The sequence below is a fragment of the Promicromonospora soli genome, from assembly GCF_014653785.1.
Classification (GTDB): Bacteria; Actinomycetota; Actinomycetes; order Actinomycetales; family Cellulomonadaceae; genus Promicromonospora; species Promicromonospora soli.
This window is the reverse complement of sequence record NZ_BNAS01000001.1, coordinates 942,494-999,545: the sequence shown is the minus strand read 5'-3', so window position 1 is coordinate 999,545 and position 57,052 is coordinate 942,494. Positions and strand designations below refer to the sequence as shown.

Sequence of the window (57,052 nt, the reverse complement as noted above, 5' to 3'; positions counted from 1 at the left end):
CCACGACCGGCGACCGCTTCGAGGACGGGAAGGGCCGGGCACTGGCACGCATCGTCGCGGTAGGTGCTCAGATCCGCAGCGCGTGGGTGAGCCACGAGTCCGCCGCGTTGTTGCACGGGCTGCGACTGTGGCAGCTGCCGGAAAAAGTCCACGTCATCCAGAGCTACCGGGCATCGTCGGCATCCGCCGACGACATCGCGCGCCATCGTCTGACCCTGCCGGAGCACGAACGGACCACGGTCGACGGAGTGGCGACGACGAGTCCGGCGCGCACGGTGGCCGACTGCTGCATCTCTTTGCACCCGCTGCTCGCGCTCGTCATCGTGGACCATGCGCTCGCAGTCGGGGTGGATCGCGACGCCATCATCGAGTCGGTCAAGTCGCGGCGTGACTCGCGTGGCCGCCGTCAGGCGCTACTGGTGCTCGAGCTCGCGGACCCGGGTGCGGAGTCGGCCTGGGAGACCTGGCTGAGGTACTTGGTCCTGCGAGCCGGTCTACCTCGTCCGACCACGCAGCTCCTGGTGCGCACGCCACACGGTGAGTTCCGCGCCGACCTGGGCTGGGAGCAGTTCCGGCTGCTGGCCGAGTTCGACGGGCGCGTCAAGTACGTCCCCGGGGCGCTCGGGCCCGGCTACAACGCCGACCGTGCGTTGTTCGACGAGAAGCGCCGTGAGGACTATCTCCGGGAGGAGCGCTGGGGGGTGGTGCGTGTGACGTCGGCGGACGGCGCGGGTCCCGCACTTGCCCGGATCCTTCGCCACGTGCCGGACGACGTGCGCGCCGGTCTGAGCCCGCTCCGGCGTCTCCCGCCCCCGCCACCGCTGGGCCGGCCTAGCGGTCGGCAGAACGTCTCGTGATCGGCACTTCGAGCTGCCGATCACCTGACATCCTGCCGATCACGCGAGCCGGGCCGAGCCCGGTGAAATTCCCGTTGGCCGGGCGGGCGGCGTGTGGAAGGGTCCGTTGGTGGCTTCCTTCGTCTCACACCTGACCGTGGATTGTTCCGACGCCTACTTGCTCTCCGAGTGGTGGAAACCGGTTCTCGGATATCAGGACGTGCCCGACGACCCGAACCTGCCTGGTCACGACGAGTGCATGATCGTCGATCCGGAGGGAAAGGGTGTGACCGTCCTGTTCATCGAGGTGCCCGAGAGCAAGTCAGTGAAAAACCGCCTGCACCTCGACCTGCGTCCCCGCGAGGGCGCCCGGGACCCAGAGCTCGACCGGCTGCTCGCGCACGGTGCGACGGTCGTAGCGGATCGGCGCGGGCAGTACGGGCCCGGCACCGGCTGGGTGACGCTCGCTGACCCTGAGGGCAACGAGTTCTGCATCCTCCGCTCGTCGGCCGAGGTCGCGGAGCAGCCTGCGCCGGCAGGAGCCGCCGACGCATGAGCGACTGGACGATCCGGCCCGAGCGGCCGGTGGACTTCCCCGCGATCCGGAAGGTTCTGGTCGCGGCCTTCGGCGAAGACACGGTCGCCGACGGCGTGGACCGGATCCGTGCGTCGTGGATCTACCGGCCGGAGACGTCGCTGGTCGCGGTGTCCGACGGCGAGGTGGTCGGTCATGTCATGATCACCGGCTGCACCCTCACCAACGGCGCGGGCGAGCACGAAGTCGCGATGCTGACCCCGCTCGCCGTCAGCCCAGAGCGGCAGCGGCGCGGTATCGGTGCTGCCCTGGTGCGGGCCGCCCTGGCCGGCGCCGAGGGGGCCCGCGAGCCGTTCGTCATGCTGGAGGGCAGCCCGGAGTACTACGGTGCCCTCGGCTTCGTCCCGGCCCGCAAGCACGGGATCGAGCTGGACCATCCGGTGCCGGACTGGGCCCCGCCGGATGCGGTCCAGGTGTACCTGCTCCCGGCCTACGACCCGGCCGACCCCACCCTGCGCGGCGCGATCACTTACCCGCCGGTCTACGGCTGACGGGAGATGTCCCGAGTGATCGGCAGAACGTCAGGTGATCGGCATTCCGAGCTGCCGATCACCTGACGTTCTGCCGATCATGCGCCTGACGCGTCACACCCGGACCACTACCTTGCCGCGCGTGTGGCCGGTCTCGCTGGCCCGGTGCGCGTCCGCGGCGTCGGCCAGGTCGAAGACCTGGGCGAGCTCGACCGACAGCTTGCCGGCGTCGAACAGGGCGGTGAGCGCGTCGAGGCCCGCGACCGAGGGGCGCACCCAGACGTAGTGCCCGCCGTGCTCGGTGCGTGCGGTGGGGTCGGCGATCGAGGCGATGGTGCCGCCGTCGGCCAGGATCTCGGCGCCGGCCGCCACGACGCCGCCGCCCACGAAGTCGAGGACGACGTCGACGCCGTCGGGCGCGACTGCGCGGACGCGGTCCGCCAGGCCGTCGCCGTAGGTGACGGGCTCGGCGCCGAGGCCGCGCAGGAACTCGTGGTTCGCCTCGCTCGCGGTGCCGATCACGCGGGCGCCCAGGGCCTTGGCGATCTGCACGCCGAACGCGCCGACGCCGCCGGCCGCCGCGTGCACCAGCACCGTCTGGCCGTCCTTGACCCCGGCCCGTCGGATCGCCTCGTACGCCGTGAGGCCGGCGAGGGGCACCGCGGCCGCCTCCTCGAAGCTCAGCGACGACGGCTTGCGGGCCAGGGTGCGGACGGGCGCGGCGACGAGCTCGGCGAACGTGCCGCCCTGCACGGTGTCCTTGCGCACGTAGCCGTACACCTCGTCGCCCACCTGGAACTCGGTGGTGTCCAGGCCGACCTGCTCGACGACGCCCGCGACGTCCCAGCCTGGGATCGCCGGGAACTGCGTGTCGATGAGGCCCCGCAGCCGGCCCTCGCGGATCTTCCAGTCGACAGGGTTGACCGACGCCGCCCTGACGCGCACCACGAGGGTGTCGGGGCCGATGTGCGGGTCCGGCTGTTCGGTGAGCTCGAGGACGTCCGCGCTGCCGAACCTGGAGTAGGTGATCGCTCGCATGCCAGCGACAACCCGCCCGGCGGACGCGGGTATTCCGCGGCCGCCGGGCGGTTCGGGCAGGGCGTCGGCAGGGCGTCGGCAGGGCACGGCCGAGCGGTCAGTGCAGCGGCAGCCGCGTGACCCAGTACTCCGTGTCCTCCTCCGGCGTCGTGGTGAACCGGGCGTTGGGCAGGTACAGCGCGCCCGCGAAGCGGGCGATGGTGGTGGGCGTGTCGAAGTCGTCACTGGTCCGGGTCTCCACCACCCGCCCGTCCGACGCCGCCCGGTCGAGCCGCACCGTCGCCACCTGGTTCAGGAGGTTCTGCGCGACGTAGAGCGTGCGGCCGACGCGGAGCATCCCGTCGCCGTTGGTGAGCAGGTCGCCCCCGAGGTCCACGCGGTCGGCGTGCCCGTTGTCCGGGTCGACCCGGTACAGGCCGCCGGTGGTGGAGTTCACGACCAGCAGGGACCTGCGGCCGGGCGACGTCGTGATGCCGTTCGCGTTGAACCCGTCGACCTGCTCCCAGTCGCCGTGCAGCGCCACCTCGTCGAACGTGCCGGTGGGCTCGCCGCCCGGCCCCAGGTGGACGCGGTAGAGCACGGCGCGTCCGGAGTCGGTGAAGTAGGCGGAGTCGCCGGTGAGGACCACGTCGTTCACGAAGGCTCCGCCGAAGTCGTACGTCGCGAGGACCTCGCCCGTGCGCCCGTCGACGACGCGCGCGTCGCCGGTGGGTCCGCCCGCGACGAACAGGCGGCCGCGCATGTCGACGGTTAGTCCCACCGACGGCGTGCCCGGACCCTGACTGATCACCTCGCCCTCGCCGGTCAGGAGACTGGCGCGGTAGATGTCGCCGTCGGCCAGCGAGCCGAACCACGCGACCGGGCCGGCATTCGTGATGCCCTCGGGCTGGAAGGCGTCGGGCAGCTCGATCCGGTCCGGGAGAACGCCCAGAGGGAAGGGGTCGCGCAGGCCGTGGGTGACCTGCTGTGCGGGGAGTCCGCCGCGTACGTTGCTGGGAGTGCTGGGTGCGGCGACCGCTGTCGCCGGGACGGCCGCGAGCGTGATCGCGGCAAGGATGGCCGTCGAGGTGGCCAGACGCTTGGGCTTTCTGAACATCTATGTCCTCCGTCCGTCGGACAACACCGTACGACTCAGTCCGCGGAAGGCGGGGGACCTTCGCCCACTCCAGTTAAAAGTGTGCCAAGCGCTCAGCTCTGAGCGGGGACCTCGACCTGGATGTCCTCCGGCGACTTGTCCGGGCGCCAGCCGCGCCACACGGAGTGCCGCATCCGCCGCTCACCCGAGGCGCCGTCCGGGCCCTCGGCCCAGTCGGCGTACGTCACCTCGCCCACCAGCCTGGGCGTCACCCAGCGGGCATCCTTCGAGTCCTCCGCGGGTACGCCGGACGCGCTCGGCGTCTTGCGCTCCATGCCTCGCAGCTGCTCCGTGATCTCCCGGCGCTCGCGCTCGCTGAAGCCCGTCCCGACGCGCCCGACATAGCGCAGGCCTTCCCGGCCCGGAGCTTCCTCGTCGGGTACCGCCATGAGCAGCGACCCCATCACCGACGAGTTCGCGTGGCCTGGCCGCCAGCCCACGACCACCACCTCCTGCATCGCCTGGTGCTTGATCTTGAGCCACTCTCGCGAGCGCCGCCTCGCGTACGTGGAGGTGCGGCGCTTGGCGACGACGCCCTCCAGCCGCAGCGAGCGCGAGGTGCTCAGCGCGGCGTCGAGGTCGCCGTCGAACGCGGGCGGCAGGTGCACGGGAGCGCGTGGTGTGACCAGCGACTCGAGCAGCTCGCGCCGCTCGGTGTACGTGCGGCCGGTGACGTCGTCGCCGTCGGCCACCAGGACGTCGAAGAGCATGAGGTCGACCTGGACGCGGGCCCGTACGCGTGCGACGTCGTGCTCCTTGCGGAGGTTCGCGCGCAGCTGGAGGCGGCGGAAGTCGGGGCGGCCGCTGCGGTCGAGGGCGACGATCTCGCCGTCGAGCACCATGGGGAGCCGGTCCGGGTCGACCTGGCCCGCGAGAACCCCCAGCTCCGGGAACGTGACGGTGAGGTCCTGGCCGGAGCGGCTGACGAGGCGGATCGCCTCAGGGTCCTCGATGTACGCGAGGGCGCGGAACCCGTCCCACTTCATCTCGAACATCCAGTCGTCGGGGTCGGCCAGCTCGCCGGTCGCGGCGGCGGTGGCGAGCATGGGCCGCAGCTTGTCCGACGTCGGGCCGGCCGCGCTGGGCGGTTCCGCCGCGGGGGTCCTTGCCTTGGCGGGCGGGGCGCCCTTCGGGGCCATGAGATGGATCAGCCAGTTGTTCTCTGCCCTTCCGTCGCCCCCGCCCGTGTGGATCAGGGCCAGCCGCCGCGACCCGCGCTCGGCGGAGTGGAGGGTGACGATCACCTCGTCGTCGAGCCATTTCTCCAGCTCGTAGGTGCCGGAGTCCCAGATGGTGACCTTGCCGGCCCCGTACTCGCCGCTGGGGATCTCGCCTTCGAAGGAGCCGTACTCCAGCGGGTGGTCCTCGGTCTGCACGGCCAGGTGGTTCTTGCCCGGGTCGGTGGGCTCGCCGCGGGGGAGCGCCCAGCTGACGAGCACCCCGTCGTGTTCCAGGCGGAAGTCCCAGTGCAGGCGGCGGGCATGGTGCTCCTGGATCACGAAGCCGGGTGCGTCGGTGCTCGAGCCCGTCGAAGCCGGGGTCTCGGCCGACGGTTCCTGACCCCGGTGCTGGGCGGCCCGCGACGAGTCGGGCCCGAACGGCTCCGGGGTCTTTGCGGGGTCGCGCTTGGTCCGGTAGGTCTGCAGCTTCTGGAAGGTGGCGAGGCGCTCCGGCGTCGGCTCGAGTGCCGAGAGGTGACCCTCCAGCAGGGGCGCGAGGAGGTCGCCGTCGGCCTCGATGCGGGCGACCACCTGGTCGGCGTCGAGCTGGGCGAGGTCCGGGTCCTCCAGCTCCTCCCAGGTGCGGGGTGCGGCCACCCACGGCCGGTCGAGCCCGCGCAGGGAGTAGGGCGAGATCGTCGTCTTGTTGGCGTTGTTCTGCGACCAGTCGACCAGGACCTTGCCCCCGCGCAGCTTCTTGCTCATGTCGCTGACCACGAGGTCGGGATGCTCGGACTCGAGGTAGCGGGCGAGCTCGTGCGCGACGGCGGACACGGCGTCCGAGCCGAGCCGGGTGTCCTGCGCCTTGCCCAGCGCCGCGTACAGGTGGATGCCCTTGGAGCCGGAAGTCACGGGGTACGGCTCCAGGCCCATGCCCTGGAGGATCTCGCGGGCCCAGCGGGCGACCTGCGCGCACTCGGGCAGCCCCGCACCCGGGCCGGGGTCGAGGTCCAGCACGAGGCGGTCCGGGTCGAGGTGTGCCCCGGTGCGGCCGAACTGCCACTGCGGGGTGTGCACCTCCAGCGTCGCGGTCTGGCCCAGCCAGGTCAGGGTCGCCAGGTCGTTGACCAGCACGTAGTCGTTGGCCGAGGTCTTGTGCTGGATCGGCCGCCGCTTGACCCAGTCGGGCGTGGAGGCGTCGAGGTTCTTCTGGAAGAACATCTGCCCGCCCGTGCCGTCCGGCCACCGCTTGCGCGTGGCGGGCCGGTTGGCGGCGTGCGGCACCAGCACGTGCGCCACCTGCGCCAGGTACTGCAGCACCTCGCCCTTGGTGGTCCCCGACTTCGGGTACAGCACCTTGTCGAGATTGCTCAGCCGCAGGCGGCGTCCGTCGACCGTGACTGTCTCCTGCGCGGGCGCCATCACCCCATCGTGCCGCCGGTCAGGTGCTCGTGCCCAGTCCTCGTGCCCAGTCCTCGTGCCCAGTCCTGGTGCCCAGTCCTCGTGCCCAGTCCTGGTGCCAGGTCCTCGTGTCGCCAGAGGTCGCCGAAATCACTTGACACCGTGTCATGGGCGGGGCAAGAACTCCGCTAGGCTCCGGCGGGTGATTTCGGATGACATCGCAATCGATCTGCTCGTGGCCCCGGTGAAGGCCGCCGGCGAGGCCCCCTCGATCGACCGGCCGGAGCGGCTCACCGTCTATGGCGCCGAGTGGTGCCGCGACTGCAGGCGCAGCAAGGCAGTGCTCGACGTGCGCCGCGTCGACTACGTCTACGTGGACCTCGCCGCGCATCCCGCCCGGGCCGACGAGGCCGAGGCGCTGACCGGGCGGAAGACCATCCCGGTCCTCGTGTTCCCCGACGGCGAGCAGCTCGTGGAGCCCACCAACGCGGAGCTCTGCGCGAAGCTGGACCGCTCGGGACTCTGACACCGGCCGCGGCCGGCGCGACGCTTCAGCGGGGACCGAACCCTGGGCATGTAGTGCGCTTGGGGCGCACCATAGAAGCATGAGGGCGATCTGGAAGGGTGCCGTGACCTTCGGCCTCGTCAACGTCCCGGTCAAGCTGTACAGCGCGACCGAGGACCATGACGTGCCGCTACACCAGGTGCACGACGCCGACGGCGGACGTATCCGGTACAAGCGCGTGTGCGAGGTCGACGGCAAGGAAGTGCCGTACGAGCACATCGACCGCGCCTACGACGACGGCGAGCGCACCGTCGTGCTCACCAAGAAGGATCTCTCGGAGCTCCCCGCCGAACGTGACCGCGAGATCTCGGTGGTCGAGTTCGTGCCGAGCGAGCAGATCGACCCGATCATGTTCGACCGGACGTACTACCTGGAGCCCGACTCCAAGTCCACGAAGGCGTACGTGCTGCTGCGCCGCACGCTGGAGGAGACCGACCGCACCGCCGTCGTGAAGTTCGCGCTGCGGCAGCGCACGCGGCTGGCGGCGCTGCGGGTGCGCGACGAGGTGCTCGTGCTGCAGACGCTCCTGTGGGCCGACGAGGTCCGCGAGGCGGCGTTCCCGTCCCTCGACGAGCCCGCGAAAGTCACCGACAAGGAGCTCACGATGTCGGCCCAGCTCGTCAGCAGCTTCGAGGCGGACTTCACGCCCGAGGACTACGAGGACGAGTACCAGGTCCAGCTGCGCAAGCTCGTCGACGCGAAGCTGGAGGCGGGCGAGGCGGTCGACACGGCGGCGACGTTCGGCGAGGCGGCCGAGGAGGGCGAGGGCGCCGAGGTCGTCGACCTCATGGAGGCGCTCAAGCGCAGCGTCGCGGACGCGAAGAAGTCCCGCGGCCGCAAGACGGGCTAGGAGAGAGTGCCGGGCAAGGGCCCAGGGCGGCTCCTTCCGAACGTCTCTCAAGCGACGACGGCCGCCGCCATGAGCGCCGCCGAGCCCGCGCCGGCAAGGGCACCGACGCGGTCCACCGTCCGCCGTCTAGCACCTGCGGCGACCACGCAGCTCGCGACGACGAACGCCGCGGCTGCCCCCAGCCCGAGCACGGTGAGGGAGTCCGCGCCGTGGTGGTGACCTGGCGACGCCGCGCCTGGGCCCGCCGCGCCCGGCCCCGCCATGGCCGCTATGAGGACCGCCATCGCGAGCAGGCAGCCCACGTGCAGCCGGTGTCCGGGGTGGTTCTCGCCGCCGTCGGGCGCCCTGTGCCGGAGCAACCCGGCCAGGGCGACCGCGGCGGCGAGCAGTACCGCTGACCAGACCAGGTCCGGCACCCCGGCGGGGACAAACGCCACGTCGGCCATCGCGACGAGCATGAGCAGCCCGGTCGCGACGGCGGCGCGGCCGCCCCGCCCGCGGGCCGGGGTGCACGCGACAGCGAGCACTGCCGGCCCGAGGGCGAGGGCGTGGAGCAGCCCCACGCTCAGGCCCCGTCGTGGTGCGGGCAGGGCCCGTCGCCGTGCGCTCCGCCGCAGCACCGTGCCGCCGCACCGGACTCCGCTGCCGGTGTGCAGTGCGCCGAAGCCGAGGCAGGCACGCTCAGCGTGGGGTTCCGGTCGAAGAACCCGTAGGGCGTCAGCTTGAAGCCGGCGTAGTCCACGGGCATGACCGGCCAGTCCTCGGGCCGCGGGAAGTGCGTGAGCCCGAAGGTGTGCCACAGCACCACGTCCTGCCCGTCCAGCGGCCGGTCCTGCGCCTGCCACTCGGGCAGGCCGGCGCCCCCGGCGTGCTGGTTCACGTAGGTGCCCGCGGCATACCGCTCGTCGTCGGCGAACTGCGTGACCCACACGTGCTGGGTGGCGAACGCGGCGCGCGACGCGACCGAGGAGTCGTCGGCGGCCAGCAGGGTCGGGGACTCCTGCGCGTGCAGCGCGTACGCCGTCGGACGCCCGAGGCGGTTGGTGCGTTCCGTCGAGCTGATGTGCCAGGTGCGGCCCACCGACCCGTCGGCCCGGCGTGCGGCGCCGGCCTCCGACGTCAGGCGCGTGCGCTTGGCGGTGAACGCGTTGCCGAACGGATTTCCCTCGCTCACCGGCACGCGCACCGCCTCGACCTCGTCGACGGCGTTGGCTGTGCCGTCCACGTCCAGGTCGAGCCGGGCCGAGAACAGGTGCTGGTGGTACGGGGCGCCAAGGCCCGGGGCGACCTCGGACGCGTACGGGTACGGCTCGCCGTCCGGCCCCGGACCCGGGTAGGCCGAGGCGAACAGGAAGCCGGTGAGCTTGGCCTCGCACTCGATGGTGCCGTCCAGGTAGAGATACCAGTAGAAGCCGTAGTCGTAGTTGCCCACGGTGGTGAAGAACGAGATGACCATGCGGCGCTGGCGCCGCGTCTCGTTGATCCCGGTGAAGATGTCCGAGTGCTTCCACAGCACCCCGTAGTCCTCCTCGTGCAGGCAGATGCCGTTCTTGACGACGCGGGGGCGGCCACGCTCGTCGGCGAGGACGGCGTCGAGGTAGTGGATCTCGCCCAGGCAGTCGCAGCCGAGCTCCAGCGAGTTCACGTACCGGCCGAACAGGTACTCGCCGGTGTCGAAGTAGTTCTGCCAGAACCGGGTCGGGGACGGGTCGGCGTAGGGCACGATCATCTCGGAGATCGACGCCCGGTAGGCCACCGAACGCTGCTCGCCCGCGTCGTCGATAGAGATGCGGTGCAGCACCAGGCCCTCGCGGGTGTCGAACGAGACCCGCACCTGCCAGCCCTCCCACGTCACCAGGCCGTCGTCGGACACCTGGAAAGAGGGGCCCTGCGGCTGCGTGATCTCGATGGGCTTGAGCGTGGTGCGGGCCGTGCCCGCCAGGTCGGGCTGGGTGTAGTTGCCGTGCTCGGCGGGCACGGGCACGACGGCGTGGTCGATCACGCGGGTGACCTCGCGCGTCGTGAGGTTCACGTACGCGACCAGGCCGTCGACGGGGTGCGCCCACGGGTGGTCGGCCTCGTGGTCCTGGCGGAACCCGAAGACGCGGGCCATGCGCTTGCCGACCTCGTCCTCGTAGCCGAAGACGCCCGCCGACAGCGGCACGGTCACCACCGTGGCGGGATCCAGGCCGCGCGCGGCCAGAGCGGCCAGCCACTCGGGCGACGCCGCGACGATCCCGGGGACGATCTCGAACTCCTCGTCGAGGATGGGCAGCTGGCCCACCTGCGCGGTGTCGAGCACCTCCTGGGATACGAGGGCGCCGGCGGTCACGTCCACGACAGCGTCGTGCTGGACGCCGGTGGCCAGGTCCAGGAGCTGGACCCGCACCTGCCGGGGCGGCAGCGCTCCGGATCCGGCCTCCCAGGCGAGGACGGCGGCCTTGGGCGCCTCGAGCAGCCCGACGTAGACGAAACGCGTGGTCTCGCCGACCAGGCCGGCCGAGCCGACGACGGCGGCGGCGGCCGTGATCTCGTCTGCGGAAAGTGTGGCCAGCGGATGGGTGGTGGCGGAGGTCGGGGCGAAGGTGTGCGTGGCGGTCACGATGTTCTCCTCTCGAAGGCCCGGCGTCAGCCGATGGCCTCGGTGATGCGGGCGTAGGTCTCGGGTCGGCGGCGGCGCAGGACGACGGCCTGCGCCCAGCCGGCGACGGGGCTGAGCACGATGAGGGCGAGCAGGACGGCGCTGATCACGCCGAACCTCTGGTTGCCCGCGGCGTCCACGTCGCCCACCAGGAGTGGGAAGTACGCGACGATCGCGACCGCCGCTCCGGTCAGGCCGACGAGGCCGAGCGCCGGCGCGACCACGGTGTTCCAGGCCCGCGCGTCCTGCCGGGTGCGGCGGAACCAGACGATGACCGCCAGGCTCGTGACGGCCATGAGGATCGCGATGGCGAGCGTGGAGACGCCGGCGAACCAGGTGAAGACCTCCAGCACGGGATCCAGGCCGGCCAGTGCGAACACGGCCACCAGCACGACCGTGGTGGCCGACTGCAGGAGCGACGACAGGTGCGGGGACAGGTGCCGTGCGTGCACGGCGCCCACGGCGCCGGGCAGCAGGCCGGCGTTCGCCATCGTGTGCTGGTAGCGCGTGATGACGTTGTGAAAGCTGAGCACGCACGCGAACATGCTGGTGATCAGCAGGACGTTGATGACCACCTCACCGGCCGTGCCGAGGTACTTCGCGGTGGTCGTCAGGATCATCCCGCCCGGGTCGGTGGCGGCCACGTCGACGGCGTGGTCGGGTCCCCAGGCCATGACGAGGCCCCACGAGGCGAGCGTGTAGAACACGGTGATGCCGATCACGGCGGCGTAGGTGGCGCGCGGGATGGTGCGGGCCGGGTCGCGCGCCTCGTCGCGGAAGATCGCCGTGGCCTCGAAGCCGATGAAGGCGGCGATCGCGAACGTCAGCCCGACGGCCGGGGAGCCGGAGAACACGTTGGCCGGCTCGAACGGCTCCAGGGACAGGCCCTGGTCACCACCGGTGATCACGACGCCGGCGACGATCGCCAGCACGATGCCGATCTCGCCGATGAGAAGGACGCCCAACACCTTGGACGACAGGTCGATGTGCCGGTAGCCGAGCACGCCCACGAGCGCGGCGACCGCCAGGGCCCACAGCCACCAGGGCAGCTCCGGCAGGCCGAGCTGGGCGAACGTGCCCGACAGGATGTATCCGATGTACCCGTACACCGCGGCCTGGACGGTGGTGTACGTCAGCAGTGCGAGGTAGGCGGCGCCGAGGCCGGCCCGGCGGCCGAGGCCGTAGCCGACGAACGTGAAGAACGCGCCCGGCCGCGGGACCACGCGCGTCATGGCCGCCAGGCCCACCGAGAACAGCAGCAGGACGACGCCCGAGACGGCGTAGAGGGCGGGGAACCCGACGCCGTTGCCGAGCAGGATGCCGAGCGGGGTGGCGCCGCCGACGACGGTCAGCGGCGACGCTGCGGCGACCACCATGAAGACGATCGCGAGCGGGCCGAGCTTCCCGGTGAGCGCGAGCGGCGCGGGGGCGGGGCCGGCGTCGGCCGGCGACGAGCCGGTCCGGATCGGAGCGGACATGGGACCTCCAGGGGGGCGGGACGGGGGCGGGACACGCTGCGGGACAGGGCGTCGAGCGTGACGTCCACCAGGCTCCGGGGCCGCGATTGCTCCGTGGTCTCGGGCCCGTAAACCTTGGTCGGAGGCGGCCGAGACGGCGTCGGCGCCCGTGTCTCATTGAGGGTCACACCGCCGAAACACTGCCCGGCTGTCGCCGCAACAGGCCGTTGCTACGCTCCCGCGCACTCAGCCGGACGACGGCCCGACGACGGATGGAGCGCCCATGACCACGCCCACGTCTCCGGTACGCGCCCGCCGGCCCGTCGTCGGGACGCGCTCTCCGGTCCACGGCCTGGCCCGTCGTTCGCTGCCGTTCACGGACGTGGTGGCGCAGTCGCTGTCGGCCGTGGCACCGTCGGCCGCCGCGACGACCATGCCGCTCCTGGTGGCCACGGTGGCCGGCGGGTCGACGGCCCTCGCCCTCGGCGTCGCGCTGGTCCTCGCGGTCGCGGTCGCCGCCTGCGTCAACCAGTTCACCCGGCGCATCGCGGCCACGGGTTCGCTGTACACGTTCGTCGTGCGCGGCCTCGGAGCGCGCGCCGGCGTGGTCACCGGGGTGGCCATGCTGCTGGGCTACGGGTTCATCACGATGTTCGCCCTGGCCGGCGGCGGCTGGTACGCGCACATCCTGATCGGCCGGTTCGTCCCTGCCCTGGCCTCGGGAGCGGCCCCCGCTCTCGTCGTCGTGCTCCTCATGGGCGCGGCTGTGTGGTGGGTGCTCCTGCGCGGCATTCGTCGCTCGGCTCGGGTCACGCTCGTCGTCGAGGTCGTCTCCGTGGCCCTCCTCGCCGTCCTCGTGCTCGCGATGCTCCTGCACGCAGAGCCCGCGGCCGCCGTCCGCGCCGCGCTCCCTGAGCCCGGCACGGGCCCGGCCGACGTGGCGGTCGGCACCGCGATCGCGCTCACCGCGTTCGTGGGCTTCGAGTCCGCGGCCACGCTCGGCGCGGAGGCACGGCACCCGTTCCGCGCCGTCCCGCGCGCCGTCACCTGGACCGCGCTAGCGTCCGGCCTGCTGTACCTGGGCGCGTCGGTGAGCCAGCTCGTTGGGTACGCGGGCCTCGGTCTCGACCTCGCCGACGCCCGTTCTCCGGCCAACGAGCTCGCGGCGGCGTACGGCGTGAGCTGGGCGGGTCCGGTGCTCGACGTCGGCATCACTGCGTCGTTCTTCGCCTGTGCCATCGCCTCGTCCACCGCTCTGGTGCGCGTGCTGTTCACCATGGGGCGCGAGGAGCTGGCGCCGCGGTCGTTCGGCGTCGCGCACGGCGTGCACGGCACCCCCGCCCGGGCACTGGCGGTGACGATGCCGGTGGTGACGCTCGTCCCGGTCGCGGTGGTGCTGCTCGGCGCGGACCTGTGGTCCGCGATGCAGGTGATCCTCGTCGTGTCGGCGGGCGGGTACATCACCGCCTACGTGCTGGTCTGCGCCGCCGTCCCGGCATTCCTCCGCCGGATCGGTGAGGCGACCTGGCGACCCGTCCTGCTCGCGGTGGGCACCGCGACGCTGCTGGCCTGCTCGCTCGTCGTCATGCTCGTGGTCCAGAGCGGCACGTTCCGCCAGGCCGGTGTGTGGGCGTTCCTGGCACTGCTGGCCCTCGGCGTCACGTCCGGCCTGGTCCGGCTCAGGCGCCTCCCCCACCTATCGGCGCGGCTTGGCGTGCACGACGAGGCCGTCGTCACAGACCTCCTCGGCGCCGGGCGCCGCGCGGACGGCACCTCGCCACGCACGCCGCGACATCCCGGCGGTCCGGGCTCGTCCGGTGGTTCGGCGGCCGCCTGATGAGCCGGCCCATCTTTGCCAGCCCGGAGGCCGCCGCACAGCTCCTCGGGTTGGTGGCGGGCGGTGCGGGGGACAGCGCCGACGACGCCGCTGCCGTCGGCGAGGACGAGCTGCGCGGGCGTCAGCCTCGCGCCGTGCGGCACGCTCTGCAGGTGCTCGAGTGCGTCGCCGCCTCCGGGGCCGGCGTGACCGGCCAGGAGATCTCCGCGGCGCTGGGCCTGTCCCGCGCGACGACGTACCGGCTGGTGCAGGTGTTGACCGAGGACGAGTACCTCGTCCGGCTGCCGGACCTGCGCGGGTTCGCGCTCGGCCACCGGGTGGCCGCGCTGTTCCCGCCGCCCGCGCCGCGGCCGCCCCTCGCGGCACGCCTGGTGCTGGACCGGCTGCGCGCGGGGCTCCGCGGTGGGATCCACCTGGTCCGGCTCGACGGCGTGGTCCACACGGTGGTCGATGAGGACCCCGACTTCCCGCTCATCCCCGAACCGGGGGTCCGCGAGGTAGTCGACGGTGTCTGCGGCGAGCTGGCCGCCGGAGCGCCGTCGGCCGTCCGCGTGGCCGACAGATGGACCGCCATCGGCGTCACCGTCCTCGACGAGCTCGGCCAGGCGGTCGCAGGCCTCGTCGTCGTAGCGCTCCAGGACCGGATGCCCGGTGTGGCCGAGATCGACGCCCGGCTCACGCCCGCCGCCGTCGAGCTGGGGCCGTTGCTGGCCTGACGCACCGCCGCCCGGATCACGCGAACATGAGCCCATCGTGCCGCCCCAAGCCCCGCTCGGCGACGAGGGAATTCACCCTTGCGACGCGGCATGACAAGGTAGAGCCGATGAGCCGTTCCACTCCTTCCCCCTGGCTGCGCTGGACCCTTGCCGGTGTGGCCGCAGCTCTCGTGTGCCTGGCGTTCGGCATCACGACGGCGCGGGCCGACCTCAGCCTCGGCCCGCACGAGGCCACCTACGCAGTTACCGCGGACGACGAGCTGGTCGCCGACCTCGGCCCGCTCGGCACCGTCGTCACCGACTCCCCGCTGCCGCTCACCCTCGGCATCCGGATCACGGTGCACGAGATCCCTGCCGACCTCGCGGCCGTGGACGCGGCCAGCTTCGACGCACTGGCGGGAGACCTCGACGGCTACCTGCAGTTCTTCGACAGCCCGCAGCAGACGGTGCGCACCGTGGCCTGGGCGCTCTTCTGGGACGCGGCCCGCGGGGCGGGCGCGGCGGCGCTGGTGGTGGTCGCGGCCGGCTTCGGCCTGCGGGCCCTGCTGGGCGCTGCCCGACGGCGGGAGCTCGCCCGCGTGCTCGTTCCCCGGACCTGGGAGATCACCGGTGTGGTGCTCGTCGTCGTGCTGGTGGCCGCGACCGCCACGGCGAGCTCGCCTCCCGAGGAACGGGCGACGCTGCCCGCGTCGGCGGTGTTCGAGGGGACCGCACTGGAGGGCGCGCGCATCACGGGCCGGCTCGCGGGCGTGATCGACACCTACAGCGGGCAGCTGGTGGAGACCTACCAGGCCAACGAGGTGTTCTACGCGGGGGCGCGGGAGAACCTGCTCGAGGCGTGGGACGCGCGGGCCGCCGCGCAGGAGGCGGCCGAGAGCGCGCAGGGCACCCCGGCGACGGAGGACGCGGAGGCCACCGACTACGTGACCTTCCTCGTGGTGGCCGACCTGCACTGCAACACCGGCATGACGCCGCTGCTCCGCGACCTCGCCGACCGGGTGGCGCCCGACGTCATGCTCAATGCGGGGGACACGACCATCAACGGGACGAGCGTGGAGTCGGTCTGCGTGGACTCGTTCGCGTCAGCGGTTCCCGACGGCGTGCCGTTCGTCGTGGCGGACGGCAACCACGACTCGCGCCTGACGACGGCCACGGAGCTGGCGAACCGCCAGATCGTCCTCGACGGTGACGTGGTCGAGGTGGAGGGCGTGCGGATCCTCGGCGACCGCGACCCGCTGGAGACGCGGATCGGCGGCGGCACGGTGACCGCGCGCGAGGAGACGCCCGAGGAGGCCGGCGAGCGCCTGCGGGACGTCGCGTGCGACGCCGCGGGAGAGGCGGGGCTCGGCGGGTTCACCGCCGAGGAGCGGGTGGACCTGCTGCTGGTGCACCAGCCCGTCGTCGGCGACGCCGCTCTGGAGTCGGGCTGCGTGCCCTTCCAGGTCTCGGGGCACATGCACAAGCGGATCGGGCCGGAAGTCATGGGTTACGGCGTGCGGTACGTGAACGCGAGCACCGCCGGCGCGACGCACGGAAACGCGTCGGTGGGCCCGCTGCGCGACTCCTCCGAGATGACCGTCCTGCGGTTCGACCCGGAGCGGCGCCGGTTCGTGGACTGGCAGCTCGTCGAGGTCACGCCGGAGGCGGAGGCGTTCGTGAGCGAGCGGCAGCCGATCCCTCCGCCTGTCCCGTTGCCGGACGAGGTGCCCGACGAGGTGCCCGGCGGGAGCGCCGACGGGGCGCAGGGTCCGGGCACCGGCCGGACGCCGACGTCGTCGCCGTCCGGCAACTAGGCTCGGGGCGTGGAGATCGCTACCGACCCGACCGAGCTGACGCCAGTCGCCCAGGACTACCTGAAGGCTGTGTGGTCGGCCCAGGAGTGGTCGGACGAGAAGGTGACCACCAAGCACCTCGCCGACCGGCTCGGGGTGGGCGCTTCCACCGTGTCCGAGACGGTGCGCCGCCTGTCCGGGCAGGGCCTGCTGGAGCATGAGCGGTACGGCGCGATCCGGCTGACCGACGACGGCCGCCGTCTCGCGCTCATGATGGTGCGCCGCCACCGGCTCCTGGAGACGTTCCTCGTCAGCCAGCTCGGCTACGGCTGGGACGAGGTGCACGACGAGGCCGAGGTGCTGGAGCACGCGGTCTCGGACGTCTTCGTGGAGCGCATGGCCGAGCGCCTGGGGAACCCGTCGCGCGACCCGCACGGCGACCCGATCCCGTCCGCGGACGGCACGGTGGTGCGGCCCGACGCGGTACCGCTGTCTTCGATGCATGCGGGCGACGCCGGCACGGTGGTCCGGATCTCCGACGCCGACCCCGAGGCCCTGCGCTACCTGGCCGAGCTCGGCCTGGACCTGGACATGCGGATCGAGGTCACCACGCGCCGCGAGTTCGCCGGCACGGTCGCCGTGTCCTGGACCTGCCCGAGCCCTCGACAGGATCAGGACGGCGCGGCGGACGCCTCCGCCCCGGACGGGCCGCCCGGAGAGGTCGAGCGGGTTGCCGATCTCGGCCTGCTGGCAGCCTCCCGCGTATGGGTGGCGCAGGAGTAGTCTGCTCCCCGTTCCCTAGCTCGTCGCCGGTGTCGTCGACGGTCGCCCCGAATCGATACGACACCCCTGGAGATCACCATGGTGGCCAGCTCCCCGCCCCATGCCCCGACCGCCCCGGACGAGGCGACCCCACCCGGCTCTATGCGCCGTGCGGCACCCGCGCTCCTGGCGCTGGCCGTCGGCGGTTTCACCATCGGCACCACGGAGTTCGCCGCGATGGGCCTGCTGCCCGACGTCGGCGCCGACCTCGGGGCGACGGACCCGCAGGTGGGATACACCATCGCGGCGTACGCGCTCGGCGTCGTCGTCGGCGCGCCGCTGCTGACCGTGGCAGCGGCGCGGATGTCGCGCAAGCGCCTGCTGCTGGCGCTGATGGGCGCCTACACCGTCGCGAACGTGCTGTCCGCCGCGGCGCCGGACATCGGCTGGCTCGTGGCCGGCCGGTTCTTGGCCGGGTTGCCGCACGGCGCGTTCTTCGGCGTCGGTGCCGCGGTGGGCGCCGCCGTCGCCGGGCCCGCCCAGCGCGGGCGGGCCGTCGCGACGATGATGACGGGGCTGACCATCGCGAACGTCGTGGGCGTGCCGCTGTCCACGTGGGTGGGGCAGGCCTTTGGCTGGCGCACCTCCTACGTGCTCATCGGCGCGCTCGGGCTCGTGACGCTGCTCGGGCTGTGGCGGCTCGTCCCGGCGGGCGCGGGCGGCGCCGGCCGCATGGTGCGGACCGAGCTGGCGACCCTACGGAACGCGCCGCTCTGGTTCGCGTTCGGGGCGGGCGCCATCGGCTTCGGCGGCATGTTCGCCGTCTACACCTACGTGGCCCCCACCATGACCGGCGTCACCGGCCTGCCCGGCGGCGCCGTGCCCTGGGTCCTCGCCCTGTTCGGCGTCGGCATGACGGTGGGTACGCAGATCGGCGGGCGGCTCGCCGACCGCGGCGTGCTGCGCGCGGTGCTGACGGGCTTCGTCGCGACGGCGGTGTCGCTGGTGCTGTTCGCCCTCACCGGCGCCTCCGTGGTGCCGGCCCTGATCTCGCTGTTCCTGCTCGGTGTCACGTCGCAGATCCTCGGCCTCGCGTTCCAGACGCGCCTCATGGACCTGTCGCCCGGCGCGCCGTCGCTCGGTGCGGCGCTGTGCCATGCCGGGCTCAACGTGGCCAACGGCGCCGGAGCGTTCCTGGGCGGCGTCGTCATCGACGCCGGCTGGGGCTACCTGGCGCCGGCCTGGGCCGGTGTCGTGGTCACCGTGCTCGGGCTCGGCATGATCCTGGCGTTCGGGCGGCAGCGGGTCGTCCACCAGCCGGCGGAGACAACACTGTGACCTCCGACTCAGCAATGTCCCAGACAGCGCCGGTAGCGTTGGGCACGTGACTGAGACCGGGGCGACCACGACGTCGTCGGACAGCTCGACCAGCGGCCAGAACGACGTCGCATCGCCTGGCCGTTCGCCGTTCGGCGCGCGGACCATGGGGCTGCTCCTGGTGGTGCTGGGCGGCATCGGCTTCGCCGCCTCGTTCGCCCTGGCCTGGGAGAAGTACCTCAAGCTCCTCGACCCGGACCGGACGGCGTCCTGCAGCATCAACCTGTTCGTCGACTGCGGCGCCGCGATGTCGTCGTGGCAGGGCGCGCTGCTCGGCTTCCCCAACCCCTACCTGGGCGTGGCGGCGTTCCCCGTCGTCATCACGACGGGCGTGATGCTGCTGCTCGGCACCCGCCTGCCGCGCTGGTACTGGATGTCCCTGCTGGCCGGGACCGTGCTGGGTCAGGCGCTCGTGTTCTTCCTGATGTGGACCAGCTTCTACACGATCGTGGCGCTGTGCCCCTACTGCATGGTCGTGTGGGTCATCATGTGGCCGCTCCTCTGGTACCAGCTGGTGCGGGGCGTGCAGTCCGGCGACCTGCCTGTGGGCGCGGGGCTGCGGAACGCGATGGTCGCCAACAGCGGCCTCATCCTTGCCATCGGCTACGTCGCGGCCGTGGCGTGGCTGATGCTCGCGGTGGGCGCGGACCTGGTCGCGTCGTTCTGACGCGTGTCGTGACGTCAGCGGCGTAGCGACTCGCGCAGCGTCCGGCCCTCGCTGCCCGACGGCGGCGCGTAGCCCAGCAGTGCCGAGATCGTCGGCGCGATGTCGATGTGGCGGGGGCCGCGCGGGTGCGCGCCCGGGATGACGCCCGCGCCGGCCAGGAACAGCGGGACGCGCAGCTCCGTCGTCGCGCCGTGCCGCCCGGCCGGGCCGTCGGGCGTGGCGCCGAACGACCAGCCCGGCTCGGGCTCGACCAGCAGGTCGCCGTAGCTCGGGCTCATGTGCATGCGGGCCTGGTCCGCCTTGTCGAACACGTTCCGCACCTGCGGCAGGGCCTCCAGCGCCGCCTTCAGCCGGCCGACGGCGGACGGGTCGCCCGCCCGCTCGCCGATGAGCTGCACGTTCGCGACGCCGCCGACGACTATCGCGACATCGGTGCCGGGCGCCGGCGTCTGGCCGCTGGTGAGGACCTGCGGCGTGAAGCCGGCCGCCTCGATCGCGGCGAGACCCTCCGCGCCGAAGCCTTTGTCGAAGGTGGTCATGCCGTGGTCGCCGGTGATGACGAACGCGGTGCCGCCGTAGACGCCCGCCTCCTTGGTAGCCGCCACGATGCGGCCGATCTGCCGGTCGATCTCCGTCAGCGCACCGGGGATGCGCGGGTCGACGTCGCCACCCTCGTGCCCGATCGCGTCGAGCACGTCGCAGTAGACCGTCATCAGCTCGGGAATGCCGTTCATGGTGACAAGCTGCCCGCCCGAGCTGACGGGCTCGCCGCGCAGCACGGCGACGGCGTCGTCGGTGCGGCGGGCGCAGTCGCCGCCCGGCTGCGTGTAGAGGCCGTCGGGGTCGCCGAAGGTGACGCCGTAGTTCTGCAGGATGAACCACTGCGCGGAGAACACGCTGCCGCCCTGCTCCCGGACCGACTGCGCGATGGTGGGCACGGCGAGGTCGCGCTGCTGGCCGCGGGCGGTGTTCGTCGCGGGGTCGAACCAGTAGGCGGTATTGCGGTGGGTCTCGGGCCATGCGCCGGTCGCCACGGACGACCAGGACGGGTTGGTGATCGAGGTCATCACGCCGGTCGAGGTGGTGACGCTGCCGTGGCGCAGGAGCCGGCGCAGGTTCGGCATGGGCGCCTCCCCGGAGCGGACCAGGTCCAGGTACTCGGCGTCGAACCCGTCGAGGGCCAGGAAGACGACGTGGTCCGCGGGGCCGTTGCCCGCGGGCCCGGCGTCGCCGTCGGGCTGCGGCGCGGCGGCGGCGGTCGAGGCCGTCCACACGACGGTGGCGGCGATGCTGGCGGCGAGCAGCTTTCGCAACGAGGGCAACATGGAAGGCAATTCCAGTACCCGAGGAAGAACTTCGGGGGAGGCGCGGGCGAATGTCGGATGAACCTTCGTGCCTGTGGACGACCGAGGGCCAGGTACCCGGCCGGTCGGTAGACTCGGGCGGGTGACCATGCCCGACGCACCCGAGCGCGCCACGTCTTCTGACGAGCCCCGTTTCCGTTACACCCCCGCCCTCGCGCAGCAGATCGAGCTGCGCTGGCAGGACGTCTGGGAGGAGCGGGGTACGTTCCATGCGGCGAACCCGCAGGGGCGACTTACGGGGCCGGGCGGGAGCCCGGCCAAGGGCGAGCCGTACTTCATCATGGACATGTTCCCGTACCCCTCGGGCGCGGGGCTGCATGTCGGGCACCCGCTGGGCTTCATCGCGACCGACGTGGTGGGCCGGTTCCGGCGCATGTGCGGCGACAACGTGCTGCACACCATGGGCTTCGACGCGTTCGGCCTGCCGGCCGAGCAGTACGCCGTGCAGACGGGCGAGCACCCGCGCCTCGTGACCGAGCGCAACATGGTCACGTACAGGCGGCAGCTGCGGCGGGCGGGCCTGGCGCACGACCCGCGCCGTTCGTTCGCGACGATCGACCCCGAGTACGTCCGCTGGACGCAGTGGATCTTCCTGCAGATCTTCGAGTCCTGGTACGACGAGGACGCGGAGCAGCCCGACGGCGGGCGCGGGCGTGCCCGCCGGATCTCCGAGCTGCGCGACGAGCTGGCCTCGGGCACGCGACCGGTGCCCGGCCACGAGGGAGACAACGCGGGCGGCGTCGTCTGGGCGGCGCTCAGCGACGAGCAGCAGCGCGACGTCGTGGACGCGCAGCGGCTGGCCTACGTGGACTCCTCGCCGGTGAACTGGGCGCCCGGCCTCGGCACCGTGCTGGCGAACGAGGAGGTCACCAGCGAAGGCCGGTCCGAGCGCGGCAACTTCCCGGTGTTCACCAAGAACCTGCGCCAGTGGAAGATGCGCATCACCGCCTACGCCGACCGCCTGATCGACGACCTGGAGATCATCGACTGGCCGGAGAAGGTCAAGTCGATGCAGCGCAACTGGATCGGGCGTTCCACCGGCGCGAACGTCCGGTTCGACGTGGTCGGCACGGCCGAGTACGACCCGGCGGGCGCGGGCGGGAGCCTCGAGGTGTTCACGACGCGCCCGGACACGCTGTTCGGCGCCACGTTCATGGTCGTGGCCCCCGAGCACCCGCTGCTCGACGAGGTGCCGAGCGCCTGGCCCGACGGCACGCGCTCGGCGTGGAACGGCGGGTACGGGACACCGGGCGAGGCGGTGGCCGCCTACCGGCGCGAGTCCGCCGCGAAGACGGCCGTGGAGCGGCAGGCCGACGCCGGCAAGAAGACCGGCGTGTTCACGGGCCACCTGGCCGTGAACCCGGTGACAGGCATGCCCGTCCCGGTGTTCACCGCCGACTACGTGCTCATGGGCTACGGCACGGGCGCCATCATGGCGGTGCCGGGCGGTGACGAGCGCGACTTCGCGTTCGCCGAGGCCTACGACCTGCCGGTGGTCCACACGGTGGAGCCCGAGGGCGGCCTGCCGGAGGGGCACGTCGGTGCCTACGCGGGCGAGGGCCGCGCCGTGCGGTCCGCGAACGACGAGGTCTCGCTGGACGGGCTCGGCGTGACCGAGGCCAAGGCGCGGATCATCGAGTGGCTCGAGGCCAAGGGCATCGGCGAGGGCACCACTACCTACCGTCTGAACGACTGGCTGTTCTCGCGCCAGCGCTACTGGGGTGAGCCGTTCCCGGTGGTGTGGGACGCTGCGGACCGCCCGGTCGCGCTGCCCGACTCGATGCTGCCCGTCGAGCTGCCGGAGGTGCCGGACTTCTCGCCGCGCACGTTCGAGCCGGGCGACGCGGACTCCGAGCCGGAGGCGCCGCTCGGCCGCAACGAGGACTGGGTCAACGTCGAGCTGGACTTCGGCGACGGCGTCAAGACCTACCGCCGCGACACGAACACCATGCCGAACTGGGCGGGCTCGTGCTGGTACTACCTGCGTTACCTGGACCCGACCGACACGGCGCACGCCGTCGACCCGGAGCTCGAGAAGTACTGGATGGGTCCGCGGCACAACTCGACGTCCGGCCCGGCCGGCGGCGTCGACCTGTACATAGGCGGCGTGGAGCACGCGGTGCTCCACCTGCTGTACGCGCGGTTCTGGCACAAGGTCCTGTTCGACCTGGGCTACGTGACGAGCATTGAGCCGTTCGGCAAGCTCTTCAACCAGGGGTACATCCAGGCGTACGCGTTCACCGACGCGCGCGGGGTGTACGTCCCGGCGTCCGAGGTCGAGGGGGACGAGCAGTCTGGGTTCACCTGGCAGGGCCAGCCCGTCAACCGCGAGTACGGGAAGATGGGCAAGTCGCTGAAGAACGTGGTGACGCCCGACGACATGTACGAGCAGTACGGCGCCGACACGTTCCGCGTCTACGAGATGTCGATGGGCCCGCTGGACCTGTCGCGTCCTTGGAACACGCGCGACGTCGTGGGCTCGCAGCGCTTCCTGCAGCGCCTGTGGCGCAACGTCGTGTCGGAGGAGACGGGCGAGGTCACCGTGACGGACGACGAGCCCGACACCGCGACCCTGCGCGCCGTGCACCGCACCATCGCCGACGTCCGCGTCGAGATGGAGAACATGCGGCCGAACACCGCCATCGCCAAGCTCATCACGCTGAACAACCACCTCACGGGGCTGTCGGCCGTGCCGCGCTCGGCTGTGGAGCCGCTGGTCCTGATGACGGCACCCATTGCGCCGCACATCGCGGAGGAGCTGTGGGCCCGGCTCGGGCACGAGGACTCGCTGGCGCACGCGCCGTTCCCGACCGCCGACGCCGCGTACCTGGTCCAGGACACCGTGACCTGCGTCGTGCAGGTGCAGGGCAAGGTGCGCGCCCGGCTCGAGGTAGCCCCGGACATCTCCGCGGAGGACCTGGAGGCGGTGGCGCTCGGGGAGCCGAACGTCGTCAAGTTCCTGGACGGCCGCGGCGTTCGCAAGGTGATCGTCCGGGCGCCCAACCTCGTGAACATCGTCCCGGCCTGACCTGATGTCGAGTGCGGGGCAACCCGCGCTCGACGCGGTTTTCGCTGTCCGGTTCCTCGCGCGGATAGAGTGACGCGGTCATGCGCACCCGACGTCGTCACTCCCGCCCGGCACCCCAGGAGGTGCGGGTCGTCACCGACTCGACCGCCTGCCTGCCCAGCGGTCTGCCGGGCGGCCCGGTCGTGGTGCCCTTGCGCGTCCTGGTGGGCGACGAGGCGTACGCGGAGGGCGAGGACATCACGCCCGAGCGCCTGGCCGAGCTCGTCTCGGCGGGCGAGCTGGTGACGACGTCGCAGCCGCCGCCGGAGGCGTTCGCCTCGGTCTACCGGAGCCTCGGCGAGCAGGGAGCCCGGTCGGTCGTGTCGGTGCACCTGTCCGGGGCACTGTCCGGCACGGTCGGGGCGGCAGGTACGGCCGCCGCGCGGTCGCCCCTGCAGGTCCGCGCCGTCGACTCCCGGACCGGCGCGGCCGGCCTCGGCTTCGCCGCCCGGGCCGCGGCCGAGTGCGCTGCCGCCGGGGCCGACGCCGCCCACGTCGCCGCCCGGGCCATCGAGGTCGCCGGCACCGCGAACGCCATGTTCGTGGTCGACACCCTGGAGCACCTGCGCCGCGGCGGACGGCTGTCGGGGCCGGCCGCGGCGCTCGGCACGGTGCTGGGCGTCAAGCCGATCCTTCGGCTGTCCGACGGCGCGGTGGAGCTCTACCAGCGCGTCCGCACCCGCGCCGCAGGGGCCGAGCGGTTGCTGGAGCTGGCCGCGGGGTTCGTCGCCCAGGCGCAGCGGCCGGTAGTAGCCGTGCACCACTTCGGCGCGCACGACCGGGCGCTCGCGCTGGCCGGCCGCCTGCACACCCGTACGCGGGCGGAAGTCGAGGTCACGCCGCTGAGCGCCGTCCTCGGGGTGCACGTCGGCCCCGGTACGCTCGCCGTCGTCGTCGTGGACCTGGGCGACCACAAGCACTGAGCGGCGCCCGGGCCTGGTGGACAGGCCTGGCCTGATCGGCAGAACGTCAGGAGATCGGCAGCCCGGGCTGCCGATCTCCTGACGTTCTGCCGATCACGCGCGGGACGGCGCCATGCGGCGGCCGGTGAGTCAGCCGACGAGCGCCTCGCGCAGCTTCGCGGCGAACTCGACGGGCTTGTCGGCCGGCTGGCCGTACTCGCCGCCGCTGAAGCCGCCGTGGCCGCCGGGGAAGACGACCGGGTCGCTGCCGAGCCGCGCCGCCGCGCCGTGGGCCGACCGGCAGGCCATCGCCTCGCCCGAGTCCGCACCGACGCCGATGACGACGCGGGGCGTGCCCGCCTTGATGGTCTCGTAGCTCGGCACGTACGGGGGCAGCGTGAGCATGTTGACGCCGAGCAGCAGGTCGTCGCGGGAGCCGTCGTCCTCGGTCGGCAGGCCGAACATCGCCGGGTCCGGGGCAGGCTGGTTCGCGTAGTCGGCGGTGAGCTCGCCCTGGGCCATGACCAGGGCGATGAACTTCGCCATGGCCGGTCCGGAGCCCTTGGCCTGGTACGTGTCGTGGATGTCGGTCATGGCGGCGACCATGGCCGCGCGGTCCGGCAGCACCGAGGGCAGGGGCGGCTCGTGGGCGACGACGGTCCGCACGTCCTCCGGGTGGGCCGAGGCGAGCTCGAGCGACACCACAGCGCCGCCGCTCGAGCCGAACACGTCCACGGGTCCGCCACCGACGGCCTCGATGATCCGGTGCACGTCGTCGGCGAACGTCGGGATTCCGGGCTGGTCGGTGCTGTCCGATCGCGTGCTGCGCTCGACGCCGCGTGGGTCGAGGGTCACCACGGTCCGGTCGGTGAAGTGGCTCGCCAGGGTGGTGAAGCCTTGCGCGCCCATCGGCAGGCCGATCAGCAGCAGGGGCGGTTCGTCGGTCGGTGCCGCGGCCTCCCGCACGTCGTAGGTGAGGAAGGCGCCCGGCACGTCGAGGGTGAAGGTCTTCTTGTCAGCCATGGTGATCGCTCCTGGTTGTTCTGCCGTGGCCCGGGTCTGCGGGGTGCCGCCCGGGTTCTCGCGGGGTCTGCCAGGTCCGACGACGACGCCGGGGAGAACTCATCGGTGGCGCGCCGGTGAAAGCCGCCGGTCGGACGTACAGACCTTCGTGGCGGCCCGATGCTGGGGCGAGCACGACCACAGGGGGCCTCTTTCCGGGTCTGTGCACAGACCGGCCGCAGTGCCGGTCGGAACGGTGCGGTGCGCGCCTAGCGTCCTGAGTCATGCAGCCAGAGACCGCGCAACAGCGCCGCCCAGACCCCTGGCCGTTCGGCCCGGTGCGCGGGTCCGGCGGCCCGGCAGACCCGCCGGCGGCCCGCCCGGCCGTGCGATCGGAGCCCCGCCCGGCCCCTGAACCGGCCGCCCAGGACGCGCAAGCCCGGGCCGACGCCGACGAGCTGGTGGCCCGCCTGCGCGCCCGGCGGTCCACCTCGGGCGTGGCCGCGGCCTACGCTGCGGCGCACGGCCACCCGGCTGACCCGCGGGCCGAGGACGGCGCCCGCCGGTGGGCATTGACCGGAACGACGGCGGTGGTCGCCGTCGTGGCGGTGCTCATGCTGGGCCTGGGCGTGGCGGCGTTCTCGATGCGCGGTGACGACGTCGACACGCTGGCCCCGGTAGCCGACGGCGAGCCGTCCGCAGGTGAGCCGGCGAGCCCGTTCGCCGAGAGCGGCCCGGAACCTACGGAACCGGACCTGGGTGCGGCCACGGCAGGTGCGACCACGGCCGGCGGCGGCCTGCTGGTGCATGTGGTCGGCGAGGTCGCGCAGCCGGGCCTGGTCACCCTGCCCGACGGTGCCCGCGTGGCCGACGCCGTCACGGCTGCCGGCGGTGTGACCCGCAAGGCCGACCTGACTGCCGTGAACCTGGCCCGCACGGTGGTCGACGGCGAGCAGCTGTACGTGCCCGGGCCGGGGGAGCCGGTGCCCCGAGCGCCGGTAGCGCCGGGCACCGGCGACCAGGGCACCGCGAACGACCCGTCCGCTGCGGGCGGTGCTGTCGACATCAACTCAGCGGACGCCGTCGCCCTGGAGGCGCTGCCCGGCGTCGGGCCGTCGATCGCGCAGGCGATCGTCGAGTGGCGCGAGACCAACGGGCCGTTCGCGAGCGTGGACGAGCTGGAGGACGTACCCGGCGTCGGCCCGGCCACCCTGGACGAGATCCGCGAGAGCGCGCGGGTGGGGCCATGACGGACCTGCGGATGGTTCCGGCGGCCCTGGCGGTCTGGGTCGCGGCGTGGCTGCTGACGGGGCCCGGGGCCGCGTGGAGCGGCCTGGTGACAGGTCTCGCCGCTGCCCTGGTCGTGGCCGCGTGCCTCGACATCGCGATCGTGGCAACCCAGGCGCGGCGTGCCGCCCGGCCCGCCGTCGCAGGATCATTCGGCGCCCGGCTTGCCGTCGCCCGCCCCGCCGTCGCGCACGCCGTCCTCGCCGCCGCCTGCGTCCTCGCGGTCACGGCGTCCGCTCACGTCCAGCTCGCCGGGCGCGCACCGCTCGCGGACCTTGCCGGGCAACGGGTGAGTGCGACGCTCACCGGTGTGGTGGCTTCGGAGCCCGAGCCGTTCGCCTTCGCCCCGGGCACCGAGCAGAGCCGATGGATACTGGCTGCCCGCACGGTGGACGCCCGGGGCGTCGAATCGGCGGCGCGGGCGCACGTGCAGGTGCTGTCGAGCACCGCGCCCCGGTACGGGGCAACCGTGACCGTGTCGGGCGCGCTGCGGCCCGCCGATCTCGGCGCGGCGGAGACCGCCCGCCTCACTGCCGACGGCGCTACCGAGATCCGTGCCCCGCCGTCGGCTCTCCGGGTGCTCGACACCCACCGAACGGCGCTCCTCGACGTGACCGACCCGCTGTCCCCGCAGGCGCGCGGGCTGGTGCCGGGCGCGGCGATCGGCGACACCTCGCGCCTCCCGGACGACCTGGCCGAAGAGATGCGCACGACCGGCCTGAGCCACATCACTGCCGTCTCGGGCGGCCACTTCGCGGTGGTCGTCGCCGTCCTGACCCTGCTCTGCTCCGCGGCTCGGCTGCCGCGGCCCGTCAGGGTGCTCCTCGTCGCGATCGCGTCCCTCGCCTTCGTGATGCTGGTCAGGCCCGAGCCCGCCGTGCTCCGGGCGGCGGTCATGGCGGCATTCGCGCTGACCGGGGTGGCGATCGGGCGGCCGTCGCAGTCGGTCCCGGCGCTCGCGGCGTCGGTCGTCGGGCTGCTGGTGGTCGACCCGTGGCTGGCCCGCTCCTTCGGGTTCGCGTTGTCCGCGGCGGCAACGGCGGGGCTCGTGCTGCTCGCCGCGCCGCTGGCCGCCCGGCTCGCGCCCTGGACAGGAGCCACGGCGGCGTTCGCCCTGGCGGTCCCGCTCGCCGCGCAGGCCGCATGCGGACCGGTGCTGGTGCTGCTCGACCCGTCGGTGTCCACGGTGTCGGTGCTCGCGAATCTGCTGGCCGCGCCGTCCCTGGTTCCTGCGACGGTGCTGGGGCTGGTCGCCACGGTCCTCGCGCCGTGGCTTCCGGCCGTCGCGGGACCGGTCGCCTGGGTGGCGAGCGGCGCGACGTGGTGGATCGCCGCCGTCGCGCACTGGGGCGCCGCAATCCCCGGCGCCGCAGTGCCGTGGCTGGGCGGGCCGGCCGGCGCGCTCCTGCTGGCCGCCCTCACCGGGTTGGTCCTGTGGGCCGCGCTGCGGCATGCGCCGCGGCCGGGCTGGCCCGAGTCATGGCGTGCTGCGGTGCGGTCCGGCCTGCGCGAGGCGCTCGCAGCACGACGTCGGCGGCTCACGCGCGTGCGGTTTGTCGCGCTGGTTGCGACGGCCTCGGCAGCGGCACTGGTCGTCGCCGTGGCGGTGCCGCGCCTGGCGGCCCGCTCGGGGACGGGGATGCCGGAGGACTGGCAGGTGGCGGCGTGCGACGTCGGACAGGGAGACGCGCTGGCGCTGCGGACGGGGCCGGTGTCGGCGGTGGTGGTGGACGTGGGGCCGAGCGGGCCCGCGGCGGGTCGCTGCCTCGACCGGCTCGGCGTCGCCCGGGTGGACCTACTGGTGCTCAGCCACTTCCACGCGGACCACGTGGGCGGCCTCGGGCCGGTCCTGGCGGGACGCGAGGTCGCCGCTGCGCTCGTTTCCCCGGTGCCGGAGCCGGCGGCGAACGCCGCGGCGACCGGGGCGGCGCTGGCCGCCGCCGGCGTGCCGGTACGGATCGCGCAGGCGGGTGACCGGGGCGCGGCGGGCGCCCTCGCGTGGCAGGTCGTGCAGGCGGGCGCGGGCGAAGGGGCGAACGACTCGAGCGTCGTGCTCGCCGTCCGGACCGCAGGAACCGCCCATGCTGCCGGAACCGCGCGGACCGCCGGTCTCGACGTGCTGCTGCTCGGCGACCTTGAGGACGCGGGCCAGGCGGCACTGCTCCCGCTAGTCCGGCGCACCGACGTCGTCAAGGTCGCCCACCACGGCTCAGCGGTGCAGTCACGCGCCCTTGCGGAACGCCTGCGTCCGGCGGTCGCGCTCGTCTCATCGGGCAGGGGCAACGAGTACGGCCACCCGACGGACGAGGCGCTCGATCTGTACGCGGGCGTCGGCGCGGCTGTGGTCCGTACCGACGAGTGCGGCACGGTAGCGCTGGTCGTGCGGGGAGGGGACGTGTCCCTGGCCGGCTGCTGACCACTATGTCCGGGGATGACCGGCGCCCCGCACGCGATAGCCCCCACCAGGCCATACGCCCAGCTGACGCCCAGCCGGCGCCACGCTTTGCGAAACGTTGCGGATCCTGACCGCGGCCCTACCGTGGGGGATGACGGACAGCTCGTCATCACGTACCAGGGGGCTTCGTGGTCGATCTGAAAGTGAGCGCCCGGCGGCAGCGCCGGATCATCGCGGTGGCCGCAGCAGCGGCCCTGCTCGTTCCGGCCGCGACGTTCAGTGCCGCCGGACAGGACCAGGCCGCCGCCCAGCTCCGGCTCCGTCAGGAGCTGCTGGGCGAGTCGTTCGTCACGGACGTCTCCGAGAGCGATCAGGTGGTCCGGGTCGACGTCGCGGAGGACCCGGCGGCCGCACGGGCGTGGCTCGGCGAGTCGGCGACCGCGCTGGACGGCTGGACGGTGGTCGTGGCCGGGATGGGCGCGAAGTCGGGCAAGGAGCGCGCGAAGCTGGACCGGGAAGCGTTCGCGGGCGATGCGCCGCCGAAAGCCTCGTGCCCGGACGTCCCGGAGGGCCCGCGTTCCAAGGACGGTTCGACCACGCCGCTCCTGGGCTGCGGTAGCGGCAACGACGTCCGGCTGACCGCGGGCGCGATGCGCGCAACGACCGGCGGGCCGTCCCGGACCCTCGCGACCGCCGTCGACGATGTGCTCGCGTCCTACCTGCCGGAAGCGGACCTGGCGCCCACGAAGGTGCGCATCACGAAAGGCCGCGCCACGGTCGACGTGGCCGCCGGATTCGTGGAGGCACTGTCCGACGCGGGCGTGTACCCGGGCGACGTCTGGCAGGCGCTCCTGTTCACCGCGCACAGCAACGGCGACATCGACTCGGTGAAGTTCACGCTCGGCGGGGACTGCCTCGCGTTCGCCTACGCCACGGGCGGCGACATGTGCGTCTCGACCGACCTGCCGATCGAGCTGAGGTGATGGCCGTGCGCACAACGCTCCGCCGGTTGCTGTCCGTCGCGGTGGCCATCCTGCTGGGCGGCGGTGGGCTCCTGGCCGCGGCCCCGCCGGCGGCCGCCGACGTGACCTACGTGCCCGAAAAGTGGAACGGCAAGGTGATCTACCTGTCCCAGGCGTGCCACGACCGCGGCGACACCGTGTGCCACACGAACACCGGCTGCGACGGGTTCAGCGAGAACGGCAACTCCTACTGGCTGGCGATGTCGCTGGTCCGGGGAGGCCACCCGAACCACCTCAACCTCCTGGAGCGGGGATACAAGGTGGTCCGGGGCAACGGGCTGACCAGGCAGAACATCGACAGCTCGAACCGCGTCGGGGCGGACCTGCACATCCCGCTGCACTCCAACGCCATCAGCTCGTCGTGCGAGAAGGGGCATTCGGCGGAGCGGTACGGCACGCACGCGATGTACGTGTCGACGCCGGGCGAGAGGTGCGCCGCGCAGCTGGTGGCGCGCGTCGGGGCGAGCAGCCCGGGCGGCAACGATGCTCGCCAGTACCGGACCGACCTGGGTGAGCTCAACCAGACCAGCGCCGTGGCGTGCTACCTGGAGCAGGAGTACCACGTGTGGCAGCAGGGCGTTGACTGGATGCGCCTGCGCAGCGCCTGGAGCTGGCGGATAGCGGGCAGCATCGACGAGTACATGGGCTACCCGTGATGCGCGCGCGCCTGCTCGCACCGGCCGCCGTCGTCCTGCTCGTGCTGGCCGCGTGCACCGCGGCTCCGGCCGGCCCTGACGCGTCGAGATCGCCGCAGGAGACCGGGGCGGCGAGCGCCCCGGGGGCGGGCCCGTCGGCGCCGGGCGATCCCGACGGCCAGGACCCGGCGATCAGCGTCCGGGCCATAGGCGGCGCCTGGGTCGTGAGCGGCACCGGTTTCATGGGCGGCAACCAGTACCTGGTCCAGTGCACGGGCGGCACGACGGCGGGAGCGAGCGCCCTCGACGAGTGCGACATGTCGACCAGCGAGCAGGTGGTAGCGGACGAGGAGGGCCGGATCTCGGCGACCCGGCAGGCCAGGGCGTTCGTGCACGTGGGGTCGGTGTCCGAGGTCGACTGCACGGGCGACCCGTGCGTGCTGGCCGTCGCGGATCTGTCCGACCGGGTGCTCGCGGCGACCGCCGCCCCGCTGCCCGGCGGTGCGGAGCCGCCGCCCGCGCCCACCCTCACGCTGTCCGAGGAGCAGTTCGGCGCCGACGAGGGCCGGGTCACCGTGACGGGGAAGGGCTACACGCCGGGTACGGTCGTCCGGCTCGTGCAGTGCGCCGCGGCGTCGGGCGGCGTGGACGGTGACAACTGCCTGTACGACGACGGGAGGCGCGTGATCGCCGACCCTGGGGGCTCCGTGGTCGCCCGGCTGCCGGTCCAGCGGGAGATCCAGCTCGTCGGCGGGGGTGCTGTGGACTGCGCGGAGCCGGGTGCGTGCGTGGTCGCGAACCCGTGGACCGACGGCGCACGGATGGCGCTGGCCGACCTCCTCTGGGAGTAGCGGACTTCTCTGGGGTCGAGCCCGCCCTGACCGGCCGACTGTCGGTGGTGCGTGGCAGGCTGTGTCCGTGCCTCCTGCGACCAAGCGCCGTACCGCCACCGCTCCCTCCGGCCGTAGCTGGGACGAGCCCACTGTGGCGCCCGTCGTGCTGGTGCGCGGGGCCGAGCCGCTCCTGACGGAGCGGGCCGTGGACGGTGTGGTGCGGCTCGTGCGGGAGCGGGATCCCGAGGTCGAGAAGGTCGAGCTGGAGGGCGCCACGTACGGCACCGGCCAGCTGATGGTGGCGGCGAGCCCCTCCCTGTTCGGCGAGGCCAAGGTGGTGGTGATCCGCTCGACGGAGTCCGGCACCGAGGACCTGATGGCCGACCTCATCGCGTACGTCGGCGCGCCGGACGAGCAGACCACTGTCGTGGTGGTGCACGGCGGCGGGCAGCGCGGCAAGAAGATGCTCGACACCATCACGAGCTCGGGCGCGCCGGTCATGGTGTGCGAGCCGGTGACGAAGGACGCCGAGAAGGCGTCGTTCGTGGTGGGGGAGTTCAAGGCCGCGCGCCGCCGGGTCGACGCCGAGGCCGTGCGCGCCCTCGTGGACGCGCTCGGCAGCGACCTGCGGGAGCTCGCGTCAGCCTGCGCGCAGCTGATCGCCGACACGACGGGCACCGTCACGGCAGGCATCGTGGACCGCTACTACGGCGGCCGCGTCGAGGCCACGGGTTTCCGGGTGGCCGACGCCGCGGTGGCCGGTGACGCCGGTGGCGCCGTCGCGCTGCTGCGGCATGCGCTGGACACGGGTCTGGACCCGGTGCCGATCGTCGCGGCCCTGGCGCTGCGCCTGCGGAACCTGGCCAAGGTCGCGTCGATGCGCGGCAGCGGGCTCGCGGCGCGCGACCTGGGCATGGCGCCCTGGCAGGTGGACCGCGCCCGCAGGGACCTCCGCAGCTGGACGCCGGAGGGCCTGGCGGCGGCGATCTCCGCCGTCGCGCAGGCCGATGCCGACGTGAAGGGCGAGGCGCGGGACGCCGTGTACGCCGTGGAGCGCGCGGTCATGACGATCGCCCGCTCCCGCCGCTCCTGACGACGCCGGCCCGACCTCGGGCACACGAAAGACGCCGTCCGCCCGAAGGGCGAACGGCGTCCGACGAAGTCTGCTCAGAGAGCCGCGACCGACTTCGCGAGAGCCGACTTGCGGTTCGCAGCCTGGTTCGAGTGGATGACGCCCTTGGCGACAGCCTTGTCGAGCTTGCGCGACGCGGTGGCAAGGGTGACCGTCGCGGTCTCCTTGTCGCCGGCTGCGACGGCCTCGCGCACCTTGCGCACGTGGGTCTTCAGCTCCGACTTGACGGACTTGTTGCGCAGACGAGCCTTCTCGTTCGTCTTGATGCGCTTCATCTGGGACTTGATGTTTGCCACGAGTGGACTTCCTGGTGTGTTCGCCTGACGGCGAGCGGATAGGTCGTAGAGGGCGGTCACAGCTCCGGGACTGGGGTGGGGAACCCGTGGAGAGGAACCGTGACTGTGCCCGCCGACCTGGGCGGACACGCGACCTCCAAGGTTACCAGAGCACGACGCAGCCTGTGCAGGGGGCACGGTGTGACACCGGCTACGCCCGCCGCCGCCCCGAAAGGGCCTCTGACGAGGCACCTTAGAATCCGACCCATGAGTACCACGTCGCTGAGAGGTCGCTTCCAGTGGACCGTGGTGGTCCCTGTCCTTGCCCTGGCGCTCCTCGTCGCGACGTGGAGCAACCACGAGCAACCGGTGATCCTGTGGGCGATCGGGGCGGCGCTGGTCGGCGCCGTGCTCGCGGCGGTCCACCACGCGGAGGTGGTGGCGCACAAGGTCGGCGAGCCGTTCGGCTCCCTCATCCTCGCGGTGGCGGTGACCGTGATCGAGGTGGGCCTGATCCTCATGCTGATGAGCGGCGGCGGCGACGCGTCGAGCACCTACGCCCGCGACACGGTCTTCGCGGCGGTGATGATCACCTTCAACGGCATCGTCGGGCTCTCCCTGCTCGTGGGGGCGAGCAAGCACCACCTGGTGAGCTTCAACGCCTCGGGCACCGGGTCCGCGCTGGCCACGGTGGTCGCGCTGGCCACGGTCACCCTGGTCCTGCCCCGCTTCACGACCTCGGCCGCGGGCGGCGCCTACACCGCCTTCCAGCTCGGCTTCGCGGCGGTGGCGTCGCTGCTGCTGTACGGGGCGTTCGTGTTCACCCAGACCGTGCGGCACCGCGACTTCTTCCTCCCTGTAGCGAGCGACGTGCAGGGCAGGGTCACGGGGCTCCTCGACGAGGACAGCGACGGCCACGCCGACCCGCCGGCCGCCAAGGAGGCGTGGTTCAGCCTCGCGCTGCTGCTTGTCGCGCTGGTCTCGGTGGTCTTCCTGGCCAAGCTGCTCTCGCCGACCATCGAGCACGGGGTGGTGTCGGCCGGCCTGCCCTACGGCGTCGTCGGCGTCGTGATCGCCTTCCTCGTGCTCGCGCCGGAGTCGATCTCAGCGGTCCGCAACGCCTTGCGCGACCGGGTCCAGACCAGCCTGAACCTGGCCTACGGCTCCGCGATGGCGTCGATCGGCCTGACCATCCCCACCATCGCCGTCGCGATGATCTGGATGGAGGGGCCGCTCACGCTCGGCCTCGACCCCACCCAGATGGTGCTGCTCGCGGTCTCGGTGGTGGTGGCGATGCTGAGCATCGCGCCTGGCCGGGCAAACACCCTGCAGGGTGTGGTGCACCTGGTGCTGCTCGCCGCGTTCCTCGTGGTGTCGATCCAGCCGTAACCCGCGTGCGACGGGAGCTTCAGAGCGCGGCAGCGACCTCGTCGAAGACCGCCTTGTCCAGGATTGCGCCCTCGCGGCGGACGGCGTCCGGGTGGATGCGGATCACGCGGTTCAGGCGCACCTCGGACGGCCGGCCGGAGCTGTCCCACGCGCCGGTGCCGATGTCCATCCAGACGCGGCCGGCGCGGGCCTCCTGCTCGGCGTCGCGGTCGTGGTCCTGGCTGGTGAGCTGCAGCGCGAGGAGCCAGGGGCCGTCGTTGCCGACGACGAGCACCGGCCGGTCCTTGCCCTGGCTGTGATCCTCTTCATAGGGCACCCACGACCACACGACCTCGCCCGGGTCGGGCTCGCCGTCCAGCTCCGGCCGGTAGGCGGCCTTGACCTGGCCCACGTAGTCGCCGGGGTAGCCGTCGGTCTCGGGCAGGTTCCGGCCCGACGCCGGGCGGGGCGCTCTCGGCTTCGGTCCCCCGGCGGGCCGGTCGGGCCGGTCGCCGCTCGGGCGGCGGTCGTCCTGGTCGAGAGCAGCCGCCACGGCCTCGATGACATCGCCGAGCAGCTTGATCCACGGGTTCTGGTTCACGCAGGGCAGGGTAGCCCGGCGTCGGCTGGTGAGCAGGGCCGGCCGACGCCGGGCGGTGTGCCTCAGGTGAGGTCGAGCGCCCGGTCCATGTACTTCACGACGTCGTTGAAGACGTCCTCGGCGAGGATGTCGCCCTCGCGGCGCACGTCGTCGGGGTCGACGCGGATCACGCGGTTGATGCGCACCTCGGAATCGCGGCCCGAGCCGTCCCAGGCGCCGGTGCCGACGTCCATCCAGATCCGGCCTGCGCGCACCTCCTGCAGCATGTCGCGGTCGTGGTCCTGGCTGGTGAGCTGGAGGCCGAGCAGCCAGGGCCCGTCCTTGCCCACGAGCAGCACGGGGCGGTCCTTGCCCTGGCTGTGGTCCTCCTCGTACGGGACCCAGGTCCAGACCACCTCGCCGGGGTCCGGATCACCGTCCAGCTCGGGGTTGTAGATCGGGTGGACCTCACCCTCGAAGTCGCCGGGATAGCTGTTGTCTGATGCGAAGGTCACGCCAGAAACCGTACCGGAGCGGGTGAAGCACACATCCGAGACTTACCCGGCACGCCGGGGCGCCTCGACCCGGCTCCTGGAGCCAACCGTCTCGCGCGGCCGGGCAGGGCGAAAAGTGCTGGCCCGCCCGCTCGCGCAGGTGCCACGGTGTGCGCATGAGCCTGCACGACGACGAGGTCGTCGCCACGCCCGAGCTCGTCCGCCGCCTGGTCGCAGACCAGTTCCCGCGGTGGGCGCACCTCCCGGTGACGCCGGGACCGGCCGGCGGCACGGACCACCACCTGTTCCGGCTCGGCGACGAGCTGCTTGTCCGCATGCCGAAGATCGCCTGGGCCCAGCACCAGGCGGTCAGTGACGCCCGGTGGCTCCCGCGTCTGGCGCCCCACCTGCCGCTCCAGGTCCCCGCGCCCGAGGCGGTGGGCGAGCCCGGCCTGGGCTTCCCGTTCCGCTGGTCGGTGACGCCCTGGCTCGACGGCACGTCGCCAGCCGTCGGCGAGCTCGGGCCCGACGCCGCCCGGCAGCTCGGCGAGTTCGTCGCCGCGCTGCGCACGGTGAGCACCGAGGGCGGGCCGGTCAAGGACGGCACCGGGCGCGGCGTCCCGCTCGCGCGGCTGGACGACGACGTGCGCGCCGCCATCACCGAGTCCGGCACCCGCATCGACGCCCGCGCTGTGACGAAGGCGTGGGACCAGGCGCTGGGCGCGCGGCCGGCGTCGGACGTCTTCTGGATCCATGGCGACCTGCTGCCTGGCAACCTGCTGGCCCACGACGGAAGCATGACCGCCGTCATCGACTGGGGTGGCGTAGGGGTCGGGGACCCGGCCGCCGACCTGATCCCTTCATGGACCCAGTTCGCGGGCGAGGAACGCGCGGCCTTCCGGGCGGCGGCCACCGCCGGGCTCACCGACCCCGACGACGCGTGGGAGCGCGGCCGCGGCTGGGTACTGGTCCAGGCCGTGATCGCGCTGCCGTACTACTGGGACCGCTGGCCGGCGTTTGCCCGCGGGAGCCAGCAGCGCATCACCGCGGTGCTGGAGGACTGACGCCGCGGCCCGACACCCCGGCCCGCCACAGGCCGACACTTATCCGAAACATGCCTGGAACAGCCATGTCTTGACCATCCCCTTACAGTTCGGACATGACAGACCTGTTCGATGGTTACCCCCTCCAGCAGGCCTTCGACGAGATGCTGGACCGCGACGGCGTGCTGCGATCCTGCTACGAGCAGGTGCACGGCCGGCTCACCAGACTCACGGCCGACGAGGTGGCCTCGCGCGCGGACGCGCTGGCACGTTCCTACCTGGCCCAGGGCGTCACGTTCGACTTCGCGGGCGAGGAGCGCCCCTTCCCGCTGGACGTGGTGCCTCGCGTCATCGAGCAGGACGACTGGACGGACATCGCGCTGGGCGTCCAGCAGCGGGTCCGGGCCCTTGAGGCGTTCCTCGACGACGTCTACGGCCCGCAGCAGGCCGTCAAGGACGGCGTGGTGCCGCAGCGCCTGATCCAGTCCAGCTCGGACTTCCAGCGGGTCGCGGCCAGCATCCGCCCGGCGGGCGGTGTGCGCTGCCATGTGAGCGGGATCGACCTGATCCGCGACGAGGCGGGCGGGTACCGCGTCCTGGAGGACAACGTCCGGGTCCCGTCGGGCGTGAGCTACGTGGTGAGCAACCGCCGCGCCATGGTCCGCACGTTCCCCGAGCTGTTCAGCCGGCTGCGGGTGCAGCCCGTCGTCGACTACCCGCAGCGGCTGCTCGCCGCCCTGGTGGCGAGCGCCCCCGACGGCGTCCCCGACCCGACCGTCGTGGTGCTCACCCCGGGCGTCTACAACTCCGCGTACTTCGAGCACAGCCTCCTGGCCCGGCTCCTCGGCGTGGAGCTGGTCGAGGGGCGCGACCTGTACACCAAGGGCGGCCGGGTCTACATGCGGACCACCGAGGGGTCGCGCCGCGTCGACGTCATCTACCGGCGGGTCGACGACGAGTGGATCGACCCCGTCGAGTTCCGCGGCGACTCCATGCTCGGCGTGCCCGGCCTGGTGAGTGCCGCGCGGCTCGGGAACGTCACGCTCGCGAACGCGCTCGGCAACGGCGTCGCCGACGACAAGCTCGTCTACACCTACGTGCCCGACCTCATCCGCTACTACCTCGCCGAGGAACCCGTGCTGGCGAACGTCGACACGTGGCGCCTCGAGGAGCCCGACGCCCGCGCCGAGGTGCTCGACCGCATCAACGAGCTCGTCGTGAAGCCCGTCGACGGCTCGGGCGGCAAGGGAATCGTGGTGGGGCCACAGGCCACGCGCGCCGAGATCGACGCCGTGCAGTCCCGGATCGTCGAGGACCCGCGTGGCTGGATCGCGCAGCCCGTGGTGCAGCTCTCGACGGGTCCGACGTTCGTCGACGGCGCCTTCCGGCCCCGCCACCTGGACCTGCGCCCCTTCGCCGTGAACGACGGCTCCGACGTGTGGGTGCTGCCCGGCGGGCTCACCCGGGTCGCGCTCCCGGAGGGGCAGCTCGTCGTGAACTCGTCCCAGGGCGGCGGGTCCAAGGACACCTGGGTGCTGGAGGCAGGCGCCGGGACCAGGCAGGCGGTTCCCGGTCCCGGCGAAGGGCGGCCGAAAACCGCCCGGCCGTCCGAGCCGCCTACCGGCGTGCCGCGCGCGACCAACCCGGACGACGTGGCTGCGAACCAGCAGCAGCAGCAACAGCAGCAGCAGGCGTCGACCACGCCGCGGGTATCGACCAGCGAGGGCACGACCACCGGAGGGGGAAGCGCATGCTGAGCCGGATCGCGGAGTCGCTGTTCTGGATCGGGCGGTACGTCGAGCGCGCCGACGACACGGCGCGCATCCTCGACGTGCACGTCCAGATGCTGTCGGAGGACCCGTGGGCCGACGAGGCCACGGCCTGCCGGTCCCTGCTGGCGATCATGGACCACCCCGCCGGGCCGGGCGACGGCGAGGTGAACCGCGACACCGTGCTGCGGCTGCTGGCGCACGACCGGGAGAACCCGTCGTCGATCGCCGGGTCGCTGCTCGCGGCGCGGGAGAACGCGCGCCGTGCGCGCGAGATCGTCTCGACCGACCTGTGGGAGTGCCTCAACACGACGCGCAATACCCTCCCGTCGCATGCGCGCAGGGGGCCGCACGAGTTCTTCTCCTGGGTGCGGGAGCGGGCCGCCGTCGTCGCGGGGCTCATGGAGTCGGCGACGCCGCGCGACTCGACCTGGCACTTCATGGTGCTGGGCCAGGCGATCGAGCGGGCCGACATGACGGCGCGCCTGATCACCACCCAGGCCCGGCTCGGGACGGGCGGCCCCGGCTGGAACACGCTCCTGCGGTCCTGCGGCGCGTACGAGGCGTACTTGCGGACCTACCGCGGCCGGGCGTCCGACGCCGACGCCGCGGGCTTCCTCATCCTCGACCGGCTGTTCCCGCGGTCGATCGTCTACGCGCTGCACGCCGCCGAGCGGGTCCTGCGCGAGCTGGAGCCGGTGGAGGGCCGGCACGCGGTGTCGGACGACGCCCGCCGGGCGCTCGGCATCATGCGTTCCGAGCTGGAGTTCGCCCGGCTGGGCGACCTGCTCACCGACCTGCCGGACACGATGGAGCGCGTGCAGGTGGCGTGCACGCGGGCGAGCAGCGCGATCAAGCACCGGTACTTTCCGGCGGTGGCCACGACGGCCTGGGTGGAGGAGGCGCTGTGACGCTGCTGAAGGTGGTCCACACGACCCTGTTCGACTACGCGTCGCCGGTCACGGACTCGTACAACCAGGCGCGCATGCGCCCGGTCCAGGACGCGCGCCAGACGGTGCGCTCGGCGACCCTGGCGACGTCGCCCACCACCTGGTCCGCCGACCACACCGACTACTGGGGCACGAGCGTGACCGCGTTCGAGATCCTGCGCCCGCACACCCAGCTCAAGATCGTCGCGGAGGCGCTGGTCGAGGCCTCGGGGTACTCCGCAGACGGCCGTCCCGCCGGCGACGTGCCCGGGTGGGAGGACCTGGCGAGCGAGCCCGTGCTCGACGCGCAGGCCGCCTTCCTCGCGGAGTCGCCGGTGACCATGCCGCCGTCGGACCTCGCGACGCTCGCCCTCGAGGCCGCGGGCGGGCTGGACCCCGACGGGGCGGCGGAGGCGATCTGCCTCGCCGTGCGGGACCGGCTCGAGTACGTGCCCGGCGTGACCACCGTGCACACGCCGGCGGTCGAGGCGTGGGAGGCACGGAAGGGCGTGTGCCAGGACATGGCGCACCTCGCCCTGGGCGCCCTGCGCTCGGTGGGCATCCCCGCGCGGTACGTGTCCGGGTACGTGCATCCGGAACCGGACGCCGCTATCGGCGAGCAGGTGCACGGCGAGTCGCACGCGTGGGTCGAGTGGTGGACCGGCGAGTGGGTGGGCTACGACCCCACCAACCGGACGTTCGTTGGCGGCGACCACGTGGTGGTCGGGCGCGGGCGGGAGTACGGCGACGTGCCGCCGTTCAAGGGCGTCTACGCCGGCGCCGGCTCGTCCACGCTCGCGGTGACCGTGGACATCACGCGGCTCGGCTAGCAGCTACGGCACGATCGGCTGGGCCAGCGCCGCCTCGAGGTTGGCCCGGTCACCCGCGACGGTGAGCCCCGCCTCCGCGGGCGTGAGCCGGCGCCACAGCGTCAGCGCGAGGCCCTCGGCAGGCCCGGAGACGACGACGTCGGGCGCCACCTCCTCCGAGCGCTCGCCCGGGGCGCCGAGCACCCAGGCGGGCGCGCCGTCGAGGTCGGACGCCACGAGGGCGACCGGGTGGCGCAGCGGCTCCATGCGGCCGAGGCCCACCTGACGCGGTTGGAGCACCGTCACCACCTCGTCGACCGTGTCGGCCCAGACCTCGGGCTCGGCCCCCACCAGGCCGACCGTACCCGCGCCGGCCACCGCGGCCAGCAGGTCGTGCAGGTGCACGAGCGTCTCGTGGGTCTGCCGGCGGTGCCAGAACCGCACCGGGCCGGGGCCCATGGGCTCGGGATGGGAGAGGATCCGGCCGATGCTGTCGGGGTCGGTCTCGGCCAGGGCCGCGCGCAGGTCCGCCGCCTGCGCGGCGTAGTGCGGCGCCAGGTCGAACGGCCCGGCGCCGAGGGGTGCGCGCTTGACCCCCCGGACGTTGCCCGCGGCCCAGTGATGGACGTCCGCGATGTGCTCCACCAGCTCGCGCACCGTCCAGTCGCCGCACGCGGGAACCCGCGCGGCGGGGTCGGCGCCGGGCACCGCGGCGATGAAGTCGCCCTGGAACCGGGCCAGCAGCGACAGGTGGTCGAGGCTCATGTGCCGAAAGGTACCGCGCGCTGCTGACCTCGGTGCTCCGGATGACGGGGAGTGGGCGTCAGTCGTCCAGCGCTGCGTCCACCTCGCGCAGGAACTCGGGCAGGTCGCCGGGGGTGCGGGACGTGATCAGCGGGAACCCGGCACCGGCGTCCCGTACGACGGGCTCGTCCACCCAGGTGCCGCCCGCGTTGTGCACGTCGGTGGCCAGGGACGGGTAGCTGGTGAGCGTCGCGCCGGAGACCCGGCCCGCCTCGACCAGAGCCCACGGGCCGTGGCAGATCGCCGCCACCGGCCGCCCCGAGGACGTGAACGCCTCGACCACCTTGAGTGCCTCGGGCCGCAGGCGCAGGGCGTCGGCGTTGATCGTGCCGCCCGGCACGATCAGGAGGTCGAAGCCGGCCGGGTCGACGGCGTCGATCGTCGTGTCCGGCAGCACCGTCTCGCCGGGCTTCTCGTCGCCCACCAGGGTGCGGATGTCGCCCGGCTGCGCGGCCGCCACGGTCACCACCGCGCCGTGGTCGCGCAGGTGGCGTACCGGCACGAGCAGCTCGTCCTGCTCGACGCCGTAGTTGGTCACGATCACCAGCACTTGCTTGCTGGTCAGTTGCGGCATGGTTGTCCTCCGTACGGTCGGGATCGCTACCGCACGACCGTAGGCACGACCGCGTCCCGCTCGCACGGGACGTGGGAGAATGGCGGTTGGCCCTCCCACCCTGACGACGGAGCGAGAACGCTTTGCCCATCCCCGGTCCTGCGCTCACCGCGCGCATCCAGCCGAATGCCACCGCGCCCGAGCTGATCCGCAACTTCTGCATCATCGCGCACATCGACCACGGCAAGTCGACGCTTGCCGACCGCATGCTCCAGCTGACGGGCGTCGTCGATGCTCGCGCCATGCGCGCGCAGTACCTGGACCGGATGGACATCGAGCGCGAGCGCGGCATCACCATCAAGTCGCAGGCGGTGCGCATGCCGTGGGCCCTCGCCGACGACGCGGGCGTGCTCACCCCGCACGCCCTGAACATGATCGACACCCCCGGCCACGTGGACTTCACCTACGAGGTGTCGCGCTCCCTGGCCGCGTGCGAGGGCGCGGTGCTGCTGGTCGACGCCGCGCAGGGCATCGAGGCGCAGACCCTGGCCAACCTGTACCTGGCCATGGAGAACGAGCTCGAGATCGTCCCCGTCCTGAACAAGATCGACCTGCCGGCCGCCCAGCCCGAGAAGTACGCCGAGGAGCTCGCCAACCTCGTGGGCTGCGACCCGGAGGACGTCCTCAAGGTCTCCGGCAAGACGGGCGTGGGCGTCGAGGCCCTGCTCGACCGCATCGTGCAGCGCGTCCCGGCTCCGGTCGGCGACGCGAACGCCCCGGCGCGCGCCATGATCTTCGACTCGGTCTACGACACCTACCGCGGCGTCGTCACCTACGTGCGGGTGGTCGACGGCGACCTGAACCCGCGCGAGAAGATCGCGATGATGTCGACGCGGGCCACGCACGAGCTCCTCGAGATCGGCGTCAGCTCGCCCGAGCCGCACTCGACCAACGGCCTCGGCGTCGGCGAGGTGGGCTACCTGATCACGGGCGTGAAGGACGTGCGCCAGTCCAAGGTCGGCGACACCGTGACCAACTCGGCCAAGCCGGCCACGCAGGCGCTCGGCGGCTACAGCGACCCCAAGCCGATGGTGTTCTCGGGCCTGTACCCGATCGACGGCTCCGACTACCCGGTGCTGCGCGACGCCCTGGACAAGCTCAAGCTGAACGACGCCGCGCTCAACTACGAGCCCGAGACGTCGGTGGCCCTCGGCTTCGGCTTCCGCGTGGGGTTCCTCGGCCTGCTGCACCTGGAGATCGTGCGCGAGCGCCTGGAGCGCGAGTTCAACCTCGACCTCATCTCGACGGCCCCGAACGTCATCTACGAGGTGACGATGGAGGACAACACCACCGTCGAGGTGACCAACCCGTCGGAGTTCCCCGGGGGCAAGATCAAGGAGGTCCGCGAGCCCGTCGTCAAGGCCACGATCCTCACGCCGAGCGAGTTCGTGGGCGCCGTCATGGAGCTCTCGCAGTCCAAGCGCGGCGACCTGCAGGGCATGGACTACCTGTCCGAGGACCGCGTCGAGATGCGCTACCTGCTGCCGCTCGCCGAGATCGTCTTCGACTTCTTCGACCAGCTCAAGTCCAAGACCCGCGGCTACGCGTCGCTGGACTACGACACCACGGGCGACCAGGCGGCCGACCTCGTGAAGGTCGACATCCTGCTCCAGGGCGAGCAGGTCGACGCGTTCAGCGCGATCGTGCACCGGGACAAGGCGTACTCCTACGGCGTCATGATGACCGCCAAGCTGAAGGAGCTCATCCCGCGCCAGCAGTTCGAGGTGCCGATCCAGGCCGCCATCGGCGCGCGCGTGATCGCCCGCGAGACCATCCGCGCCATGCGCAAGGACGTGCTCGCCAAGTGCTACGGCGGTGACATCAGCCGTAAGCGCAAGCTGCTGGAGAAGCAGAAGGAGGGCAAGAAGCGGATGAAGAACATCGGCTCCGTCGAGGTGCCGAAGGACGCGTTCATCGCCGCGCTCTCCTCCGACTCGGCTGCCCCCAAGGACAAGAAGAAGTAGGTGCCCGCACTTCCCTCCGGCATCCCGGTACCCGACGACGGCGGGCTGCCCGCCTGGGTGGGCCCGGTCGCGCCGCCGCCGGACCGGCCGTTCGGCGTCTACGTGCACGTCCCGTTCTGCACGGTGCGCTGCGGCTACTGCGACTTCAACACCTACACGGCGTCCGAGCTGGGCGGCGGCGCCAACCAGGCGCAGTACGCCACGACGGCGCTGCTCGAGGTGGACCTCGCGGCGAAGGTCCTGTCCGACGCCGGCCGCGCGCCTGCCGCCGTCTCGACGGTCTTCTTCGGGGGTGGCACCCCGACGATGCTGCCCGCCGAGGACCTCGACCGCGTGCTCGGCGGGATCAAGGCGGCCTGGGGACTGGCCGACCCGTCGACAGGCTCGGGGCAAGCTGCCGAGGTCACCACCGAGGCCAACCCGGACTCCGTCACGCCCGAGTCCCTGCGGGTCCTGGCCGACGCGGGGTTCACGCGCGTCTCGTTCGGCATGCAGTCGGCGGTGCCCCACGTGCTGGCGACGCTCGAGCGCACGCACGACCCGCTGCGCATCCCCGACGTCGTCCGGTGGGCCCGGGACGCCGGGCTGGACGTGTCCCTGGACCTGATCTACGGCACGCCCGGTGAGTCCCTCGACGACTGGCGGACCAGCGTCGAGACGGCGCTGGCCACCGGCGTCGACCACGTGTCCGCGTACGCGCTCGTGGTGGAGCCGGGCACCAAGATGGCCGCCCAGGTGCGGCGGGGCGAGGTGGCTCTGCCCGACGAGGACGACCAGGCCGCCAAGTACGAGCTGGTCGACGACCTGCTCACCGAGGCGGGCCTGCGCTGGTACGAGGTGTCGAACTGGTCCCGTCCGGGGCACGAGTGCCGGCACAACATCGGGTACTGGCGCGGGGACGACTGGTGGGGCGTCGGGCCGGGCGCGCACAGCTACGTGTCGGCTCCCGCCGCGGCGCCGACGCCGGAGCCGTCGGTCGAGCCTCGCTCGGTGGTCGAGCCTGTCGAGACCCCCGCCGGCGTCCGCTGGTGGAACGTGAAGCACCCCCGCGCCTACGCCACGCGGCTGGAGGCCGGGCAGAGCCCGGGCGCCGGCCGCGAGCTGCTCACGCGCGAGGAGGCGCACCTCGAGCGCGTCATGCTCGGCGTGCGGCTGCGCGAGGGGCTGGACCTCGGCGTGCTCTCGGCGGAGGGCCGCACCGCGGTGGCTGGCCTCGTGGCGCGCGGGCTGCTCGACGGTCGCGCAGCGCTCGGTGCCGGCGGAGGGCACGGCGCCGGCGGGGCGCCCGCGCGGGCGGTGCTGACCCGCCGCGGCCGCCTGCTGGCCGACGCCGTGGTGCGTGACCTGACGGCCTGATCCGGCGCCGTTCACCCGCGCTGTAGTGCCAATTGGTTTGTTTGCGTAGTAGGCGAAATGCTCGATATCTTGTGACAATTCATATCGTTACGAGGCGCGCAGGCACGCCTGACAAGGGGCACGCGAATGAGCAACACCTTCGGTGGCTGGACGCCGCAGGATCCAAGCCGTCGGCAGCCTCCTGACCCGCGCCAGGCGCAGGACGCGAACCCCCACGCGCAGCAGGGACCGCCGACCCGCGACCCCTATGGCCAGGCACCTCAGCCGCTGGACCCGTACGGTCCCCGCGACCCTTACGGCCGCCCCGCCAACCCCTACGGGCGGCCGGACTACCGGCCCGCGCAGCAGCCGGAGCAGCGGGACCAGCAGCCCGGCGTGTGGGGCCAGGGACCCGGTTACCAGCAGCCGCAGGCTCCGCAGCAGTTCCCGCAGTACACTGACGCCTCGGGGGCGCAGGACCGCACCCACGACCAGCCCCCGACGATCGGCGCCGCCTGGCGCTGGGGCTGGAGCGCCTTCGGCGCGAGCTGGGGCCTCTGGGTGCTGATGAGCTTGGCGCTCGGCGTCGCGCAGATTGCCGTCACGCTCCTGTTCAGCCCGTCCGCCATGGACATCCTGATGAGCGCCAACGACCCGGCGGCGGTCGACGCCGCGCAGGCCGCCGGGAAGACGCTGACCGCCCAGGCCCTCGCAGCCGCGGGGACGGCGGTCTGCTTCCTGCTGCAGGCCCTCCTGTGCGCCGGCGCGCTCGCGGCGACCCGGACCCGCAGGGTCGTCTTCCGGGACTTCTTCCTGCTGCGGGGGTTCGGGAGCCTCCTGGGGTACGCACTGCTCACCGGTGCGCTGGGGTTCGTCAGCATCACCGTGCCCATGGTCGGCTGGCTGGTGCAGGTCGTCGTCACGCTGCTGCTCCTCCCGGTGCCGTTCCTGATCCTCAACGGAGTGGGATTCGGCCGGGCGCTCGCGGGCGGCGTCGGGCTGGTGCTCTCCCACATCGGGACCGCGCTCACATTCTTCGCGATCTTCGCGGGCCTGGTCGTCGCGTCGATCCCGACGTGCCTCATCGGGCTCGTTGTGGTGGTGCCCGCAATGCTGCTGATGTGGGCATACCTCGTGCAGCGCTGGACCGGAGACTCCGTCCAGGGCTGACCGCCGGTAACGACTCGGCAGTTGCGCATGCGCGGATGCGGAGGAGAGGTGAGGGTGGGCTGGGGGATCACTGACCAGTCAAAGGGGATCACATGAGCGAGAACCCGCCACAGAACCCGTACGAGCCGACCCCGGGCGGCCCGACGCCGCCGAACCCAGCCGGGCCGACACCACCCTCGAACCCGCCCCAACCGCCCGCCTACGGGGTCGCGGGCGAGCCGCCTGCGTACGGAGGTCCGGGCGGGCCCTACGGGTCGCAGCCGTCCGCGCCGTTCGCGCCGTTCGCCGTCGGCGAGGCGCTGGGCTTCGCCTGGGACAGGTTCAAGGCGAACTGGCTGTTCTGGGTCCTGTTCGTGCTGCTCACCTTCGTGGTGAGCGCCATCTTCAGCGGACCTTCGGCCGGCGACTACCAGGAGCGGATGCGCGAGGCCTCGGACGCCGACGGGATGTCCGCCGTGTGGACCGGACTGGGACTAGGCGTCGGCAGCTCGACGCTCGGGCTGATCGGAGGGCTGGTCAACGCGGTGCTCCAGGCGCTCGGGATCAACGCCGCGCTGCGTGAGGTCTCCGGCGAGAGGGCGACCTGGGGGACGCTCTTCAAGGTCAACAGCTACGGGATGGTCATCCTGACGGCGCTCCTGCTGCTGGCCGCGGCAATCGTCGGTGTGCTCACCTGCGGCCTCGGCCTCATCGCCCTGGCGATCTTCGCGCCGTTCACGTACCACAACGTGGTCGACAGGGGCATGAGCGCGTGGCCGGCCTTCACGTCGTCGTTCTCCCTGGTGGGCAAGAACTTCGGCGCCGTGCTCCTGCTCGAGCTCGCGCTCCTCGGCCTCATCATCGCGGGCGCGATCCTGTGCGGGCTCGGCCTGTTCATCGCGCTGCCGCTTTCGTTCCTCGCGCTGGCCTTCGCGTTCCGCCGGCTCACCGGCGGACCGGTGGCGCCCGGCCCGCTCACGGCCTGACGCCGCTCGGCCCAGAAGTCAAAGTGACCATGCACTTGCTGCCAGAACCGGCCCGGTTCTGGGAGCAAGTGCATGGTCATCTTTGTCGACATCGGCGCCGATGTCGGCCGGCGTGGACTACTTGATGAAACGGATGTTCACCGGGTAGCGGTACGGGGCACCCTTACCGTTCGCCACGGCCGCCAGGATCATGAACACGATCGCGGCGATGAACGCGAAGTAGACGATCCCGCCGATCCCGAACGTGATGGCGGTGATGATCGCGGCGGCGATCTGAGCGATCACCATGAGGATCTGGAAGTTCAGCGCCTCCTTGGCCTCCTGCTCCACGAACCGGCTGCGCTCCTTGAGCGCCAGCCAGATCACCAGGGGCGCGACGAACGACACCACGAACGGGCCGACCTGGGCGAGGACCGCCCACATGCGCTCGTCCGACGGGCTGAGCGGCTGGGGCGGGTACGGCGCGCCGCCGTAGGCCGGGCCTGGCTGGGGCTGACCCTGGTACTGCTGCTGGCCCTGGTAGGGCGGCTGGCCCGGCGGGGGCGAGCCGTAGGCGGGAGCCTGCTCGGGCTGCTGGGGCGCCGGTTCGGGCTGCTGGGGAGAATGCGGCTGCTGCGGGTTCTCGGACATGGTCTCAACCGTAGAGGTTGCGGCCCACGAGGTGCCTTACGACGCGGTCACGAAATCGATAAGTTCTTCGACCCGGCCGAGCAGGGCGGGGTCGAGGTCCCGGAAGTCGCGCACCGTGCCGAGGATGCGCTGCCAGCCGCGTGCGACGTCGGCCTGCGTCTCGGCAGGCCAGCCCAGGGAACGCAGGATGCCGACCTTCCATTCGGTACCCCGGTCGATCGCCGGCCAGCGGTCCAGCCCGAGGCGCTCGGCACGCACCGCCTGCCAGACGTCGACGTAGGGGTGGCCCAGCACCAGCACGGTGCCCTGCGGCACGTGGCGCAGCGCGTCGTCGGTCAGCCGCTGCTCCTTGGACCCGGGGACCAGGTGGTCGACCAGCACGCCGACGCGGTGCTCGGCGTCAGGCCCGAACTCGGCGAGCCGCTCGGCGAGGTGGTCCACGCCGTCGAGCATCTCGACCACCACGCCCTCGACGCGCAGGTCGTCGCCCCAGACCTTCTCCACGAGCTCGGCGTCGTGCTTGCCCTCCACCCAGATGCGGCTGCCGCGCGCCACCCGGGCGCGGCGGCCGTGCACGGCCACGGACCCGGAGGCCGTGCGCGTGGGCCGGGCGGGTGCGCGCGTCAGGACGGGCGCGGTGAGCTCGACCGGTTTGCCCTCGACCCAGAACCCCGGGCCGAGGGGGAAGGTGCGGGTGCGGCCCCGGCGGTCCTCCAGGACCACCACGTGCATGCCGCCCGACTTCTCCACCCGGACGACGGCGCCGACCCAGCCGGTCTCGACCTCCTCGACCACGAGTCCTGACTCGGCGGGCGTGGGCTGCGACGTCGGCCGACGCCCCCGCTGAGCGCCAGGGAAGGCGGGGGACAGGACGTCGGGGCCGTAGCGTTCGTCGCGCACCCTGTGAGCCTAGATCGGCGGCGCGGGCCGACGTCGGAGGGTGCCCGGGCGTGTCACGGGGCGTGTCCCCGGCGGGGCGGTCGGGCAGGTCACCGGGGAGCGCGCGCCCGGAGGGCCGCCTCGGTCCGCGTCGCCACCCCGAGCTTGCGCAGGATCGCCGACACGTGCACCGACGAGGTCTTGGCCGAGATGAACAGCCGCTCGGCGATCTGCCCGTTGGTCAGGCCCTCGGCGACGAGGGCGAGCACCTGCTGCTCGCGGGCGGTGAGCGTGTCCAGGCCGCTGTCCGGCCCTTCGGCAGGATGGCGTCCCTCGCCCTGGCCGGTCAGCCCTGCCCGGTCCAGGAGCCGCTGCGCCCGCTGGACGATCAGCCCCGCCCCGATCTTCTCCGCCTCGGCGACGGCCGACCCCAGCGTCGACCGCGCGCCGGCTCGGTCCCCGACGTTCAGCAGCCGCGCGCCCTCGCGGTACAGGGCGTACGGGCGCAGGTGCACGGGTCCGGCACCGGGCAGGTCGGCGACCGTCGTCCACGGGCCGGTGCCGAGCTCCGCCTCGAACAGCGCCGACCACCGGGGGAACGTCGGCCAGTGCGCGCACTCGGCGAGGGCCGCGCGGTAGGGGGCTTCGTCCACGTCCCGCCCGGCCGCGCGCAGCCGGGCGATCGCCAGGGCGGCCACGGCGAGCTGCGGCAGGTCGTAGGCCGGGATGCGCACGTGGTCCGGGGCTACCACCACCGACATGCGCTCCAGGGCCTCTGCCGGCTCGTCGCGCAGCAGCGCGAGCTCCGCCAGCGTCGCGCTCGTGCGTGACCTGATCTGCTCCTCCAGGCGCCCGAACCGCTCCCAGCTCACGGCCCTGCGGCGCGCCTCGGCCTGCGCCTGCTCCACCTGCCCCTGCCACATCATGAGCCAGGCCCGGCGGTCGCTGAGGTAGACGGAATACACGCTGTCGTGGATCGGCGGGACCGTCCGCTCGTACCAGGCGGCGGCCTCGGCCCAGTCGCCGCGCCCGATCCACGCTTCGGCGAGGTTCCCCTCGATCATGATCCGGGATCCCTCGGACGAGCCATACCGGCGTGCCGCGCCCACCCCCTCCTGGGCGATCTCCGCCGCGTGGGCCCAGTCGCCCACGAGGAGCCAGACGTCCGACCCGTTGATGTAGTACCGGCTCAGTCCTTGCCAGGTGTCCCCGGCTGCCTCGCGGCCGGCGTCGATCTCCGCGAAGCCGCCGGTGTCGCCGAGCTGGACCCGGCTCACGCCCCGCAGGTTCAGGGCGACCGACACGATCTCGCCGCTGCCGATCGCGCTACCGGTGTCGTGGGCGGCAGTCGCGGCCTCTATCGCTTCCCGGGGCCGGCCGTTGAGCATCGCGTGACGTGCCTGCAGGATCAAGAGCTGACCACGCACGGCGTCGTCCCGGCCGGGCTCCACGAGCGCGAGGGCCCGCTCGATGAGCTCGGGCCCCTCGTCCGAGCCGGCGTGGCCGGCGATGAGTGCCGCATCCGAGAGCATGCCGGCGAGGCCGGTCGGGTCGTCGTCGGGCCACTCGGCGATCGCCTCGTGGGCCACCGCCAGGGCGCGGGCGGTCCGGGTGGATCCGCGCAGCGACTCGGCGACCGTACGGAGCAGCTCGTGGTGCGGCAGGCCGGCTACGGCCTCGGCGTCGGGCACCTGTTCCCAGAGCTCCAGGGCGCGCTCGCCCAGGGTGACCGCGGTGGACGACGCCGCGCCGGCCGCGGCCGCCTGGTGCCCGACGACGGCCGCCGCGAGCGCCTTGTCGAGTATTCCCGCGCGCCACCAGTGGTCGGCGATGCGGGACAGCTTCGCGACCGACCGGGCGCGCCTGGAGAGGGCTTGCTCCAGCGCCTGTGCATAGGCGGCGTGCAGCCGACGCCGCTCGCCGGGCAGCAGCTCGGCGTACACGGCCTCCTGGACCAGCGCGTGCCGGAACGCGTACCCGACGTCGGTGACCACCAGCACCTGAGCCTCGACCGCCTCCCGAACCGTCTCCTCAGGCTCGGCGCCGACGTTCGGGACGGCACGCTGTCCGGACCCCGTCGAAGGGCGCCGTCCTGAGCTGGTCGAAGGGTCCGCCAGGACGTCGTCGAGCACGTCGTACCAGACGCGCGGGCCGGCGGCCGCGACCACTCGGCACAGCGCCTGGGCCTCCCGGCTCAGGTTCCAGTAGCGCAGCAGGAGGATGTCGCGCAGGGAGTCGGGCAGGTCGGTGCCGAGAAAGCCGACCAGCTCCTCGACGTAGAAGGGGACGCCCTCGCTGCGATCCGCGAGGTCGGCGAGCGACTCGGAGTCGAGGCCGGCGTCGAGCAGGTCCTGCGCCATCTCGCGGACCTCTGCCGCGCCCAGGCGGATCAGGTCGAGGCGGGTGGTCAGGCGGGCCCGGTCGAGCTCGGCCATGACGGTGCGCAGGGGGTGCGCGCGTCCGACCTCGTCGCTGCGATAGGCGAGAAGCAGGAACAGGCCGGGGGGCGCGGTGCGGGCGAGGCGGAGTGCAACGGCGCGGGTGACGTCGTCGGACCAGTGCAGGTCCTCCATGACCACGACGACGGGCCGCTCGGCTGCGAGGCCGGTGAGCAGGTCGGTGAGGACCTCGGGGATGCGGTCGGCTCCGGCGTCCGACGCCGGTGCGACGAGCTGGGGAGCGACAGCGGACAGGGCCCCTGCCGCGGGTCCGGCAGCGGCGACGACGGTGTCGGGGCCGACTGCCCGGACGATTCCGTGCAGCAGTCCGGCCAGGGCCGCGTACGGGAGAGGGCCGGACCCTTCGTCGGCGCACTGCCCGGTGACGACGGTGACGCCGTCGGCGCGCGAGGTGAGCTCGTCGAGCAGGCGGGTCTTGCCGATGCCGGCCTCGCCGGCGATCACGATGGTGCGGTTGGCGCCCGAGCGGACGTCGTCGAGAGCGGCCGTCAGCTCGCCGAGCTCACGGGCTCGGCCAACCAGGCGCGCGCGAGGGACCGGCATGGGCTCATCGTCCCATGCCGGTCCTGTCGTCGTTCCTGTAGTTGTTTCGCTGGTCGTCGTCTCGGTGGACATCGTCGCTGGTCAGCGCTGCGCGGCACGGCCGAGACGGTCAGGCGATGCGCGGCCGGACGGCGTCGGCCGTCCTGGTGCGGCCGGTGCGCTCGGTGGCGCGCCGCTCGGCCTGGCGTCGTGCTGTGGCCTTCTGCTCACGCGCCACCCGAGCCTGCTCGTTCCTGCGGTTGAGGTCCTGCTCGTTCCTGCGGTACTCGGCGTAGTCGGAGAACCCGAACATGGTGCTGCCTCCTGGTCGAAGCCGGCCCCTCGCCGGCAGTGACTCCAGACTCGTCCGTGAGGTACCCCACGCGGATCGGACGGTCGCCGCATCTTCCGGACGGGCTTTCCGAGCCCGCTCGGAGGCATCTAAGGCAATGCCCTAGGCGGGTCGGGACTTGGCCCCTGCCGTGTGCCGCGTAGGATTGGCACTCGGTTGGTGAGAGTGCTGGAAGCAGTGTCGGAGAGCGGGCCGGAACCCGGGCGCACGTCCCGTACGTTCTACCTGGACGGAGGTGAGCGCGATGAGCGAGGAACGTAGGCTCGATGTCTTGCGGGCGATCGTGGAGGACTATGTCCGGACACGTGAGCCCGTCGGATCGCGCATACTCACGGAGCGGCACCAGCTAGGCGTCTCCCCGGCCACCGTTCGTAACGACATGGCGGCCCTCGAGGAGGCCGGGCTCATCGCCCAGCCGCACACGTCGGCGGGTCGCATCCCGACGGACAAGGGCTACCGCCTGTTCGTGGACCAGCTCGCCGAGGTGCGGCCACTGACCGCGCCGCAGAAGCGCGCCATCGAGACCTTCCTGTCCCAGGCGGTCGACCTGGACGACGTGGTGGCCCGCGCCGGGCGGCTCATCGCCCAGCTGACGGGCCAGGTCGCGGTAGTGCAGTACCCGTCCCTGCGCCGTTCCGGGCTCCGGCACCTCGAGCTCGTGCCGACGGCCGAGGGGCGGCTCCTCGTCGTCGTCATCACGGACACGGGACGGGTGGAGCAGCGCTTCCTCGACGTGCCGGTCGACCTGGACGACGGCACCCTGGGCGAGCTGCGCGCCCGCCTCAACGCCGTGGCCGCCGGCCACCGGCTCACCGAGATCGGTGACGCGTTCGCCCAGATCACCGATGCGATGCCGGACGAGCACAAGCCGCTTGCGACGGCCGTGGCCGAGGTTGTCAGGGCCGCGCTCGCCGAGGAGAGCGAAGAGCGGATAGTGCTGACCGGCCAGGCCAACCTGGCGCGGGCAAGCATGCGGTTCGAACAGGGCCTGCGGCCTGTGCTCGAGGCGCTCGAGGAGCAGGTCGTCCTGCTCGGTCTCCTCACCGACATGATCGCCGACACCGGGGTGGCGGTGAGCATCGGCCACGAGAACCGGATGGCGGGACTGGCGGAGACCTCCGTCGTCACGTCCGGCTACAGCTCGTCAGACGGTGACACCGTTGCGATCCTGAGCTCGATCGGCCCCACCCGTATGGACTACCCGGGCACCATCGCCGCGGTGCGCGCGGTCGCGCGCTACCTGTCGCGAGTGCTGCCCAGCTGACCCCTCACCTCCCACAACTCCCCACAAAGAGAGACCTGTGACCGACTACTACGAGATTCTCGGTGTTCCGCGCGACGCCTCGCCCGAGCAGATCAAGAAGGCATACCGGAAGCTGGCCCGCGAGCTGCACCCCGACGTAGCCGGTGATGTGGGCGAGGACCGTTTCAAGGATGTCGCGCGCGCGTACGAGGTGCTGTCCAACCCTGACAAGCGCCAGCAGTACGACATGGGCGTGGACCCCACCGCGCCGGGCGGCGGCGCGGGCGGCGGCTTCGGTGCCGGGTTCGGGTTCCAGGACATCTTCGAGACCTTCTTCGGCGGCGGGCAGCCCACCGGGCCGGTGCCGCGCGCCCGGCGCGGCAACGACGCGCTCGTGCGGCTCGACCTCGAGCTGGCCGAGGCGGTGTTCGGCGCCAAGCGCGAGATCCAGGTCGACACCGCGGTCGTCTGCAACACCTGTGCCGGCGACGGCGCGCGGCCGGGCACCTCGGCGCGCACCTGCGACGTCTGCCACGGCCGCGGCTCCGTGCAGCGGGTCGCCCGCTCGTTCCTCGGCCAGGTCATGACGAGCCAGCCGTGCTCCGCCTGCGGCGGTTTCGGCACCGTGATCCCCGAGCCGTGCACCGACTGCTCCGGCGAGGGCCGGGTGCGCTCGCGCCGCACCATCTCGGTCAACGTGCCCGCGGGCGTCGACACCGGCACGCGCATCAAGCTCTCCGCGCAGGGCGAGGTGGGCCCCGGCGGCGGCCCTGCCGGCGACCTGTACGTCGAGATCCGGGAGCGCGCACACGACACGTTCGTGCGCCGCGGCGACGAGCTCCACTGCACCCTCCAGGTCCCGATGACGGCGGCGGCGCTCGGCACCGTGCTCGAGCTCGACACGCTGGACGGCCTGCAGGAGATCGACCTACGCCCGGGCACGCAGCCCGGCCAGGTCATGACCCTCAAGGGCCTCGGCGTGGGGCACCTGCACGCACCCGGGCGCGGCGACCTCAACGTGCACATCGAGGTCCAGGTCCCCTCGGCTCTCGACGAGGAGCAGACAGCGCTCCTGCAGCAGCTCGCGGTGCTGCGCGGCGAGGAGCGCCCCGAGTCACGGCTCGCGTCGGTCCACGGCGGCGTGTTCTCGCGCCTGCGCGACAAGCTCAGCGGGCGCTGACCGCCGACCGATGAGCGCGCCAGTCTTTCTCGCGGAGGCGGCCACCGCCCATCCGCTGTCCGAGTACGCGGTGGGCTCGTTGTACGTGCTCGACGGCGCGGAGGGCCGGCACGCCGGCGTGGTCCAGCGGCGCGGCCCGGGGGAGCGGATCGACGTCGTCGACGGCGCCGGCATGCGCCTGCGGACCGTGGTCGAGTCGGTGCACGGCGCGGAGGTGCACCTGCGCGTCGAGCAGACCGACGTCGAGCCGGTGCCCGCCGTCGTCGTGACGCTGGTCCAGGCCCTCGCCAAGGGGGACCGCGACGAGATGGCCATCGAGGCCGCCACCGAGACCGGCGTGGACGCGATCATCCCCTGGCAGGCGGAACGGTCGGTGGTCGTCTGGCGCGGGGACCGGGCGGCGAAGTCGAGGGCCCGCTGGGTCAGCACCGTGCGGGCCGCGACCAAGCAGGCCCGCCGGTCACGCATCCCGGACGTCGAGGTACAGCTGACCACCAAGCAGCTCGCCGCCCGGACCCGCGAGGTCGTCGCGGCGGGCGGCACGGTGGCGGTGCTGCACGAGGAGGCCACGGTCGCCCTCGCGACGGTGCCGCTGCCGGACGCCGGCGAGGTGCTCGTCGTCGTCGGACCCGAGGGCGGGATCTCCGAGGCCGAGGTGGCCCTGCTGACCGAGGCCGGAGCGGTCACCGCGCGGCTGGGCCCGCACGTCCTGCGCACGTCGACGGCGGGTCCGGTGGCGATCGCCCTCCTGAGCGAACGCCTGGGCCGCTGGAGAACCGCGTAGAGCTGCCCCGACTCGCTGGTCGGGCTTGTCGAGACCCAGGTCTCGACAAGCTCGACCACCGGTGGGGTCACCACCGGGCGAGGGCCGTCAGCTCAGGACGACGAACTCCACGCGGCGGTTCTTCTCCAGGTCCGCGAAGGTCCGCGGGACCACGAGCGGTTCGGACTCGCCGTAGCCCCTCGACGTCAGCCGGTCGCGCTCGACGCCCAGCTCCACCAGCTCGTCCAGCACCTCCTCGGCACGGCGCTCGCTGAGCCGCTGGTTGTGCCGCGGCGTGCCGACGGAGTCCGTGTGGCCCTCGATGCGGACCTCGACCTCCGGGTGCTCGCCGAGCACCTCGGCGGCCTCCCGCACCACCCTGCGGCCGTCCCTGGTCAGCCGTGCGCTGTCCGTGACGAACGTGATGTTGGGGATCTCGACCAGGTCCTCCTGGGCCTTCTCCCGCTCCGCGCGCGTGGGCTCGCGCTTCTCCCCGTCGTCGGCGCTCTCGTCGTCCGTCGCCTCGCCGTCCGACGTCGGCTCGGTCGCCTCGGGCGAGGCGGTCCCGTCCGCCGAGGGCGAGGCGCTCGCATCGGCGTCACCCTCGGCAGGGCCGTCGCCGCCGACGGCGCCCGTGGCCGCATCGGCCGCTACCGGACCGTTCGGCCCGTACGCCACTGCCGTGCGGACGCCGTCCACGTCGCCCACCACCTCGGCCGCCGCCAGCGCGTCCGCGTCGGTCGGCGCGGTCACGTCGGCGTCGCGGCCCGTGAGCTCGACCTGCACCCCGTCGAGCCCGGCAGCGTCGAGGGCACTCTGTGCGTGCTCCGTCAGCTTCGACTCGATCTGCTCGCGGAACCCCGTGTCCTGGACGCCCGAGAGCGCGCCCAGCCCGACGATCGCGATGATCACCGGGGGGAGAACCGTCCTCAGGTTCACGCCTTCACCTCGGACTGGCTGGGCTCGGCGTCGCCTCCGGCCGCCGCCTTCGCCTCGTCCGCGGCGATGGCCGCAGCCTTGGCGTCGGTGCCCTCGATCTCGTCGACGTCGGTGTAGTCGACGTTCTCGTTGAACTTGGCGCGCCGCTCCTGGCCGCCGACAAGGTAGTCCTGGTACTCCTGCAGCGCGTCCTCGTCACCCTCCGCCAGGAGCTTGGCCTGCTCGGCCCAGCTCGCGGCGGCCGGAGCGAACTTGATGCCGCTCGCGGCGAGCGCCTCGCGGAGCTGTGACTCCGGCGTGTCCGCGATCTTGGCGTAGGTCGTGTAGCCGGCGGCCTTGAGCGCGGCCTCGATCTTCGGGCCGATGCCCTCGATGCGCTGCAGGTCCTGCGGCTCGGGCTCGGGGGCTGCGGCGGCCTCCGCCTCGTCCTCGGCGATCGCGGCGGCCTTGGCGTCGGCACCGTCGATCTCGTCGACGTCGGCGTAGTCGACGTTCTCCGTGAACTTCGAGGCGCGGTCCTGGCCACCGATGAGGTAGTCCTGGTACTCCTGCAGGCCGTCCTCGTCGCCGTCCACCAGGTACTGCGCCTGGTCGGACCAGCTCGTCGCGGCCGGGGCGAACGTGATGCCGCCCGCGGCGAGCGCCGCGCGCAGCTCGTCCTCGCTCGTGCCCGCCAGCTTGGCGTACGTGGTGTAGCCGGCGGCCTTGAGGGCGGCCTCGATCTTGGGGCCGATGCCCTCGATGCGCTGCAGGTCCTGCGGCCCCGGCTCCGGCTCAGCTGCGGGCTCCGCGGCGGCCTCTGCCTCGTCCTCGGCGATCGCGGCGGCCTTGGCGTCGGCACCGTCGATCTCGTCGACGTCGGCGTAGTCGACCTTCTCGTTGAACTTGGCGCGCCGCTCCTGGCCGCCGACGAGGTAGTCCTGGTACTCCTCGAGGCCGTCCGCGTCGCTGTCCACCAGGTACTGCGCCTGGTCGGCCCAGCTGCTGGCCGACGGCGCGAACTTGATGCCCTGGCTCGCGACTGCCTCGCGCAGCTCGTCCTCGGTCGC

50 protein-coding genes (2 of these 50 cut by a window edge) are annotated in these 57,052 nt (G+C 72.7%); 31 read left to right on the top strand and 19 right to left on the bottom strand.

Annotated features, from left to right (window positions below; translation table 11 throughout):
* From IE250_RS04550 to IE250_RS04540, 3 genes are all read left to right on the top strand, one after another.
* Positions 1 to 857: the 3' portion of a type IV toxin-antitoxin system AbiEi family antitoxin gene (locus tag IE250_RS04550; protein ID WP_189668029.1), read on the top strand. The gene continues 115 nt to the left of window position 1, outside the view; only the last 857 of its 972 coding nucleotides appear in the window; its start codon lies off the left edge, out of view; it ends in the stop codon at positions 855 to 857.
* 91 nt (positions 858 to 948) lie between these two features.
* On the top strand, positions 949 to 1,392 hold the full coding sequence (locus IE250_RS04545; RefSeq protein ID WP_308434105.1) for a VOC family protein: 444 nt from the start codon (positions 949 to 951) through the stop codon (positions 1,390 to 1,392).
* Entirely contained in the window at positions 1,389 to 1,922 is a 534-nt protein-coding gene (locus IE250_RS04540; protein ID WP_189668027.1) for a GNAT family N-acetyltransferase, read from the top strand. Before IE250_RS04545 ends, IE250_RS04540 begins: the two co-directional genes overlap by 4 nt.
* Before the next feature lie 93 nt (positions 1,923 to 2,015).
* Here the strand turns inward: IE250_RS04540 and IE250_RS04535 are convergent, their stop codons facing one another.
* The 3 genes from IE250_RS04535 to IE250_RS04525 all read right to left on the bottom strand — a co-directional run bounded on the left by IE250_RS04535 (position 2,016) and on the right by IE250_RS04525 (position 6,656).
* Positions 2,016 to 2,939 carry an NADP-dependent oxidoreductase gene (locus tag IE250_RS04535; protein WP_189668026.1) on the bottom strand — a complete coding sequence of 308 codons (924 nt, stop codon included), beginning with the start codon at positions 2,937 to 2,939 and terminating at the stop codon, positions 2,016 to 2,018.
* Positions 2,940 to 3,036: 97 nt separating this feature from the next.
* Positions 3,037 to 4,035, bottom strand: a complete 999-nt coding sequence (locus IE250_RS04530) for an SMP-30/gluconolactonase/LRE family protein (RefSeq protein WP_189668025.1) — start codon at positions 4,033 to 4,035, stop codon at positions 3,037 to 3,039.
* 92 nt (positions 4,036 to 4,127) lie between these two features.
* Positions 4,128 to 6,656: an ATP-dependent DNA ligase gene (locus IE250_RS04525; RefSeq protein ID WP_189668024.1), complete on the bottom strand. Its 2,529-nt coding sequence runs from the start codon at positions 6,654 to 6,656 to the stop codon at positions 4,128 to 4,130.
* A gap of 214 nt (positions 6,657 to 6,870) precedes the next feature.
* Between IE250_RS04525 and IE250_RS04520 the strand changes: the two genes are divergently transcribed.
* Positions 6,871 to 7,161 carry a glutaredoxin family protein gene (locus IE250_RS04520; RefSeq protein ID WP_373301602.1) on the top strand — a complete coding sequence of 97 codons (291 nt, stop codon included), beginning with the start codon at positions 6,871 to 6,873 and terminating at the stop codon, positions 7,159 to 7,161.
* A 79-nt stretch (positions 7,162 to 7,240) separates the two neighbouring features.
* Entirely contained in the window at positions 7,241 to 8,050 is an 810-nt protein-coding gene (ku, locus tag IE250_RS04515) for a non-homologous end joining protein Ku (protein ID WP_189668023.1), read from the top strand.
* Between the two features lie 47 nt (positions 8,051 to 8,097).
* Here ku and IE250_RS04510 read toward each other — a convergent pair whose 3' ends face one another.
* Genes IE250_RS04510 through IE250_RS04500 form a run of 3 tightly spaced genes read right to left on the bottom strand, consistent with a single transcriptional unit; the run spans position 8,098 to position 12,169 of the window.
* A complete protein-coding gene (locus tag IE250_RS04510) occupies positions 8,098 to 8,613 on the bottom strand; it encodes a hypothetical protein (RefSeq protein ID WP_189668022.1) in 516 nt (171 codons plus the stop codon).
* A 2-nt stretch (positions 8,614 to 8,615) separates the two neighbouring features.
* Positions 8,616 to 10,652, bottom strand: coding sequence for a primary-amine oxidase (locus tag IE250_RS04505; protein WP_189668021.1), 2,037 nt, complete (start codon positions 10,650 to 10,652; stop codon positions 8,616 to 8,618).
* A gap of 26 nt (positions 10,653 to 10,678) precedes the next feature.
* The gene (locus IE250_RS04500) at positions 10,679 to 12,169 is read right to left on the bottom strand and encodes an APC family permease (protein WP_189668020.1); all 1,491 of its coding nucleotides are present in this window, start codon (positions 12,167 to 12,169) and stop codon (positions 10,679 to 10,681) included.
* A gap of 262 nt (positions 12,170 to 12,431) precedes the next feature.
* On the opposite strand from IE250_RS04500, the gene IE250_RS04495 reads away from it, so the two are divergent.
* The 6 genes from IE250_RS04495 (at position 12,432) to IE250_RS04470 (ending at position 19,279) form a co-directional block, all read left to right on the top strand.
* Positions 12,432 to 13,985, top strand: coding sequence for an APC family permease (locus tag IE250_RS04495; RefSeq protein ID WP_189668019.1), 1,554 nt, complete (start codon positions 12,432 to 12,434; stop codon positions 13,983 to 13,985).
* Entirely contained in the window at positions 13,985 to 14,701 is a 717-nt protein-coding gene (locus IE250_RS04490) for a helix-turn-helix domain-containing protein (RefSeq protein ID WP_189668018.1), read from the top strand. Before IE250_RS04495 ends, IE250_RS04490 begins: the two co-directional genes overlap by 1 nt.
* A gap of 107 nt (positions 14,702 to 14,808) precedes the next feature.
* Positions 14,809 to 16,494 carry a metallophosphoesterase family protein gene (locus tag IE250_RS04485; RefSeq protein WP_189668017.1) on the top strand — a complete coding sequence of 562 codons (1,686 nt, stop codon included), beginning with the start codon at positions 14,809 to 14,811 and terminating at the stop codon, positions 16,492 to 16,494.
* A gap of 9 nt (positions 16,495 to 16,503) precedes the next feature.
* The gene (locus IE250_RS04480) at positions 16,504 to 17,256 is read left to right on the top strand and encodes a metal-dependent transcriptional regulator (protein WP_189668016.1); all 753 of its coding nucleotides are present in this window, start codon (positions 16,504 to 16,506) and stop codon (positions 17,254 to 17,256) included.
* A 78-nt stretch (positions 17,257 to 17,334) separates the two neighbouring features.
* Complete coding sequence (locus tag IE250_RS04475; protein WP_189668015.1) at positions 17,335 to 18,573, top strand: MFS transporter; 1,239 nt, start codon at positions 17,335 to 17,337, stop codon at positions 18,571 to 18,573.
* A 46-nt stretch (positions 18,574 to 18,619) separates the two neighbouring features.
* On the top strand, positions 18,620 to 19,279 hold the full coding sequence (locus IE250_RS04470) for a vitamin K epoxide reductase family protein (protein WP_189668014.1): 660 nt from the start codon (positions 18,620 to 18,622) through the stop codon (positions 19,277 to 19,279).
* A gap of 14 nt (positions 19,280 to 19,293) precedes the next feature.
* On the opposite strand, the gene IE250_RS04465 is transcribed toward IE250_RS04470, so the two are convergent.
* Positions 19,294 to 20,592, bottom strand: a complete 1,299-nt coding sequence (locus IE250_RS04465; RefSeq protein ID WP_189668013.1) for an alkaline phosphatase family protein — start codon at positions 20,590 to 20,592, stop codon at positions 19,294 to 19,296.
* Positions 20,593 to 20,731: 139 nt separating this feature from the next.
* Here IE250_RS04465 and leuS point away from each other — a divergent pair, with 139 nt between their 5' ends.
* Positions 20,732 to 23,671 carry a leucine--tRNA ligase gene (leuS, locus tag IE250_RS04460; RefSeq protein ID WP_189668334.1) on the top strand — a complete coding sequence of 980 codons (2,940 nt, stop codon included), beginning with the start codon at positions 20,732 to 20,734 and terminating at the stop codon, positions 23,669 to 23,671.
* A gap of 80 nt (positions 23,672 to 23,751) precedes the next feature.
* Positions 23,752 to 24,633: a DegV family protein gene (locus IE250_RS04455; RefSeq protein WP_229872121.1), complete on the top strand. Its 882-nt coding sequence runs from the start codon at positions 23,752 to 23,754 to the stop codon at positions 24,631 to 24,633.
* A gap of 129 nt (positions 24,634 to 24,762) precedes the next feature.
* On the opposite strand, the gene IE250_RS04450 is transcribed toward IE250_RS04455, so the two are convergent.
* Positions 24,763 to 25,635, bottom strand: a complete 873-nt coding sequence (locus tag IE250_RS04450) for an alpha/beta fold hydrolase (RefSeq protein WP_189668012.1) — start codon at positions 25,633 to 25,635, stop codon at positions 24,763 to 24,765.
* Between the two features lie 263 nt (positions 25,636 to 25,898).
* On the opposite strand from IE250_RS04450, the gene IE250_RS24805 reads away from it, so the two are divergent.
* From IE250_RS24805 to holA, 6 genes are all read left to right on the top strand, one after another.
* Positions 25,899 to 26,864, top strand: coding sequence for a ComEA family DNA-binding protein (locus tag IE250_RS24805; protein WP_268247780.1), 966 nt, complete (start codon positions 25,899 to 25,901; stop codon positions 26,862 to 26,864).
* The gene (locus IE250_RS04440) at positions 26,861 to 29,317 is read left to right on the top strand and encodes a ComEC/Rec2 family competence protein (RefSeq protein ID WP_189668011.1); all 2,457 of its coding nucleotides are present in this window, start codon (positions 26,861 to 26,863) and stop codon (positions 29,315 to 29,317) included. Before IE250_RS24805 ends, IE250_RS04440 begins: the two co-directional genes overlap by 4 nt.
* Before the next feature lie 167 nt (positions 29,318 to 29,484).
* Positions 29,485 to 30,279, top strand: coding sequence for a hypothetical protein (locus tag IE250_RS04435; RefSeq protein WP_189668010.1), 795 nt, complete (start codon positions 29,485 to 29,487; stop codon positions 30,277 to 30,279).
* Between the two features lie 5 nt (positions 30,280 to 30,284).
* Entirely contained in the window at positions 30,285 to 30,974 is a 690-nt protein-coding gene (locus IE250_RS04430; protein ID WP_189668009.1) for an N-acetylmuramoyl-L-alanine amidase, read from the top strand.
* Positions 30,974 to 31,804: a neocarzinostatin apoprotein domain-containing protein gene (locus IE250_RS04425; RefSeq protein WP_189668008.1), complete on the top strand. Its 831-nt coding sequence runs from the start codon at positions 30,974 to 30,976 to the stop codon at positions 31,802 to 31,804. The genes IE250_RS04430 and IE250_RS04425 overlap by 1 nt, the downstream gene beginning before the upstream one ends.
* Positions 31,805 to 31,871: 67 nt before the next feature.
* Complete coding sequence (gene holA / locus IE250_RS04420) at positions 31,872 to 32,879, top strand: DNA polymerase III subunit delta (RefSeq protein WP_189668007.1); 1,008 nt, start codon at positions 31,872 to 31,874, stop codon at positions 32,877 to 32,879.
* Positions 32,880 to 32,953: 74 nt separating this feature from the next.
* Here the strand turns inward: holA and rpsT are convergent, their stop codons facing one another.
* Positions 32,954 to 33,214, bottom strand: a complete 261-nt coding sequence (gene rpsT, locus IE250_RS04415) for a 30S ribosomal protein S20 (RefSeq protein ID WP_189668006.1) — start codon at positions 33,212 to 33,214, stop codon at positions 32,954 to 32,956.
* Positions 33,215 to 33,460: 246 nt separating this feature from the next.
* Here rpsT and IE250_RS04410 point away from each other — a divergent pair, with 246 nt between their 5' ends.
* The gene (locus tag IE250_RS04410) at positions 33,461 to 34,582 is read left to right on the top strand and encodes a calcium:cation antiporter (RefSeq protein WP_189668005.1); all 1,122 of its coding nucleotides are present in this window, start codon (positions 33,461 to 33,463) and stop codon (positions 34,580 to 34,582) included.
* Between the two features lie 19 nt (positions 34,583 to 34,601).
* Here the strand turns inward: IE250_RS04410 and IE250_RS04405 are convergent, their stop codons facing one another.
* On the bottom strand, positions 34,602 to 35,162 hold the full coding sequence (locus IE250_RS04405; RefSeq protein WP_189668004.1) for a type II toxin-antitoxin system PemK/MazF family toxin: 561 nt from the start codon (positions 35,160 to 35,162) through the stop codon (positions 34,602 to 34,604).
* Between the two features lie 62 nt (positions 35,163 to 35,224).
* On the bottom strand, positions 35,225 to 35,656 hold the full coding sequence (locus IE250_RS04400; protein WP_189668003.1) for a type II toxin-antitoxin system PemK/MazF family toxin: 432 nt from the start codon (positions 35,654 to 35,656) through the stop codon (positions 35,225 to 35,227).
* 155 nt (positions 35,657 to 35,811) lie between these two features.
* Here IE250_RS04400 and IE250_RS04395 point away from each other — a divergent pair, with 155 nt between their 5' ends.
* From IE250_RS04395 to IE250_RS04380, 4 genes are all read left to right on the top strand, one after another.
* Complete coding sequence (locus IE250_RS04395; protein ID WP_189668002.1) at positions 35,812 to 36,699, top strand: aminoglycoside phosphotransferase family protein; 888 nt, start codon at positions 35,812 to 35,814, stop codon at positions 36,697 to 36,699.
* Between the two features lie 95 nt (positions 36,700 to 36,794).
* Positions 36,795 to 38,435 carry a circularly permuted type 2 ATP-grasp protein gene (locus IE250_RS04390; protein ID WP_189668001.1) on the top strand — a complete coding sequence of 547 codons (1,641 nt, stop codon included), beginning with the start codon at positions 36,795 to 36,797 and terminating at the stop codon, positions 38,433 to 38,435.
* Positions 38,429 to 39,358: an alpha-E domain-containing protein gene (locus tag IE250_RS04385; protein ID WP_189668000.1), complete on the top strand. Its 930-nt coding sequence runs from the start codon at positions 38,429 to 38,431 to the stop codon at positions 39,356 to 39,358. The genes IE250_RS04390 and IE250_RS04385 overlap by 7 nt, the downstream gene beginning before the upstream one ends.
* Positions 39,355 to 40,206 carry a transglutaminase family protein gene (locus IE250_RS04380; RefSeq protein ID WP_189667999.1) on the top strand — a complete coding sequence of 284 codons (852 nt, stop codon included), beginning with the start codon at positions 39,355 to 39,357 and terminating at the stop codon, positions 40,204 to 40,206. Before IE250_RS04385 ends, IE250_RS04380 begins: the two co-directional genes overlap by 4 nt.
* A 3-nt stretch (positions 40,207 to 40,209) precedes the next feature.
* On the opposite strand, the gene IE250_RS04375 is transcribed toward IE250_RS04380, so the two are convergent.
* Positions 40,210 to 40,950 carry a maleylpyruvate isomerase N-terminal domain-containing protein gene (locus IE250_RS04375; RefSeq protein ID WP_189667998.1) on the bottom strand — a complete coding sequence of 247 codons (741 nt, stop codon included), beginning with the start codon at positions 40,948 to 40,950 and terminating at the stop codon, positions 40,210 to 40,212.
* Positions 40,951 to 41,008: 58 nt separating this feature from the next.
* On the bottom strand, positions 41,009 to 41,563 hold the full coding sequence (locus tag IE250_RS04370) for a DJ-1/PfpI/YhbO family deglycase/protease (protein WP_189667997.1): 555 nt from the start codon (positions 41,561 to 41,563) through the stop codon (positions 41,009 to 41,011).
* A 122-nt stretch (positions 41,564 to 41,685) separates the two neighbouring features.
* On the opposite strand from IE250_RS04370, the gene lepA reads away from it, so the two are divergent.
* The 4 genes from lepA (at position 41,686) to IE250_RS04350 (ending at position 47,036) form a co-directional block, all read left to right on the top strand.
* Positions 41,686 to 43,566: a translation elongation factor 4 gene (lepA, locus tag IE250_RS04365; protein WP_308434104.1), complete on the top strand. Its 1,881-nt coding sequence runs from the start codon at positions 41,686 to 41,688 to the stop codon at positions 43,564 to 43,566.
* Positions 43,567 to 44,922, top strand: a complete 1,356-nt coding sequence (gene hemW, locus IE250_RS04360; protein ID WP_189667996.1) for a radical SAM family heme chaperone HemW — start codon at positions 43,567 to 43,569, stop codon at positions 44,920 to 44,922.
* A 126-nt stretch (positions 44,923 to 45,048) separates the two neighbouring features.
* Positions 45,049 to 46,071 (top strand): hypothetical protein, encoded by a 1,023-nt coding sequence (locus tag IE250_RS04355; protein WP_189667995.1) that lies wholly within the window; start codon positions 45,049 to 45,051, stop codon positions 46,069 to 46,071.
* 92 nt (positions 46,072 to 46,163) lie between these two features.
* Positions 46,164 to 47,036 (top strand): hypothetical protein, encoded by an 873-nt coding sequence (locus IE250_RS04350; protein WP_189667994.1) that lies wholly within the window; start codon positions 46,164 to 46,166, stop codon positions 47,034 to 47,036.
* Between the two features lie 117 nt (positions 47,037 to 47,153).
* Here IE250_RS04350 and IE250_RS04345 read toward each other — a convergent pair whose 3' ends face one another.
* From IE250_RS04345 to IE250_RS04330, 4 genes are all read right to left on the bottom strand, one after another.
* Complete coding sequence (locus IE250_RS04345) at positions 47,154 to 47,666, bottom strand: DUF4870 domain-containing protein (RefSeq protein WP_189667993.1); 513 nt, start codon at positions 47,664 to 47,666, stop codon at positions 47,154 to 47,156.
* 36 nt (positions 47,667 to 47,702) lie between these two features.
* Entirely contained in the window at positions 47,703 to 48,566 is an 864-nt protein-coding gene (locus IE250_RS04340) for a DUF3097 domain-containing protein (protein WP_189667992.1), read from the bottom strand.
* A gap of 89 nt (positions 48,567 to 48,655) precedes the next feature.
* Positions 48,656 to 51,547, bottom strand: a complete 2,892-nt coding sequence (locus IE250_RS04335) for a helix-turn-helix transcriptional regulator (RefSeq protein WP_189667991.1) — start codon at positions 51,545 to 51,547, stop codon at positions 48,656 to 48,658.
* A 109-nt stretch (positions 51,548 to 51,656) separates the two neighbouring features.
* Positions 51,657 to 51,839, bottom strand: a complete 183-nt coding sequence (locus IE250_RS04330; protein ID WP_189667990.1) for a hypothetical protein — start codon at positions 51,837 to 51,839, stop codon at positions 51,657 to 51,659.
* A gap of 283 nt (positions 51,840 to 52,122) precedes the next feature.
* Here IE250_RS04330 and hrcA point away from each other — a divergent pair, with 283 nt between their 5' ends.
* Genes hrcA through IE250_RS04315 form a run of 3 tightly spaced genes read left to right on the top strand, consistent with a single transcriptional unit; the run spans position 52,123 to position 55,085 of the window.
* The gene (hrcA, locus tag IE250_RS04325; RefSeq protein WP_189667989.1) at positions 52,123 to 53,142 is read left to right on the top strand and encodes a heat-inducible transcriptional repressor HrcA; all 1,020 of its coding nucleotides are present in this window, start codon (positions 52,123 to 52,125) and stop codon (positions 53,140 to 53,142) included.
* Positions 53,143 to 53,179: 37 nt separating this feature from the next.
* Positions 53,180 to 54,301, top strand: coding sequence for a molecular chaperone DnaJ (gene dnaJ / locus IE250_RS04320; protein WP_189667988.1), 1,122 nt, complete (start codon positions 53,180 to 53,182; stop codon positions 54,299 to 54,301).
* Positions 54,302 to 54,311: 10 nt separating this feature from the next.
* Positions 54,312 to 55,085, top strand: a complete 774-nt coding sequence (locus IE250_RS04315) for a 16S rRNA (uracil(1498)-N(3))-methyltransferase (RefSeq protein ID WP_189667987.1) — start codon at positions 54,312 to 54,314, stop codon at positions 55,083 to 55,085.
* An 87-nt stretch (positions 55,086 to 55,172) separates the two neighbouring features.
* Here IE250_RS04315 and IE250_RS24800 read toward each other — a convergent pair whose 3' ends face one another.
* Positions 55,173 to 56,003 carry an OmpA family protein gene (locus tag IE250_RS24800; protein WP_189667986.1) on the bottom strand — a complete coding sequence of 277 codons (831 nt, stop codon included), beginning with the start codon at positions 56,001 to 56,003 and terminating at the stop codon, positions 55,173 to 55,175.
* Positions 56,000 to 57,052 carry the 3' portion of a helix-hairpin-helix domain-containing protein gene (locus tag IE250_RS04305; protein WP_189667985.1) on the bottom strand. The gene runs 645 nt beyond the window's last position, so the window shows 1,053 of its 1,698 coding nt (coding positions 646-1,698); the start codon falls outside the window, past its right edge — the gene reads right to left on this strand; the stop codon is at positions 56,000 to 56,002. Before IE250_RS04305 ends, IE250_RS24800 begins: the two co-directional genes overlap by 4 nt.

Excerpts from the sequence above, each read along its gene's own strand:
- IE250_RS04335 (WP_189667991.1), bottom strand. The coding sequence starts at position 51,547 with ATGCCGGTCCCTCGCGCGCGCCTGGTTGGCCGAGCCCGTGAGCTCGGC.
- IE250_RS04450 (WP_189668012.1), bottom strand. The coding sequence starts at position 25,635 with ATGGCTGACAAGAAGACCTTCACCCTCGACGTGCCGGGCGCCTTCCTC.
- IE250_RS04525 (WP_189668024.1), bottom strand. The coding sequence starts at position 6,656 with ATGGCGCCCGCGCAGGAGACAGTCACGGTCGACGGACGCCGCCTGCGG.
- IE250_RS04485 (WP_189668017.1), top strand. The coding sequence starts at position 14,809 with ATGAGCCGTTCCACTCCTTCCCCCTGGCTGCGCTGGACCCTTGCCGGT.
- IE250_RS04440 (WP_189668011.1), top strand. The coding sequence starts at position 26,861 with ATGACGGACCTGCGGATGGTTCCGGCGGCCCTGGCGGTCTGGGTCGCG.
- IE250_RS04315 (WP_189667987.1), top strand. The coding sequence starts at position 54,312 with ATGAGCGCGCCAGTCTTTCTCGCGGAGGCGGCCACCGCCCATCCGCTG.
- IE250_RS04410 (WP_189668005.1), top strand. The coding sequence starts at position 33,461 with ATGAGTACCACGTCGCTGAGAGGTCGCTTCCAGTGGACCGTGGTGGTC.
- IE250_RS04385 (WP_189668000.1), top strand. The coding sequence starts at position 38,429 with ATGCTGAGCCGGATCGCGGAGTCGCTGTTCTGGATCGGGCGGTACGTC.
- IE250_RS04370 (WP_189667997.1), bottom strand. The coding sequence starts at position 41,563 with ATGCCGCAACTGACCAGCAAGCAAGTGCTGGTGATCGTGACCAACTAC.
- IE250_RS04500 (WP_189668020.1), bottom strand. The coding sequence starts at position 12,169 with ATGTCCGCTCCGATCCGGACCGGCTCGTCGCCGGCCGACGCCGGCCCC.
- IE250_RS04455 (WP_229872121.1), top strand. The coding sequence starts at position 23,752 with ATGCGCACCCGACGTCGTCACTCCCGCCCGGCACCCCAGGAGGTGCGG.
- ku (WP_189668023.1), top strand. The coding sequence starts at position 7,241 with ATGAGGGCGATCTGGAAGGGTGCCGTGACCTTCGGCCTCGTCAACGTC.
- IE250_RS04490 (WP_189668018.1), top strand. The coding sequence starts at position 13,985 with ATGAGCCGGCCCATCTTTGCCAGCCCGGAGGCCGCCGCACAGCTCCTC.
- IE250_RS04395 (WP_189668002.1), top strand. The coding sequence starts at position 35,812 with ATGAGCCTGCACGACGACGAGGTCGTCGCCACGCCCGAGCTCGTCCGC.
- IE250_RS04345 (WP_189667993.1), bottom strand. The coding sequence starts at position 47,666 with ATGTCCGAGAACCCGCAGCAGCCGCATTCTCCCCAGCAGCCCGAACCG.
- IE250_RS04475 (WP_189668015.1), top strand. The coding sequence starts at position 17,335 with ATGGTGGCCAGCTCCCCGCCCCATGCCCCGACCGCCCCGGACGAGGCG.
- IE250_RS04390 (WP_189668001.1), top strand. The coding sequence starts at position 36,795 with ATGACAGACCTGTTCGATGGTTACCCCCTCCAGCAGGCCTTCGACGAG.
- IE250_RS04535 (WP_189668026.1), bottom strand. The coding sequence starts at position 2,939 with ATGCGAGCGATCACCTACTCCAGGTTCGGCAGCGCGGACGTCCTCGAG.
- IE250_RS04355 (WP_189667995.1), top strand. The coding sequence starts at position 45,049 with ATGAGCAACACCTTCGGTGGCTGGACGCCGCAGGATCCAAGCCGTCGG.
- IE250_RS24805 (WP_268247780.1), top strand. The coding sequence starts at position 25,899 with ATGCAGCCAGAGACCGCGCAACAGCGCCGCCCAGACCCCTGGCCGTTC.
- IE250_RS04375 (WP_189667998.1), bottom strand. The coding sequence starts at position 40,950 with ATGAGCCTCGACCACCTGTCGCTGCTGGCCCGGTTCCAGGGCGACTTC.
- IE250_RS04425 (WP_189668008.1), top strand. The coding sequence starts at position 30,974 with ATGCGCGCGCGCCTGCTCGCACCGGCCGCCGTCGTCCTGCTCGTGCTG.
- leuS (WP_189668334.1), top strand. The coding sequence starts at position 20,732 with ATGCCCGACGCACCCGAGCGCGCCACGTCTTCTGACGAGCCCCGTTTC.
- IE250_RS04530 (WP_189668025.1), bottom strand. The coding sequence starts at position 4,035 with ATGTTCAGAAAGCCCAAGCGTCTGGCCACCTCGACGGCCATCCTTGCC.
- hrcA (WP_189667989.1), top strand. The coding sequence starts at position 52,123 with ATGAGCGAGGAACGTAGGCTCGATGTCTTGCGGGCGATCGTGGAGGAC.
- IE250_RS04350 (WP_189667994.1), top strand. The coding sequence starts at position 46,164 with ATGAGCGAGAACCCGCCACAGAACCCGTACGAGCCGACCCCGGGCGGC.
- IE250_RS04540 (WP_189668027.1), top strand. The coding sequence starts at position 1,389 with ATGAGCGACTGGACGATCCGGCCCGAGCGGCCGGTGGACTTCCCCGCG.
- IE250_RS04495 (WP_189668019.1), top strand. The coding sequence starts at position 12,432 with ATGACCACGCCCACGTCTCCGGTACGCGCCCGCCGGCCCGTCGTCGGG.
- IE250_RS04330 (WP_189667990.1), bottom strand. The coding sequence starts at position 51,839 with ATGTTCGGGTTCTCCGACTACGCCGAGTACCGCAGGAACGAGCAGGAC.